The sequence below is a fragment of the Caballeronia sp. dw_19 genome (assembly GCF_018449515.1).
Taxonomy (GTDB): domain Bacteria; phylum Pseudomonadota; class Gammaproteobacteria; order Burkholderiales; family Burkholderiaceae; genus Caballeronia.
Genome location: NZ_JAAVUQ010000001.1, coordinates 512397 through 566350 on the forward strand (window position 1 = coordinate 512397; position 53954 = coordinate 566350).

Consider the following 53954-nt stretch of genomic DNA (forward strand, 5'->3'; position numbering starts at 1 on the left):
TCCCGGCGGGCCCGCGAAAGCCCGCTATCCGCAACTGCTCAGCCTCTGTGTATGCCTTAGCGACGGACGCCGGCAAGTGGTCCGGTATATCGGGAAGTGGAGGACGCGGCAGCCATTCTCCGACAAGTAAATGAGGCCCGGTCACAAGAAGGACTGCGGTGGTCTCCAGTTCAATTGCGACGGCGGGATACGAGACTTGGACGGTCGCACAGATACCACGCCTGCATGCATTGCATGTCGCGAAGGTCTCGACGGAATTGAAGCCCTGTTTTTTTGCGGCATGAAGTCTTGAACCAGCCACAGTGAAAGACGTGTTGTCCCTCAAACAGTGCGGACATTTAATTGAAAAAGTTGCCATGAATTTACAAGCTGAGCTTGTCCGAATTGATAAGGAAATTGAGGCTGTCATACGCCTGGCGCCGGCTGAAGCCGCACGCCGTCTGCTCGAACTATACCGGACCGCTAATTCACAAGAGCCGTTCGTGGTTGCGCTGGTCGGCCGCTTGCTTCTGCTCGAATCGACCCGAGGGCTCTGATGTCACACCATCTTTCGAATCGCGCATGGGATATCGAGCTGAAGGGCAACCAGAAGATCGTGCTGCTCGCGCTTGCCCATATGGGCGTCCAGAGCACTGGCATGTCTGCAGCCACTGTCGCGCGCCTGGCGTTCATGTGCGGCCTGTCCGACAGCTGCGTGCGCGCCCAGCTTAAAACGCTGGCTGCCAAGCGCCATATCTCTTTGGTGCCGAGCGAGCTTGAGGGCGGCGCGCACATGTATCGCCTCGACAGACTGCTGGCGCCGGCCGAGCCGACCGAGTAAGCGCATGGCAGAAAAGAAAGTGGCTACGCCCATGAATGCCGGTCTCGTCGAGGCGGCGATTCGTCGTCACGTCGACCACCGCGCGAACATATTGATCCCCGAGGCGGAGATCTGGGGCGGCATTGGTAGTACTCGCGGCTCACACCGTGCTGATTTCGTATACATCACGAAGGCTGGTTACGGTGCCGAGCTGGAGGTAAAGGTTTCGCGAGCCGACTGGAAAGCCGACCTGGACAAGCCGAAATGGTCGACACGCGGGTTTCCGCCGTGGGTCACGCGGTTCATCTACGTCGTGCCGGTATCGCTCGGCATCCCCGACTTCGGTCCATCCCAAGCTGGCGTCTGGCACGTCGAATCGAACGTGACGTTCCTTCACGACGACCGTACGCGCGTGCTGTCGGACGGTTTCCGCATCCACGTCGCCCGCGCGCCGCACGTGCTCGGCCGCGAGAAGGTCCCGCAGGCCGTCATCAACAAGTGGATGACCTCGTTCTACTACCGGTACTGGGAACAGCGCCTGCACGCCGAGAGGCGCGTGCCCAAGGCGATCCGGGAAGGCTCAACATGCTGACCGGACGATTCACTATTCCCCTCCTCTCGTTCGCTCAATTGCAGGCGGCGCGCGCGGCGCTGAACGACAAGACCGAGATAGCACTGTTCGACGGCTTGTACACGGTCGTACAGATCTCCTGGGATTTCCACTGCGCACACGGCAATGCCCAGCTTGTCCCGCTCGTGCGGATCCGGGAAGGTGCTGTATGAGCGGCAACGCATCCACCTGGGCGCGCGCTCAGATCGTCGGCAACGGGTCTGCAAAGGCCTTGCTGAAGGAGTATGCGCACTGGGCCAGCGAGGACTACTCGACGTGGGTCAGTAACCCTACGCTGATCGCTGCGATGGAGATGGACATCAAGACGATCCGGGCGGCGCGTGATCGCCTGGTGGAGCTCGGCTTTCTCATTGAGACGAAGCGGCGCAGCGGCGGTACCGGAAACATCGTGGTCTACCAGATGATCGCTCCGGAAGGCGCGACCGTGGTCCAGTCGCTCGACCGTCGCACGGGCGAGACGGTATCACTCAGCCCGCCTTCACTCGAAGAATATCAAGCCAAGCAGGACCAAAAACGGAGCCCCTCCAAATACGGTACCCCTAAGGGGAACCAAAAACGGAGCCCCTCCGAAAACGGAGCCCCTCCACATTTGGATCAAAGGGGTACCAAAAACGGTGTTCAAGGGGTACCGGATTTCCCTGAAGGGGTACCAAAAACGGACCCCGATTTTAATGATTTAGGTTTAGAGAAGATTGAGTGTGGTGACGCGGGCGAGAAAACCGCTCACACACTCGACGTCGAGAAACAGAACCTTGAACCCGCCACCTCCGGGTTCGAGCGTTTCTGGGACACGTGGCCATCGGCAACTGGGCGAAAGCAGGCGAAGTCGATCTGCCAATCGCATTGGGAAGCCAACGGCCTTGAGCCCGACACCGAGCTAATCGTCATGCACGTCATGGCGATGAAGCGGACGCCGCATTGGAAAACCGGTGGTGACCCGACGCCGATCCGATACCTCGAGCAAAAGCGCTGGCGCGACGGTGAGCCTGAACCCGCGCCGCCGGAGAACAGCGCGCCTGAGTTCGAGGGGCCGTGGTTCGAATCCGATTCGGGCATCAATGCCAAGGGCAAGCAGCTGGCCGTCCCGCGCGAGAAGGACGAACCCACGCCGATGTACCTGCTGCGCGTATGCAAAGCGGCGGGCCGCGGGCCGTGGATCGACCACATGCTGGCGCAGGCCAAGCGCAGCAACTCCGACAAGTGGTATCGCCAGGTCGTCAGCTACCTCGGCGAGGGTCTCATGCCTACGGACTTCTACGCATCATGACCGACGCACTTTGGAAAGCGTTCATGACGCCCCCGACATCCAAGTACAGAGAGCTCGCGCGCGTCATTGAAGGAATGACCTATCCGAGCCCGCAAGAGCTCGAACTGTTTCGCCGCGCGATCGGCCTTAGGAGCCTCATGAACCCGCAAACCGAATCCGCCTTTTGGCTCGTCTGGTCGCCGACCGGGCACAAGTCACCGTCGTTTCGCCACCCATCGATCCAGTCCGCAACGACTGAAGCAGAGCGACTGGCAACTGCACACCCGGGTCAACTCTTCGTCGTGCTGGAGCCGGTGGCCGCGCGCCGCGTCGACAGCATGATCCGCACGCAATACGTCGGCGGTACAGCCGGCGAACCTCCATTCTGATCATGAACTGCAAACCAGACGAATTGGCGTGTGTCGTGCGGCTTCCGGAAGTTGAGGATGCCGATCTCCGCGTCGCTCTCCAAGAGCAGGTGCTCGGCCGAGTCGTACGCGTAGTCGCGTTGATCCCTCAAACAGCCGACACGTGGTTGCTCGCTGATCCGTTCACCTTGAAGCTTCCGATCGCGCCGCTCGAGCACTCGTTCGATTTTCAAGTGACAGGATTGGAAGACCATCTGCTTCAGCCAATCCGTGGCGTTCCCGTGTGTGAAGAGAAACGCGACGAGGTGCCGGCATGAAACTTGACCCGTGCAAATTTTGCGGCGGCGTCGCCGGCACTCCTCGCGACGACCAGATCGAGCGCGACGCTTGGGTCGCGAGCGTCGACTGCACGGGGTGCGAAATCACGGTCACGATGCAATACAGCTGCGATTCACCTCAGCGCGCCGTCGAGTGCATCGGCGAGATGTGGAACAGCAAACCGGCGGCGCGGCTATGAGCAAGGGGACCGTTCGCTACCCCGAGAGCGCGATCGCCGGCGGCCGCGTCGGTACCGCGCGCATCCACTCGCAGATTGCTGGTGCGGCGGCGCGCTTAGCGTCAGACGAGCATGTGCCGCTCGATGCCGCGATCGCGCGAATGGTCGACATGCCGCGTGGTGTAAAGACGGATATTTCAAACTTTCCAAATATCGAAATTTCGAATACTCGCGGGGTGCTGCAAGAAGCCCCGCACACAGCGGCCAGCGCAACGCATCGCGCGAACGCGGCACTCGGGGATAAGCCTGCGCCTGGCAAGCGCGAAACCCCGCACGCGGATCTCACGCCTCTGCAGCGCATGCAAGCGCTCGGGCGACTGCCGCGCGGGCGTATGAACAAGACTGAGGCCGCCTACGTGATCGAGCAGCTCGACCCGCAGCTGCACGCCGGCGAAATCCTTTTCTATCGCTTCGAGGCAATCAAGCTGCGCCTCGCCGACAACACGTTCCTGACTGTCGACTTCCCCGTCATCACCGCCGCCGGCGAACTTGAATTCCGCGAGGTCAAGGGCCGATGGACTGATGACGCGCGGGCAAAGATCAAGGTCGCGGCCGCTCAATTTCCATGGCGATTCTTTGCCATTCACCGCGATGGCCGTCACGGCTGGCGCACAGAAGACCTCACCAGCCGCAGCTGGTGATCGCCCAAAGGAGCAACACCATGTCGGTCCGCGCGAAATTCAAAGTCATGTCAACGACCCAGCGTCAGCACTGGGACAGCCAGAAAGGGAATCTGCACGAAATCGAACTGCAGCCTGTCATGTCGGGTTCACCGGAAAACGAAGCCTTCTATGCGGCGACGCCTGGCGGCAGTGTGAAGTTGATGACGGTCAGCGACGAGGCGGGAACTCAGTTCGAACTGGGTGCCGAGTACTACATCGACTTCACGAAGGCGTAACTAATGCGCGGCCTCGTGCCGCGCGTGCGCTAAGGCACCAGCACATAACACCGTATCAATCAGGAGCAATCGTGGCAGAACGTCGGGGATGGGTCTCGTGGAGCGATGAGGAGAAGGCACTTGTGGCCGATGTGTGGGCGCGCCCGGAGGGGTTGAAGAAGAGCGTGCATCTTTTCAACGGTCGCACGATCGACGGCATCAAGCACATGGCTCATAAGTTGGGATTGCCGCCGAGATCGACAGGGCCTGCCAACCGTGGCGGCCCGAACGAGGCGCTCGTTTTGCAGTTGCTTGAGCTGCGGCCGATGGACATCACGGAGCTTGCCGTGAAGATCGGCGTATCTGAGCGCGCCGCCCGCTTCCGCGTCAATGATTTGCACGCCGCCGGCAGGATCCACATTACCAGGTGGGAACGCTTCTCGCCGCATGGCGCGCCATCACGCATGTGGGCGCTCGGTCCTGGAGAAGATGCCCCACGACCGAAGCCAATTCCCCGGACGACGCTTCAACGCGAATGGCTCAAACGGATGCGCAGAGAGGATCCGGATAAATATGAGCGCCTCCTGGCGCGCAAGCGCTTGGCGGAACGCGTGCGCACGGGAACTATCGTCAGGCGCGATCCAGCCGCGGCTGCATTGTTCGGCCCGGCCGAGCCGCGTCTGTCACGCCGGTCCCGCAATCAAAACGGTGCTTCGCCATGCGCATGACTTTCACGGTACCGAAAGAGTTCGAGGTCTTCGGGATCCCGCAATGGCTGCGCACGCCCTGTCTCATCGACTGCGACGTCGTAGAGCTGGTGCGCATGGTGTCGCCGCATCGACGTCAGTGGTACTCGCGCCGCCGGCGGATGGAACCGACCGAAGTGACGTACAGCGCGTTCGTGAAGTTGCCACCTTGGGTCACGCCGCCGGAGCGCTGGCCGCGGCTGATGTCTGGCGAGGTGCAGCTCGGCGTGTCGATTGCGCTGAATCGCCGCGTCGAGATTCCTCCATTCCCCAAGGGCGTTGACCGTTTGGTCATTGAGCAGGAAACACCATGAGCGCCGTATTCAGTGCCTGCGGACAATACCGATACATCCTCGAGCGGATCGTGGGGATGACCGGCATCGTCATATTGTTCAGTGGGGTCAACGGAAGCACCGCCGGCGTCGAGGATGAAGATCAAACGTCCCGAAAGTGGATCGGTTTCGCGAAACTCAACGGGGCGCGCGGTTATATCGCGGTCAACCCATTTGGCCACGTTGCTCGGGATGTCCGCGAGCTTGCACGCCAGGCTGACCCGATCGGCCCAGACAACGACATGCACATACGGCGCGCCATTGCGCGCGCTGATCTGCTTGTGCCGTGTTGGGGCAGTCGCTCCAAGGTACCGCCCCGCCTGCGATATCGCTTCGACCAGATGGAACAGATCTTCCGTGAGTCGGGAAAGCCGATGAAGATATTCGGCCTGACCAAATCCGGAGATCCGCTTCATCCGTTGTTCCTCCCATATTCCACGCAACTCGTCGACTGGGCACGTCCATGACGCTCACGCGCAAGACACCGATGAAGCGCTCGGGCTTCGCACGCAAGGTCCCGAATAGTCTCACCTCAAAACCGTTTGCTCTCGCCGGCCGCAAGGTGCAGATGAAGCGCACGGAGATGAAGAAGCGCGCGAAGCGTAAGCCGACGGTCGCTGAAGGGTCCAAATACATCGATGCGTGCCGCGGCGAGGAGTGCTATCTCCGCGTGCCGGGCACGTGCGTCAGTCGCGGCTGGTCGCACGACTCGGTTGTCGATTGCCATTCGAACCAATCAATACACGGCAAGGCCGGAGGCCTGAAGGCGAAGCATGAATTCACCGTGCCTGGCTGCGGCCCGTGTCATTACTGGCTCGACTTCGGCAAAGCGACTTGGGAAGAAAAGGTCTTGGTCTTCGACACCGCTCTCGGTCTGTGGGTGCCAGTGCGCGCCCGAAAGATGGGATTGGACCAACCACAATCGGAGTCGGCGTGATTAAGCGAAAGCAACTCTTCAGGCATCGACCTGCCGATGGAGTCATCGGAGATTGTCACCGAACCGCAATTGCGTGCCTTCTCGACCTTGAGCCGGAAGAGGTGCCGCACTACGGCGAGATCTATTTCGACGACGCCGCACGGTTCAACCAGGCGTTCGAGGACTGGCTGGCCGCACGCGGCCTCAGGACCGTGGTCGTCGCGTACCAAGGCTGCCCGCTCGAGGATCTGCTGGCATCGATCGGCGCGCAGAACAAAGGGGCCTATTACATGCTGGGCGGCACAAGCAGGACGGGCGTGAACCATACGGTGGTGTGCTGCGGCACCGACGTGGCTCACGATCCTTCGATTGATAACGCAGGAATCACGGGCCCGTGCGACGACGGTTACTGGTGGGTCACCTTCCTCGTGCCGTCGTTCATGTATGCCAAGCCGTCACTCAGTGCCGAAGTACACGAAACGGAGGGAGTGTGAACTGCAAACCCGAAATTCTCGCGTTTATCGTCGTCCCGTCGGACTGGCCTTGTAAGACGCTCGATAACAGGGTTGTCGAGGTAGTCCGCTTCGTCCCACCCCGCGGCCCGGCGCCGAGATGGGACCAGCGGCCGACGTGGTGGTGCAAGTTCCCGAGACCATGGTTTCACAACGGGAAGCCCATGCACGAGTGCGGTTTGCTTGACTCCTGGCTGCGCCCGATCAGCGGCGTGCCGCTCGATAACGAAGCCCCGATCAAAACCGACATCGCCCAAGCGCTTCGCCTCGGGCTCGGCATTGAATCGCGGTGGTCCGCATGAGGGTCGATAACCTTCACGGGGCGCAATTGGATTATTTCGTCGCGCTCGCCGAGGGCCTGGACGCAACCCTGATCCACGCGAATGGGATGGATTACTGCCGCATCGACGTTCAGCACCAGGGCGAGTCGGTCTACGTGCCTACGCATAACTGGACATTGCTGGGTGAAATCCTGAAGCGCCAGCGGTATCTGTTGTACCCGCGCGCCGCCGAGCCGGGCTCGCAGGAAGTAGTCTGGCTTGCCGAGGCGCAACTGAATTCGAGTTTTAACGGGATGTATGCCGACGCATCGCCGGAGCTCGCAATCTGCAGGTTGCGTGTGGCCGAAGCCTTTGGCGAAGAGGTGTCCGTGTGATCACCGGCCGATGAAGAAAAAGCGGATTTCTGATGTCGGGCGCGCGCTCGAGTGGTGGGAGTACGGCAATCCGGAGGATGTGCTCGAGCGCCGGCAGAGCGAACGATGCGTCGGGTGTGCGCACGCGATCGAGAGGCCAGATCCATTCGGCGGCGCGAGAATGGTTTGCAGGAAAGGGAAGAAGTACGGAACGCGATGCGCGAAATTCAAGGAAAAGAAAGATGACTGAGCCCACAACAATACTGTTTCGAACACCGCAGGCCGCGCTCGTGTTCGCGTTCAACTATTCGATGCAACAGCAGGGACGACCGCTCGCTGACCGCATGGCCTCGCCGGCGGCGCGCACCGGCAAGGGCCTCTCTGGTGTCGACGGCGCAGGGCAGGCCGGGATGATCCGCCGCCTACTCGGTGGGTATAGCGAGAACGAGCCGGACGCGCCGCGCACGCTCGAAGAGCACCAGCAGCTCGCGATCAAAGCAGAGGCGAACCGCTTGGATCTGATCAAGTGGGAGATGGAGCAACTGTCGAATGTCGAGCGCGCCGCCCTAGTCGCGCGCTTCGCCCCACATTCCATGCCTTGCAGCTGCGCGCGCCGGTGCTGCTGCGGATACACATTAAACCCTGAGTGGGATGACGCGATCCGCGTGCTTGAGCAGGCCGCTATCCCTGTGCTGACTGGCCACTTCTCGCACTACCTGCTCCGCCGCAAGATCGTCGAGAAGATTTTCGGCGAGAAGGTGGTGCTCGAGCGCATCGCCGAGAAATGCGGGGCGAGCAAGAACACGGCAACGGCCCACCACAAGGCTATCAAGATCTGGATCTCGGGGCAGAAAGCGCAGCACGCCAAGGGAGACAGGGAACCAACCCCAGCGATCGACGGCATCGAATCATCCGCTCGCAAGAAGATCGACACCGCCTTAACTACGTTAGGATTCGTGGGCGATCCGGAATCAACATGAGGGCTGACACCGTGACGGACAATGTTGGAAGTGCACTGTGACACTCCGCTGGGGTGCGGGCAGCTGTTACGCCTGAAATGTACGAAGCCGCACTAAAGTTCGGCCGTCGAATGCCGTATAACAATAAAGTGATAACATACATGTTCAGTCTTTTCGATTACGTCGATGCGCATGGCGCGAATTGCTTCTATGAATGGTGGCGGGGCCTCCAAAAGAAAGAGCAGGGGAAGCTTCGTGCGCGGATGAATATGCTGCGAGATTACGGAGAGGATCTCCGGCCCCAGATATTGTCCGATACAGATGTGCCGGGGATTTTGAAGATTCGGGTCCCCGGAAACGTAGCACTGAGGCCGTTGCTTTGTAAGGGACCGCACAACAACGATAGCGAGTTCACAATGCTTATGGGTGCGACGGAGCGCGACTTTGTTCTGGTGCCATCAAATGCAGTGGAAACTGCCAACGGTCGAAAAACTGTAGTTGCAAATAATATAAACCGGAGAATCAAGCATGTTTCGATTACCTGAGAAGGACCTGCTCGACGCGCTTGCCGATCATGAATTCGGCCATGCGTATTTGGAGGAACAAGCAAACCTGCGCATTGCGGCGCAGGTCCGAGCTCTGCGACTCGCGAGAAACTGGACTCAGGAGCAGCTCGCCGAGAATTCTGGAATGAAGCAGGCCCGAGTGTCCAAAATCGAAAGCGCCGACTTCGAATCAGTCACGCTGACGACTCTTCGAAAGCTGTCGGAGGCGTTTGATGTTCATCTCAAGGTGGAATTTGCCGATGTCGCATCGGCGTTGCTCGACTTGTCCAACCTTTCCAAGTCCCGACTGGAGGTTAGCAAGCGCGAAGACAGCTTGAACGCGCTGAGCCGTATGCTTGAAAACAACGAAATATTCGTAGGGGCTGCCTCCACCGGGCCCGTATTTGCGCCGCCTCACCCAGGTGCAAGCGGTTTCGCAACTTTTGCCTCAGACGAAAGCTTCGCACTTGCTGCCTAAATGCCGGGAGAAGATCATGGAAAAAGTTATTAGCGTCCGCACCCCGGAGCAATCCTTCGACCTCACTGTGGCAGAATCCCTGCCCCATTTTTACGTTGATGGCTTTTCAAGCATGAATGTTGGCGTTCCGCTTACTCGCATCATTGCGCACTTGGCTCAGCCGCCGATATTCGGAGAGCTGCCGCCCGTCCCCGGAGACCCCGAGCGCCGCAAGGCCGTCGTCGAACTCTCCGTTCCGACGCTCCAACTGTTCGATTTCGCGCTAAAAGTGATGCAGGCGGCGCGAGTGAACAAAGAGACATTGATAGGTGGTGCGTCGAAGCGGGACGAGCTGGTGAAGGAGTTTTTTGAAAAGCTTCTGAAAGAGTAACTCCGTCTAAAATTCAACCGGCGGTAACACCTCTATCACCAACTCGTTTGAGCGCTGCGAAAGTTGTGACCATCGCAGGTGCTCGGAGTGCGCCTGGAAAGACCAGAATTCACCGTCGCAAATCGGAAGGAAGCCTCATAACGCGGATGCCGCCGGTGCGGCGACGCGTAGCCAGATTTCCGGAGTTTTCAAGATTTTTTGACATTTGGGATTTCTTCTCCCAATATAGCGACCAATCTGACACTGTGTATAGGTGTCTCCAAAGCCCCGACGGACATTCCGAGCGGGGCTTTTTGCTTTCCGGCCCATGCTTGATGCCCTCGCCATAGAGTACTCCCGGCCGGCATCAAGCACTCTCACGTATGGCGATTGGGTATGGCCCATGAGTCGGTTGTCAGACTCTCAAGCCCCAAGTCTAGCGAGGCTAAACAGTCGCCAGTCGTGAGAGTTAAATGCGCAGGCTGATGCGCGAGTAATCCAATAGCTGGCAGAGCATAAAAGTCGCCCGGTTCTCCGGGAGGTTGCCGTGGCTCGCGGCAGCCATCCGCCCCTGGACTCGTGGAAGCCTGGACAAATGCTAGGCCGGGCTCAGCTCCGGCACTCTCTTGATTTCCACTGTTGCGGGATAGAGCAGTTGGCAGCTCGTCAGGCTCATAACCTGAAGGTCGTTGGTTCGAGTCCAACTCCCGCAACCACCGTGTCCCCTTCAGCGAACCCTTCGCTGGATTCGCTCGCTCGGTTTCGGCCGTCGCGAGCCTTTTTATTCCCGTTGATCGAGGCTGACCATGATCGGCATCTCGGTTAAGTCGGACTTCAAGAAGCTGACGCGATCTCTCAGCGCACTCGTTACCAAGCAGGTGCCATTCGCCAAAGCGCAGGCGATCAACGCGACAGCGAAGCGCGTCCAGGTGGCTGAAACCGAGAACATCCGGAAGACGTTCACGAGCCCTACCCCGTTCACGCAGAACTCTGTTGCAGTGAAGCGTGCGACGAAGGCGAACCCCACGGCGATCGTCTATGTGCGCGACATCGCAGCGAAGTACTTGCAGCCGTACGAGACTGGTGGCGTTCACGTGCTGCCCGGGCGCGCCCTGCTGAATCCGAAGAACATCGCGTTGAACGCATACGGTCAACTGCCGCGCGGCGTTGTAGACAAACTCAAGGGCCGGCCTGACATCTTCATCGGCGCCGTGCGCTTGAAGAGCGGCGAGACCATCAACGGTATCTGGCAGCGCCCGACAGATACGAAGCGCGTAACGCTGTTGAATGAGCGTGGCAAGCGCTTGGGCAAACTGAATCGTTTGAAACGAACTGAGGACAATCCCCGCGGCAAGCTGAAGTTGTTGATTCGCTTCGGCGATGCGATTCCCGTTCGAAAGCAGTTGAACTATGGCAAGCACGCACGCGTGATCGTCGATCGATATCTCGCGCAGGACTTCGAAGCCGCGCTCAAGAAAGCGATGGCGACCGCGAAGTGAGGTAGGCAACCCAAGCCGCTAGCCACTGGCGCGACGGCGTGGCGACCCCATGCGCGACCTCCGCGCAACCTCCGCCGGGAGAGCCCTGCCCTGCCCTGCCCCGCCCACCCCCCGGGGGGTCCATGGGTCCCTCCTGGGGTCTCCCCATTACACGGGCAGTGCGCGCGCCCGGTCTACCCGTTCTTTTGATTTAAAAAAACGCGTTACACGTTACACGGTCGCAACGTGCAATCGCGACGGAAATCCTTATGGCTGCTGGCGAGCACGGCGTAACGCAGGCGACGCGCAGCGCCAAATCGAAAACGGCCCGCGTTACACCGCCGCCCGTTACACCCGTCGTCGTTGGCAAGGCCGGATTGTGCGAGGCAATCGGCTGGACGCGACCGCGGCTTGATCGACGCCTCGACGGCGACGCAGCGTTTCCGGTGGTGAAGCGCGGGACACGCGCCGGCGGATGGGAATTCGATGTTGCCGACGTCCAGGCATATCTGACCGGCACGCGTCGACAGCCGGCGGCGCGAGCGGCAGAGAAACCGGCGCCTAAGGTTGCTGCTGAGAAACAAGCCGGCGCGCGGATCGATGCGCGTGCCAACGAAGGCAACCCTTACCCAGGTGCGAGATACAGCGTCGTGCCGCCGGCGGGAGTGGAGCCGGTTGCTCATGCAGGCGAGCAGTCAGCTCGGCAACGCCGTGATGCTGTTCAGGCAGAGATTCTTGAGGACCAGTTGCGCCGCAATCGTGGCGAGCTGGTTCAGGTTGAGTTGATGCGCCAAGTGCTCAGCACGATGCTGGCGCATCTCGGCAAGGGCCTCGACCGACTCTCCGATCAGATCGTCGAGAAGCTCGGGCTTCCGGAGGAATACGCCTCCGATATCCGGACGGTGACAGACGAGCTGCGGCGAACCATGGCCGACGAGCTCAAAGTGCTTTTGGGCTGACGCGATGTTTGAAACCGAATACGCAGATCCGTACCAAGTGGTGCGTGAGGCGCTGTCGAACCTCGTTCCCCCGGAACGCCAGACCGTTGCTGAGTACGCGGTGCTGCACCGGAAGCTGTCGAACCAGGGCGGCGGATACGTCGGACGCTGGCATCACGACAAGGCGCCGTACCTCGTGGCACCGATGGATACGTTGAGCCGCCTTGATTACCTCACGACTGTTGTTGTGGGTCCCGGCCAAAGCGGCAAAACGGAAATAGCTCAATGCTGGCTGTTGAAGTCAGTCGCGAATGATCCGGGCGACCTACTTTGGTACATGCAGACGGATCCGGGTCTCGAATCGTACGTAAAGAGCCGTATCAATCCTATGATCGACTCGCATCCCGAGATGGCGATGCGGCTCGGTTCGCGACCGATCGATGATTCGCTGCACTTCAAGCGCTTCGATGGCATGCACGTGGAGTTCCTGTCCGCGTCGGCGAACAATCTCATCAACAAGTCGGCGCCGCGGATCGTGGCCGACGAGGTTGACGCGTACGACCAGGCGCTCGGCGATGTGAAGGCCGTGCTCGACGTTCGCCGGCAGACATTCGGGCGCCAGTCGATGTTGTTGGCCTTGAGCCACCCCGACTTGGCGCGCGGCCTGAGGCCGGATCGCGACTGGTCGTCCGGGATCATGTCCATGTATGGCGACAGCGATCGCCGCGTCTGGTATTGGCCGTGCCCGCATTGCGGCGCCTGGTCGAGCCCGGCCCCGATCGCGAAGCGTTACATGGTCCTGCATTACGACGACAAGCAAACGCTTGACGAAATCGAGCGCAATGCGCGTTTGATCTGCCCGGTGAACGGGTGCCTCATCGAAGACCGGTCGCGGCGCGCAATGAACGCGGCCGCCTACCGATCGCCGTTTGGCGGCTGGATCGGAGACGGGCAGGAGATCTCGCAGGAAGGTGTTGTGACCGGTGACCTGGTCGCGCGCAAGAGTGCCGGCTTCTGGATAGTCGGCGTGATGTCGCCTTTTATCCTCGGTGGTATCGGGGCTCTCGCGCGGGCAAAAGCAAAAGCCGAGCGCGAGCTCGAGGTCGACGGCGACGACACAGCCCTCCGTCAGGTTACGGTCAAGCAGTTCGGCTTTCCGTACGCTGCGAGTCGCGTTGTCGGTACCGTCGACGCGAATGACCTGGCCGATCGCGCCGAGCGAGAGTTAGCGCTCCAGGTCGTTCCGCGCGGCGCTCGATTCATGACCGCCCAGGCTGACTGCCAGATCGCGCATTTTGATTGGTTGGTGCGGGCATACGGTCAGCACGGCGAAAGCTGGGTCGTCGACCGCGGGCGCCTCCCAGCAGATCCAGCCACCTCACCAGATGACTGGGACAAGCTTCTCGCCGATGTTTTCCAGCGCACATATCCGTTGGGTGACGGCTCGGGCCGTCGAATGTCCATTCGCGCTTCGGGCTACGACTCGGGCGGCCAGCCAGGTGTAGCGCAGCAAGCATATGCGGCGTGGACACGTTGGCGCCGGATTCGCGCTACGAGACGCTTCGGCACCATTGGCGGCCGCGATGTCTGGTCGATCATTCCGTGCAAGGGCGCGAGCACGCTCAATGCGCCGCGGTTGAATGTCGTTTATCCGGACACAAACCGGAAGGCAAACAAGGCGGCCGCCGCCGGCAACGTGCCCGTCGCGATGTTCAATCCGAATTCGTTTAAGGACGATTTGATCGGGCAGCTTCGCGTCGGCGAGCCAGGGCCGCTGTATGTGCACTTTCCCTATGCGTTGCGATCGACGGAACAGCCGCACGTCTGGTTCGAGCAGTTGACGGCCGAGCAAAAGTTAGCGAATGGCCGCTGGGAAAAAATCAATAAGAGCGGCCGCAACGAGGCGCTCGATTTGATGGTGCTGTCACATGTGCTGGCGCATCTACACGGGCTGTCGCGAATCAACTGGGAGAAACCTCCTGGCTGGGCGGCGCCCTGGGACACGAACACCTCGATTCGCGCAGCAGATCCTTCCGAAGTGGTGACCGAACCCACTGTTGCGGGAGCACCGCCCGTCGTTACGGCGCCAGCGCCGGCCCCGGTCGCGTCAGGGCCGTCCGTCAAGACACAGAGCACCAAAAAGTCAATCGCGAGCCGGTTGCCATAGGAGATTCACGTGGCTTTCCATAATCCCCATAACCCCAACGGCGTCACCTATCAGGGGATTCCTGACGCGACCATCCAGCAATGGTATTCGCAAGTGCTCCTGGCAGAAGTTCAGGTCGCATCTGGTGGTAAAGGCGAGGCATTCAGCTACGCGCAAGGCGAAGGAAGTCGCTCCGTTACGTACACCAGAGCAAATTTCGACGCTCTGATCCGCATGAAAATTGTTTTGAGAGCCGAGCTGGTTGCGCGCGGTCTGCTTACGCATGGCCGTCGCGCACGCCGGTCGATCGGCTTCTCATATTGATGGACCGAAAAACGTTCATCTATCTCCTGCGTGATCCGCTCACGCAGGACGTCCGGTATGTCGGCAAGACGGTCAAGACTCTTAGAAAGCGCCTGTGCGGCCATATCAGCCAAGCCAGAGGTGGCAAATCAGATACCTACCGAGATAGGTGGATCCGCGGGTTGGGCGAAAAAGGCTTCATTCCCCTCATTGAACAGATCGAGGTATGCGGTGACAACTGGGCTGCTCGCGAGCGCCATTGGATCGCGGAGTTCCGGAGTGCCGGTGCGCGCCTGACAAACCATACCGACGGCGGAGAAGGAACGCTCGGTATCAGATTTTCCCCAGAACGTCGAAAAGCTTGCTCTGAAAGAGTGTCGAGACAGCTGGCCGATCCGAAGGTGCTGGCGGAACGAACGAAGCGTTTGATCGAAAACGCTTCAGATCCGGTGTTTCGTCAAAGACGTTCAGTGCAGCACACCGAATGGATGATGCAACCCGATCGCCGCACAGCTTATTCGGAATGTATGCGGAAGCAAATGCAGGATCCCGAGAGACGTCGCCGCGCCTCGGACCATGCGAAGGCACTTATGAATGACCCCGTCCGGCGTGCTATTCGCGACGCGAAGGTGGCTGTGTTCTGGACACCAGAACGTCGGGCTGCGCAGGCAGATCGCGCGCGCCAACAGGCAATCCAACGGCGAGAACGCCAAGCAGCTGAGGCAATGAACCGTGACTGAAAGCGCCGTGCAAATCCTTGATTCGGCAGGTAAGCCGTTCAAGAGTCGCGGAGGTCGCGCGTCCATGCTCGTCGGCGGTTCGCGCACGCCCTATGATGCGGCCGACATATTCGGCCCACATATGGGCGACTGGCAGCCATATCTATGGTCCCCCGACGGCGAATTAAATATTTATCGCGATCGCATCGTGTCCCGCGTCCGGGACGTGGTGCGCAACGATGGCTGGGCTTCGGCTGCGGTAACGCGCACGATCGACAATGTGATCGGTGCCGACTTCCGTCCGATTTCCAAACCGGACTATCTCGCGTTGCAGTCGATGACCGGGATCAAGGAATTCGATCACGTTTGGGCCGATGAGTTTGGCCAGGCTGTCGAAGCGAACTATCGGAGCTGGGCCCATGACCCGGGCCGCTATTGCGATACACAGCGCAATCTGACGATGCCGCAGTTGATGGCCCTCGCGTTTCGGCATAAGTGCGTCGACGGCGATGCGCTCGGCATGCTGCACTGGCGTCCTCAGCGTATCGGCATCGGCCGCGCTCGCTATGCAACCGCTGTTCAGGTGATTGATCCTGATCGATTGTCGAATCCTCAACTGAACTTCGACCAACAGACGATGCGCGGCGGTGTCGAGGTCGATGAAGACGGGGCCGCAGTCGCGTACTGGATTCGCCGCGCACACCAGGGCGACTGGTTCAGCGCAGAGAAGAGCTTGCATTGGGATCGGATTCCTCGCGAGACCGACTGGGGTCGGCCGATCATCATTCACGACTTCGACCACGACCGTGCCGCGCAACATCGCGGCGGAGCCGGCATGCTCGCGCCGGTTCTGCAGCGCCTGAAGATGCTGATCAAGTACGACGGCACCGAGCTCGACGCGGCAATCATCAATGCGATTTTCGGCGCGTACATCGAAAGCCCGTTCGACGATGAGTTCGCATCTGAAGCGCTCGAAGATAGCGATCGGCTGAAGACGTACAGCGACCACCGCGCCGAGTTCCATGCCGACCGGAAGATGAGGATCGGCGACGCCCGGATCTCTCATTTGTTTCCTGGCGAGAAGATCGGCACCGTCTCGGCTTCCCGTCCGACCAGCAATTTCGCGGATTTCGAAAATGCGATGCTGCGCAACGTCGCGGCCGGTACCGGCACGTCGGCGCAGATGATCAGCCAGAACTGGTCGGACGTGAACTACAGCTCATACCGCGCGGCGATGCTCGAGGTATGGAAGACGTTTCACCGTAAGCGGACGAACTTTGCCTCCGGGTACGGTCATCCGATCTATTGCGGCTTCCTGGAAGAGTCGATGGAAGTCGATGACCTTCCGCTGCCCACTGGCGCGCCTCCGTTCATCGAATGTCGCGTGGCTTACTCGCGAGCGAAATGGATGGGGCCGGGACGTGGATACGTCGATCCGCAGAAAGAGAAAGCTGGGGCAATTCTCGGTATGGATGCCGGCCTGTCAACACTCGAGGACGAATGTGCGGAACTGGGTGGTTCCGACTGGCGCGAGAAGGTCGGTCAACGCGCCGTCGAGCGCGCGAAATTTCAAGAACTTGGCCTTCCCGTTCCGCAATGGAACAACGGGCAATCCGCCACTGAATCTGTAACGACACCGGAGGCCCAATGAGCCACATCCTTCCGCGGCTCGCGCAGAAGATCTTCAATACGCCGCTCGCCATACATCCAAAAAAGGCCGAGATCGTTATCGCGGCTCTGGCCGATCGTCTTGGCGTTTCTCAGATGGTTCGCCTGAACGGTACTGCAATCAATCCGTCCGCGATGGAAGACGATGAATATGGGTTTGCCGAGCCAGGCAGCACGCCGCGCAGTGGCTATGACATGGTCGGCCCGATCGCAGTGATCGACGTGCAAGGTACGCTCGTGCAAAAGCTGGGCTCCCTTCGTCCATGGAGTGGCATGACCGGATATGACGGCCTCCGCCAGAACCTCTTCATGGCTGTTGCAGATCCGAAGGTCGAGGCGATCGCGCTCAACATCGATTCGCCCGGTGGAGAAGTAAGCGGGTGCTTTGATTTGGTGGACACGATCTACGGTCTCCGCGGAAAAAAACCGATTTGGGCAATCCTGGATGAGTCGGCCTACTCGGCCGCTTATGCCATCGCCAGCGCGGCTGACAAGATTTATGTTCCGCGGACCGGTGGAGTTGGCAGCATCGGCGTCATTGCGGCCCACGTGGATCTGTCGCAAGCGCTGACGGCCGCAGGTATCAAGGTGACGTTCATCACCTACGGGGATTACAAGGCAGACGGCCACGCCGAGCTGCCTCTTTCGGATGAAGCGCTCGCGCGCTTTCAGGCCGACATCGATGCGATGGGCGAACTGTTCGTTGAAACGGTTGCCCGCAATCGGAATATCTCGGCCGCCACGGTCAGAGGTACGAAGGCCGCATGTTTCATGGGTGCCAAAGGTGTCGCCCTTGGACTTGCGGACGAAGTGGCGGCGCCTGATGCCGCGTTTCGGGCTTTGATCAAAACGATCACGGCCTAAACCATTCCATATTGAGGTAGCACATGAGCAAGCTCTCGAGGTTTGCGGCCGCGTCGCCGTTCGCCCATTTTCTGGGGCTCGCCGGCCTCGCCGCGCGCGCAGAAGAAACCACCGACGACGATCGCAAGCAAGGCGCGGATGAGTCGGACGACGACTACTCCAAGCGCATGAAGAAGATGGATGAAGACGAAGCCAAGCGCGCGGAGGAAGAAGAAAAAAAGAAAGAGGAAGAGGCACGCAAGGCCGAGGAGGAAAAGAAGGAAGAGGAAGCGCGTGCTGCCAAGCGCGCGAAAAAGGCGAAGCGCGAAGCCGACGATGACGACGACGCCGACGACACGGAGATGGATGAAGAGGACGACGACGAAGACAAGAAGCGCGAAGGCCGCGCCCAAGGGGCTCGTCAACGTGAACGGATTCGTTGCGCCCGGATCCTGGCCGCAGGCGTCAAGTCAGGCCGCGTCAATCAGGCTTGTGCGTTTGCGTTCGATACCACGATGACCGCGAAGCAGGCGGTAGGTGCATTGGCCGCCGGCGCGCTCGACGTTCAGCCGAAGGCTTCCTCGAGCCGGAGCGGCCTGCTCGAGCTCATGGCGAAGCACCCCCTTCCGAACCCGGGCGCCAGCGGCGGTGCATCGCCGAGCGCAGATCCGGCCGCGGCGGCAGCCGCCAAGGTTGTTGCCGCCGGCGAGCGCGCACGCGGCGGTTAATCGGGCTCGTTGCAGCAAGCGCCCCCTCTTCTTTCATTGGAGAACTCCATGAGCTTGACCGTCAATAGCGTTGGCGAAAATCCCCAGCAGCCTTCGATCTACGCCGAAACATTCATCCCGGATCAACTGATCGCGGGCAATCTGAAACTGGTTTCCCAGTCGATCCAACTGATGGCCGGCACACTGGCCCGCGGTGCGGTCCTGGGGCAGCAGACCAACAACAGCATCAACTCCGCCGCCGGCACCAACACCGGCAACGGCACGATCGGCACGCTGTCGCTCGGCGCGACCGAAACGTTCGGCGTGTTCACGCTTGTGGCCACCAGCGCGACGAATTTCACGGTCACCGATCCGGAAGGCAATGCGCTGCCGCCAGCGACTGTGGGTACCGCGTACTCGAACGCCGAGATCGGTTTCAAGATCACCGCCGGCGGCACCCCGTTCGTCGCGGGCGATTCGTTCACGCTGAATGTGCTCGAGGCGACCGGCAATTACATCCTGTCGGTGAAAACCGCCAGCGATGGCAGCCAGGTCCCATCCGCGATCCTTGCGGGCTCGACCGACGCAAGCGTTGCACCGCAGCTGGCCGGCGCGTACTTGCTCGGTGAGTTCAACCAGAACGCGGTCAGCTTCGATCCGTCGTGGTCGCTCCCTGCGTTGCAAACGGCTCTTCGGCCGTACGGCATTTTCCTGAAGTCGACTGTCTCGGCGGCAGATCCGAGCTAACCCTCCCCCACGTTCCATCTGAAAGGCCCGCTTCGGCGGGCCTTTTTCATTGGCGCGCCAGAAACGTAGATATCGGAGAACCCGACCGTGAGCTTTCTTTACGACACCAACGTCCTGATTCAGATCGTCCCCAATCTGAAAACGGCTCAGCAGTTTCTGCTGGATAAGTTTTTCACTAACCAGGTGACGTCCGATACCGAGAAGGTCTCGATCGATATCGACGTGGGTAAGCGCCGGATGGCGCCGTTCGTCTCGCCGCTGGTTGAAGGCAAGCTCGTCGAGCAACGCCGTTACCAGACCAACGAGTTCACGCCTGCCTACATCAAGGACAAGCGCGCGCCAGACCTGCTCAAGCCTGTACGCCGGATGATCGGTGAGCGGATCGGCGGCGAGTTCACCGGCGAAGAGCGCGAGATGGCCAACCTGTATGCCGAAATGGCTGACCAGGTCGATATCGCGAAGCGTCGTATGGAATGGATGGCTGCCCAGGCACTCGAAACCGCGAAGCTGACCGTCGAAGGTGACGGTTACGAGATGGTCACGATCGACTTCGGGCGGGATCCGTCGCTGACCGTCGCATTGACGGGCAGTGCAATCTGGAATCCGACCAACATCGCGGCCGGCACAGCAAACCCGACGGCCAATATCGACGCATGGCAACGGCAGATCCTGAAGATGTCCGGGGCGAAGGTCACCGACATCGTCTTCACGACGAGCTCGTGGATCAACTTCAAGTTGGATCCGGTGCTCAAGGGCGCGATCATCTTCCCGTCACTGAACCCGAGCGGCAACATCGTCGACCCGGGCGCGCGCGTCGAGCAAGGCGCGGTGTATATGGGTCACTGGGGCCAGTATGACCTCTGGGTCTACAACGACTGGTTTGTCGACGAGAACAACCATGAAGTGCCGATGCTGACGGACGGCACGGTCATCATGAGCGGCCCCACCCTCATGGGCACGCGTGCGTTCGGCATGATCAAGGACCCGGCCTTCAACTACAAAGCGCTGCCGTTCGCACCGAAGACCTGGGTGCAGGAAGACCCAGCACAGCGCTTCATCATGATGCAGTCCGCACCGCTCGTTATCCCGAGCCGGGTGAACGCATCGTTCTCCGCAACTGTCTGCCCGCCGGTGTTTGACTGATGAGCGGCGCTGACAAGCGGAATTCCAACGTGCCGCCCGCGAGGAATCCCGCTCCCAACACCACCACGGAAGACCCGGGCGAAAGCGGCGGTTTCATCGTCGCTCGCGGGCGCACCGTGCATGTCGACGGCGTGGCCATCAAGCCCGGTCAACCGGTCGACTTATCGCCCGAAGATGCTGAATGGCTGCAGGCTCGCGGTTTCATCGTGCCCGCTGAATCGGCGGATTCGTCAGGAGGCGGCGTTGCTGTCGGCGGCCTGCGAATCAACGGTGGCCGCAAGCCCGGCGGCGTCGTACCGCGATGAGCGTCGACTGGGATGCGTCAGTGCTTATTCCCTGCCACGACATTGCATTCGGCGAACCGGCAACGTTCACGTCGGTCGGCGGCGCGCCGATGCCAGTCGTCGGGATGTTCTTTGATGGCTACACGCGCAACGTCGACCTCGCCGACGACGTGGGTGTGACTACGGTTAAGCCTGTCTTCGTCGTTCGCACTGAGCAGTTCACCGGTGCGCTCCCGCTCCCGAAGCCACTGCCGAAGCAGAACGACAAGCTTTCGGTCACGAGCGCCAATACCACCTATGTGATCAAAGATGCGCAGCCCGATGGCGTGGGTGAATTGCGGCTCGAGCTTCAGAAGGTGAGTTCGCCATGACCTCCTCAGTCGTTATTCGGCAACTGGTCGTTGCAGCTCTCACTGGAACGACCGACGCCGGCGCGAATGTGTTTTTCGCGCGCACCTGGCCGACGCAGCCCGACTCGTATCCGATCTTGATGATTCCCCCGCTCGAAGAGAACGGCGAGTCATGGGGTCCAACCGGCGAACCTTCTTTCACCGTCACGACCACCTTGCGTGTTATCGCGCGTGTCCAGGAACCGGCCGAGCTCGAGGACGCCGGTGCAGCGGCCGTCGCGATCGCGCTCGAGACACTCCGGGACCAGATCAAAGCAGCGGTGATTAATAACCCGACCCTCATGGGCTGGGGCGCGCCAATTCAGGAGTTCAAGCACTTCCGGTGCATGCCTCATACGACGGCCAACGGGGAGCAACCCATAGGCGAAATGGTGGTGGAGATCGACATGGTCTTCCTCCAATCGTCGGGCTCGGACTTCTATCAGATTCCGGCGGTACCGCTGCAGGGCGTCGACGTCACCGTGTTGGAGCCAGACGGCACGACCGAGCCGGGCCTAACCATCAACCTTCCCCAGTAAAGGAAACACCATGTTTGTGAAACCCGCGCCGGGCGTGCTTCTACGCGACCCGGTCACGAAGCAGCTTCTGTCGGCCGCTCCGGTCGAGGGAGTGAAGACCACGGTCGTGCCTGACGAAGGCATGCAGGTGGGTGATTTCGACCTTTACTGGGTGCGCCGGGTCCGTGATGGCGACGCAGTCCAGGTGGCACCGGCGGCAAAGGCGAGCGCGGCAGTAGCAAGCACCGCTTCAGCGAGCAGCACCGCTGCGGCAACGATCGACACGAAGGGAGCCAAATAAATGGGCGATATCTCTTTTCCGAATATTCCGCAAAATATTCGTGTCCCATTGTTCTATGCGGATCTCGATCCCAGCAATGCGAATACGGGACAGCAGACCCAGCGCGCGCTGATCATTGGCCAGATCCTCGCGAGTGGCAGCGGGACACCGGGCACGCCGCGGATCTCTCAGGGAACCTCCGATGCGAATTCGGTGGGCGGCCAGGGTTCGATGCTTGCGCTGATGACCGCAGCCTATCGTGCGCGCGATTCGTTCGGCGAGGTCTGGTATCTGCCGCTCGCGGACGACAGTGCGTCGGTGGCGGCTGCCGGCAGTCTGAACTTCACCAGCGTTCCGACCGTGACCGGCGTTCTCTCGCTGTATATCGCCGGACAGCTTGTCTCGCTGGTCGTCACCCCGACCATGACGGCTGTTCAGATCGCGGCGGCGCTGGTCGCACAGATCGGCAATCTGCCAAATCTGCCGGTAACGGCTGCAGTTGACGCCACCACGACGTCCAAAGTTGATATCACGGCGAAGAACAAGGGTCTGGCCGGCAACGACATCGACATGCAGCTGAATTACGGCGGTACCGCCAACGGGGAGGCAACGCCTGCCGGTCTTGCAGTGACCATCATTGCAATGTCAGGCGGCGCGACGAATCCGTCGACGCTCACCGCCGGACTCGCAAACTTGGGGGACCAGGAGTTCGATTTCATCGCGTTCCCGTACACGGACGGCACATCGCTCGATGCGATGAAAGCATTTCTGAGCACTCAGACAGGCCGCTGGAGCTGGAGCGAGCAGCTCTACGGAGGCGCGTATTGCGCCTATCGCGGCACCCTCGGCGCGCTCACGACATTCGGCGTCACGCGAAACGATGAGCACGTCTCGATCATGGGCTTTAATGGCTCCCCCACGCCGAGCTGGGTCATTGCGGCGGACATTACAGCCGCAGTTGCGATCTCTGCGCGCGCTGATCCGGCGCAGCCGCTGCAGACCGTGACTCTCGCAACAATGCAGGCGCCCCCGCTGCCGTTGCGCTTCGCGCTGACCGATCGGAACACGCTGTTGTATGACGGCATTTCGACGTTCGCAACGGGCGACGACGGCACGATCTCGATCGAGAACCTGATCACGACGTACCAAAAGAACAGTTTTGGTGACGCGGACGATAGCTATCTCGAGGTGGAAACCTTGAACACGCTGACGTACGTGCTGCGTCAGCTGAAGTCGGTCGTGACGACAAAGTACGCCCGCAAGAAACTGGCTGCAGATGGTACGCGGGTGGTTCCTGGTACGAACGTGGTCACGCCGAGCATGATCAAGGCCGATCTGATCGCGCAATACCAGACGCTCGAGGAAAACGGCTATGTGCAGGGCAGCGCTGTTTTCGCACAAGGCATCATCGTCCAGCAGAACTCGCAGAACCCGAACCGCGTTGACGTGCTGTACCCGGCGATCCTGATCGATCAGCTGCGCGTCCTCGCGCTGTTGATGCAGTTCTCCAACATCGTGCCCGCGACCGCGAGCTGATCGCGGCCTAACCGCAACTCTGGCCGCCGCAAGGCGGCCTTCCTCTTTTCTGGAGACAGGCAATGGCTTCTCCCACTGGGTTGCTCGCCGGCACGGCGTCGCTTTCGATCGATGGCACGACATACATGATCACTGGCGACTTCAAGTACAAGCCAGCCGGTAAGAAACGCTCGACGCTCTCCGGCATGGACCGCGTCCACGGCTTCAAGGAAGAGATCTCGGCACCCTTCATCTCTTTCAATCTGCGCGACTGGGGTGGCCTGACCGTCGCGGACATTAACTCCATGACGGACGTCACGGTGGTCGGGCAACTTGCAAACGGCAAGACGATCATCGGCCGTGACATGTGGACCGTCGAAGAGCAGGAAGTCGATTCCGTGGAAGCGAAATTCGATGTCCGACTGGAAGGTCCGGACGACTGCGTCACCGAAACAACTTCGAGTTAAAAAATGGACGACGAAAAGACAATCCGCCTTACCAAGCCGATCACCCTTAAGGGCGATAGCGTCACGTACGACGTCATCACACTGCGCGAACCGACAGTCGACGAGCTCGATCGAAGCGCGCAGACCGAAGGTTCGGCGTACGCATCGAACGCTGCGCTCATCGCCATGGTCGGCAATATTCCGCTCGCCGTCGCACGCAAGATGGGCAAGGCGAACTATGAGGAGGCGACTGCGTATCTGTCGGGTTTTACATGGCAGCCCCCGCTGTCTGGCGGGACCTCGGGGACCGACGCGCGGACGTCACCTGGCTCTACCGGTGGGGACCCGACGACGTCGGCAAGCTAACGCTGCGCCAGTTTCAGTATTGGCATGACCAGGCAGTACGATTGAAGCAGTCCGGAGCAACCTGATGGCAAACGTCTTTTCGATAACGATCACCGCTGTAGATCGTGCGACCGCGATTGTCCAAAAGGTCAATGCTTCAATCGCGAAGACCACCAAACCGATCGCCGATGTGAAGGCGTCGGTCGACGCTTTCTCGAAGGCAACTGGAATCGATAAGGTCGGCCGAGGTTTAGAAAAGGTCGGCAACATTGCAAGCGATACGGCGCGGCGTATCGGCTCTATCGCACCGCCGCTTGCCGCGATCGCGAGCGTTGGCACCATTGCTGGCATTGCGGCGCTCGCCCACAACTGGGGCCGTTCAGCAGTCGAGATCGCTAATACCGCTTCCGTCATCGGTGTCTCGACCGATCAGTTACAGAAATACCGCGGCGCTGCGCGGCTCGCCGGCCTGTCCGACTCGGATATGACCAATGGCCTAAAAGCTGTGGGATCGGCATTCGAAGATGCAGCCGCGGGCCGGGACACGTTTGCCGCCGGCGTGATGTCGAGCAAGAACATCAGCATCCACCGGCTTGCAGACGGCTCAGTGGATGCCGTGCGCGCGTTTAATGATGTCGCCGCTGCTGCGGCGAAGATCACCAACGTGCAGGCGCGAGGAAAATTCCTCGAAATCTTTGGCATGGGCGGTCTGCAACCGATGATCGGTCGGGTTGCAGAACTCAAGGCGCAATTCGAGAAGTTGAACGGCGTGATGTCGCCCGCCCAGATAGCACAGGGTGAGCGGTACAACGAATCAATGGTCGCGCTGGACGTCAGCGTCGACAAACTGAAGAACTCGATTGGCGCAGCGCTCGCGCCGGCTCTTACGCAGGTCGTCAATCAGCTCATTCCGATTGCGGATAAATACGGGCCGAAGATCGCTCAGTGGATAGAAAGCGTTGATTGGAGCAAGGCGGCACGCGAAACCGGCGAATTCGCCGTTGCGCTTGGCGGCCTAAAAGGCGCCGCGATTGTGATTTCTGCAATCACCTTCGCCAAGCCTATTGCGGCGATCGCTCAGATGTCCACTTTGCTATTGCCACTGATGCCGGCGTTGGCTCCCCTCGCCGCGCTGGCGGCCGGCGGCGCGTACACGATCGAGAAGCTCAAGGATTCGACAGAGTCGGGCCATTTCGTGCCCCGATATCCAGGCGCTCCCATTCCGAAGCCGCTTCCGAAATCACAGACTAACGCCGGCCTATGGGATAGGTTCTGGTCGGGGACTGGCAAGTTTGTGCCGCGCAATTCGACCGCGGCGCACGGGTCAACGTCAGGTGCGCCGGCGCCAATCGCTAGCTCGGCGCCTGCGGCGTCCCCCGACGCCTCGGCGGGTGGCCCAGCGCCGGTAGCAACACCGGCCGCACGTCGGGCCGGACGCGCCAGCGATCCTTTGGGGATCCGCAGCAACAATCCGCTGAACCTATCCGACAGTGGAGTGGAACGCGTGTATGCCACCCCGGAAGACGGGCTCGCCGATGCCGTAAGTAACCTTCAGCGAAACTATCAAGGCTTGACGATCGCCCAAATTCAAAAAAAGTGGACAGGAGGCGCGCAGACGGGGAATTCGCCCGAGCAGATCGCCAACTATACGGGGCTGATGTCGCAGGCTTCCGGGCTGAAGGCTAACCAGGTCCCGGACCTATCCGACCCGAGCGTCGTATCTTCCCTGGTCAGCGGGATGATTCGCGCCGAGAACGGAAAGATGCCGTACACCGCGCAGCAGATCGGCGCGGCGACCCTTCAAGGCATGCGCCGCACGCCCTCCGGCTCATCGTCCGGTGATCCTCGCTTCGCAGCTACGCCGGCGGCGCAACAGCCCGATGGCAGCAATAGCGGCGATTCAAGCGGCGCCCCAGTCACCGGCAGTGTTCAGGTTGACGTCACATTGCACAACGCTCCCAAAGGTTCGCGGGTAACTGTCGCGTCAAGAGGCAATGTTTCCGCCAGCGCCAGGATTGGCACATCCGCTTTAATGGAACCAGCCGTATGAGCGCAGCAACTCTCACAACGTTTGCCGGCAGCATCGGCGGCCTGGCTTCGGCGGCAAGCGCGCTCTCTTCGATCCTGACCGGACCCGGCGCGAATACCTGGTGGGGATCCCTGCGTCAGGCTTCGTTCGGCGGTGTGCCGTTCGCGGTGTTGGACAACACCACTAAGTTCGGCGGTCGCAACGTCGTGCACCGTTATCCATATCGGGATGACGTCTGGGTCGAACCGTTGGGCAAGCTCGCGAGGAGCTTCGCAGTCACGGGCTTTCTGATCGAGAACAGCCTTGTCTATGGGAAGTTGAAGGGAGTGCCTAGCTCGGTAATCGCCCAACGCGACAATCTGGTTGCAATCTGCGAACAGAATGGTCCGCAGACTTTGGTCCATCCGACATTCGGGACGATAGATAACGTGAGCTGCCTCGAGTCGGAGGCTAGCGAGAGCATCGGTCACGGCCGCGTGATCATGATTCGCTTTTCCTTCATCCAGGGTGGCGCGCGGATTTATCCGAATGTGAAAGAGTCGCCAGCAGGCGGTATACAGGGAGGATCTCAGGGTGTGCAAGCTGGAGCTCTATCGGATTTTGCGAAGAATGCCGCAACAGATATCCAGCAAGGTGCGGCCGTCGTACATACAGCGGTAGATACAGCGATTTCCTGGTACCAAATAGCGGTGACTGACATTCACGACGTAAAGCGCGTCATCAATGCCGTTTCAACATTGGCCGGCGACTTTGGCCGGTTCTTCGGCGGCGGCAATGACGGATATACCGGGACGAACCTGACGGCGCCCGTCGGCACGACTCCCGAGCAACTTCTCGCGGCGGACACCGCGAACGTTGCCGCTGTAGTCGGTGCCGGCGCGGCGCTGCAGACGGCGGCCGCGAATGTGAGCGACACAACGACTTTCGCTTCGTGCGCGCAGCAGCTTGTCACCGCGCTTGCGGCCACGGCAGCCGATCCCGCGGATGCCATCCGGTTAGCCAGCGATCTCGCGGGGTTTTCGCCGACCGGCATGTTCACGAGCTCAGTGATTGGAAGCGCGATGTCATCGATGCAGACGAGCTGCGCAGCACTCTTTCGCCGCTCGGCGCTCGCTGGAGTCGCCCAGGCCTGTTCGACCTATCAGGCATCGTCATATGACGATGCCGTGAACGTGATGCAGAGCGCCACTGCGCTCATCGATGCCGAGATCGAGGTCGCCGGGGATGCAGGAGATGACGAGAGCTTCGCCGCGTTGCGCGTGCTACGCAACGCCGTTGTTCAGGACCTACAGGCCCGCGGCGCAGATCTCGCGCCGCTCACGACCATGACATTCAACGGAACGATGCCAGCGCTCGTGCTGGCGCATCGTATCTATGACGACGCCACGCGAGCGGATCAGTTGGTACAGCAGGTGCAGCCAATTCATCCGCTGTTCATGCCAATGACATTTCAAGCGTTGTCGTCTTAACTAGTTAAGCGGCTTAGAGAAAGATTTCAGATGTCCGTCGATGCACTTGCTAGTGACCATGAAACGTTTTAGCTTCAACGTCCCATCTTTGCCAATAACCCAGTGGTCTATCTCGCCACCACCGATAACGTCGTCAGGAGTGCAATAGTCGACAGGATGTGGGGATACCTTAATAAGCGAAACATCTCTATTGATATATCCATATTTAAATTGGCTGTTTGAAATTCCGCCAATTTGCTTTAGGCCAGGGATGTCAGGTAATCCCATTGCGATGGCGAAGGTCTGATCACCAGTGAGTTCATGGCATGAAGCGCCTGAACCCTGCCTGGCATCTCCGACTTGCGTGCAATAGGAAGCAGGAGAATTTGCTACCCGATAGAGCTCTTGTTGAGAAAATGCGCTGGGTGATAGCCCGATTAGAAATGCCATAACGAGAGTTTTGAAGTGCATTTTGCTTTCCTTTTGGTGAAAAACTTTGGTTTGACGATAATAATGGAATCACATGGATGATGATCTCTATTTGAGCGCTGGCAACCAAACGATCAGTGGATGGACTGACGTGCGCGTTACAAGAGGCATCGAGCGTTGTCCATCCGATTTCGCGCTCGGGCTCACCGAATCCTTCCCAGGAGAAGTCAATGAAGTGGTGATCCAGCCTGGTGATGAATGCCAGATTCGGATTGGAACCGACCTCGTAATTACCGGCTATATCGACCGATATCGACCCGGCTTCGATCCCGACGGGCACGCCATTCGAGCGACCGGTCGTGGCAAGTGCCAGGATCTCGTTGACTGCGCTGCTGTCTGGCCGAATGGACAAATTAGCGGAACGTCAGCACTTGATGTTGCGTCCAAACTCGCGGCTCATTACGGGATTACCGTCACCTGCGATATCGCTAAGCTGGTGGCCATCCCTCAATTCAATATATTCATCGGCGAGACTTCGTACGAGATCATCGAGCGGATCAGCCGGTACAGCCAATTGCTCGTCTACGAGCAGCCAGACGGCACGCTAAGGCTTACTCAGGCCAGTACGGTGCAGGCAGCGGGTGGCCTTGCGCAGGGCGTCAACGTTCAATCCGCATATATCGATTACGCGGCCGACCAGCGCTTCTCGAAATACACAGTATTCACGCAGTCGGTCCTCACCTTTGGGGACCTCGGCATTGGCCAGAACGTAATCGCTGTCGTCGAGGACGTGGGCGTGAAGCGCACGCGCGAGCACTACATCGTGGCCGAGGCAGTACAAGGCTATGCGGATCTGGCTACGCGACGCGCGAACTGGGAGATGAATCGGCGCATCGGCCGCTCGGCGGTCGTCACCGTCGTCACGGATAGTTGGCGTGATGCGGCGGGCGTGCTGTGGACTCCCAACACACTCGTACCGATCTCGCTTCCAAGGCTAAAGCTCGAAAACGAGACCTGGCTAATCGGGGAGGTTACATATATGCGGTCAGAGCAAGAAGGAACGACCGCCGAGCTCACCATAATGCGGCCGCAGGCATATCTGCCGGAGCCGGTTGCTCTGCAGCCCATATTCGTCGATGCGAGCGCGCCGGCGGGTGCGCGATGAGCGGATCTCCATCAATGCTGAACCGGCTCGCCCGGCGCGTGCTGCTGCTGTTTGGGCGCGGCCGCGTGGCCACTGCTAACGACGGTGGTCCAGTCCAACTCGTCCAGGTTCAGATTAACGAGCTCGAGACGATCGACAATCTGAGTCGGCTCGCCGAGTTTGGATTCACATCAATGCTGCCTCGCGACTCGGACGTTGCGATTGCATTCATCGGCGGCGATCGCAGCAACGGCGTGATCGTCGCATCGAACCATCAGCCGTCACGCCCCACCGGGCTGCTGCCAGGCGAAACGATGCTCTATAGCCAGGACGGCAAATATGTCTACATGACGGCGTCCGGTGGCATCTCGGTATTCGCCAATGGACAGCCAGTGAATGTCACCGGTGCTACGACGGTCACTATCACAGCATCGGAAGAGATCGTCGCTGACACGCCGCTGTTGAAATGCACCGGCGACATTCTGGATAACTGCAACACGAACACACGGACTGTGGCGGAGATGCGCACTGTTGCTAACGGGCATACCCATAAGGTCGTGAATGTTCAAGGCGGTGGTTCCACCATCGAAACAAATCCGCCGGATCAAGACGAATGAGCGACATCAAAATTGTTTGGGATGTCGCTAACGCACGCGGCGACTGGGCTCTTATTCCCGGGGATATTGCGACTGGTGACGATCTCGAGACAGCGTTGTTGTTTAGCCTATTTTCCGATCGTGAGGCCGCGCCGGACGACGAGATACCCGACGGCTCGACGGACCGTCGAGGCTGGTGGGGTGACGACGGCGTAGATGATGGCACAGGTCCGACTGGCTCACGGTTGTGGCTGCTCTCCCGTAGAACCTCACCCACGAACAAAACCCTCACAGATGCGTACGACTACGTTGTTGAGGCGATCCAGTGGCTCATCGATTCGGGCGTTGTAGCGAGTTTCGACGTCATCACCCAGTGGGTCAAATCTGACATGCTCGGAATCTCCATCACTGCTTATCCGCCAAGCGGCGGCGCGGCGCAGACTTTCAACTGGGCATGGAGCATTAACTGATGCCATATTCGCGTCCCACTCTTACGGCTCTTCGCACGCAGATCTGGTCTGACATCACCGCCGCGGCCGGCCTCGTCGTGTCGTTGCTGCAGAAGGCCGTACTAAAGATCGTTGGCTCGGCCCTGGCCGCGCTCGTGTTCGGCCTGTACGGATACCTCGACTGGATCGCGAAGCAGGCTGTCCCTTTCACATCGACGGACGAGTTTCTGGCTGGCTGGGGCGCGCTTAAGAGCACCTACCTCGAGGCCGCAACGCAGACGGTTCTGACCGTGCAATTCACCGGTGCGGATGGGACGCCTCTTCCGGCCGGTACCGGCGTGAACCGGGGCGATGGGTTTGCTTATACGACGAACGTCGATGCCGATGTCAGCGGTACGACCGTTACGGTCAGTATCACGGCCGTGACAGCGGGGAGCGCCGGAAACTGTGACGTCGGCACGGCCATCGTGCTTGCGAGTGCGGTGCCCGGTATTCAGTCAACGGGTGTCGTTACAGCCCTGGTTACATCAGGTACTGACGTCGAGACGCAGGATGATTTCCGCGATCGGGTAATGCTCGCGTTCCAGAAGCCCGTGCAGGGAGGTGATCAGGACGACTATGTCGTCTGGGCGCGCAACGTGGCCGGTGTTACCCGGGCGTGGTGCTCCCCGAACGGATTCGGTTCCGGCACGGTCGTCGTCTACTTCATGATGGACGACGCGGAGTCGGGGCACGCGGGCTTCCCGCAGGGTACGGACGGGATATCCCAATACGATCAGGGCCCAGGTGGCCTTCCACGCGGAGTTGTGGCGACAGGCGACCAGTTGACGGTCGCGAACGCGATCATTACCGAACAACCGGTCACCGCGCTGGTGTATCTATGCTCCCCAATCGAAAATCAGGTTGGCTTCATAATCGCAGGTCTGAGCGCCGCATCGACCGCCACAAAAACGGCAATTGGGGCAGCGCTTTCCGACCTGATGATTCGCGAGGGAGCGCCGGCGGGTGATATCGATCTGTCAGATATCAACTCAGCAATCGGTTCGGTACCCGGGTCGGCCGGTTATCTGCTCAATGCCATTACCAGCACCGTCGGCGGAGTCACCACGACATATCCGCCGAACACGAACATCACCAACGGCACAGGCGTGCTGCCCGCGCTCGGCGCCGTCAACTTCGTCTAACCTATGCCCGCTCCGAACTATAGCGCTGCAGACTATCTGCGTGCCCTGCAGACGCACCTTCCACGTGGCCGAGTCTGGCCTCGCGATCCGGATGCGCAGCAGACGAAGTTCCTCTCGGGCTTCACGTCGGTCTTCGAACGGTTGAATGCCGCGGCAAACAATCTGCTCATCGATGCATTTCCAGCGACTGCTGTTGACCTGCTGTCTGAATGGGAATCGACGCTCGGGCTACCCGATCCGTGTGCTGGAGAATCACCGACGTTACAGGGCCGGCAGCGGCAGGTCGTGGCGCGTTTAACGAGCTCGGGCGGACAGTCGATACCGTACTTCACTCAATACGCCGAGACGTTGGGCTACGCGGTGACCGTAACCCAGTTCACTCCGTTTCGGATTGGTCAGCAGGGCATGGGTGCGGCTCTTGGCACCGTGGATTGGGCGTTCACATGGGAAATAAATGCACCGCCTGTGACGGTCACTTACTTCTCAATGGGACAATCGGGCATGGGAGAGGCGCTTGCCAGTTGGGGAAACGGAGTGCTCGTGTGCGAGATGAACGAGATCAAGCCAGCACACACCATTCTAATCATTGCGAATCCGGGGCTTCTCGACTCCGATTTCGTTCTAAATCAGTCGACGCTTTCATGATAAAAATCCTCAACAAAATCGCAGTGGCAATCGTTTTTGCCATCGCCGCAGTTTCGGCAAGCGCTCAGTTCACGTTCACGCCCGGCCAGGTCTTGGGCGCTGCGCAACTCAACTCTGCGTTTGAGGCTGTGCTGCCATTATCCGGAGGAGCGTTGAGCGGGCCTTTGAGCGTGCCTGGTCTTGGTGTCACTGGATCTATCACGAGCCCCATCATTGCCGGGGGCGCGCTCACGAAGATCCTGTCAAACAGCTCGACGACAGGGCAGGCTATCTACACCGGCCTATGCGCCGGCTGCACAGCCTATGATGGCCTGCAATCTACAATCACGATCCCGGCCGGCACGACGGTCACGGGATCAAACGCTGTCAGCAGCTATATCGTCAACAAGAACCCCTCAACTGGCGTTGCCAACTCCGGCAATGGAGTGAACTACTTCAGCGTCCAGACGTGTGCGGTAAACAACGGGGCATGTTGGACTCAGAATGGCATTCTGTCCGATAACTCAACTTATGCGATTTCAGCATATACAGGAGTACAGCTAAATGTCGCTGAATACGATATCGACGTTACGTCTCCGTACACCAACGTCCAAGGTCCGACTCTTACAGGGAGTTCACTGGTTCAGCCAGCGGCGGCGGTAGGATTCACCATTGGGTCATTATCGGTGCAGGACCCTACGATTGCGAAATGGACATATGGATTCGTAACGCAAGACGGGGTCGCTAACACGGCTTTCCATGCGGGGGCTCTAAGTGCTAGCGGGACGAGCATCGCAAGCCAGCCGATCACATATAACTATTACGATTCGACTTCGACCGTACAGGCATGGTCTACGCAGGTTCAGGCTAGCGGGAACTTTGTTCTGAGCGATAGCGGATCTGCGCATCAGTTCCAGGTCAACGCAGGGATTATGAGTAAATCTCCTTCTGGCACCGGATCTGTCACGATTGACAATGCCGGTGGACAGGAGAGCGTTCTTTCGCTGAACGATGGCGGCGCTAATAAATGGCAGATTGGGAAGCTGAATAGCACTAACTGCTTTTTCGCATACGACACAGTCGCGAATAATTTTGTGTGGGAGATGTGCTCGGGAGGAACGTTTGCGTTCACGTCTCCCGTCTCTCATGCCAAGCAAGAAATCGATGCGAGCTATACGTACAGCACACCCACGACCGGGGCGACTGTAACGCTGGCAACCGGGACCGAGACCGCGGTCATTAATCCTGCCGGCACTCTATCTGCGCTCACTGTTACTCTCCCCTCTTGTCAGGCTGGTTATGACGGCTCAATCGCACGCTATTCGTCTTCGCAGCAAATCACAGCTCTGACTGTGAATGCAACGGCGGGATCGGTTTCGAATGCACCGACGACGTTAGCGGCCGGCGCGGGGCACGCGAACATATGTCGGGTCGCAAATGCGACCTGGTATCCGCTTTATTGACGAAGAAATAGATCTCAGCGCCACCCAGCCCCGCCACCGAGCGCGGCTTTTTATTTCTGAGCCCACAGCGTGTGGGCTTTTTTCTTGCCAAAAATTCCCCGCATTGAGGCAACGTAATGTTCCAAACCGATCAGCCTACCGCCGCTACCTCACTGCCAACGCCGGCCACCGCCGGAACACCGGGCTTCTTCACTGGTGGCAACCCTGCGGCAGGCACGCCCGCGACGATTCTCGATTCCGACTATATGAACATGTTGATGTTGGAGCTCATCAACGTGGTGACTGCGGCCGGCTTGACCCCAAGCAAGACGGCATACAACCAGGTGTTGCTGGCAATTCGTGCAATGACGTCAGGCGGCGCTCGCGTCTCAGGTTTGGTAGGAAAGAACAATGCGGCCGCGCCAGCCACCCAGTTCGATTTCAGCGCACTGAGCGTCACGCTGCGCAACCCTACGACCGGTGCTACCGTCGTTGTGACCAACACCGACACGATCACCAACAATGTCGCATTGGCCGGTCCAGTCGCTAATGGACGAGATCAAGCGGCGGCCTTCACGGCATCCCAGTGGATATACTTTTATTTCATCTGGAATCCATCCACGTCAACGCTAGCGACGATCGCGAGCACGGCAACACCCTCCGTCGGACCTGCTTTGCCTAACGGCTTCACGTCGTGGGCTTATATCGGCACGGTGTACCTCAACGCTAGTTCAGTCCTCGCGCTTGGCTATTTCCGTGGGTCTTGGTTTGCATATCAATCTCAGCAAGCAGTTGTTTCGGGCGGGGGCGCGACAGTATCAACACCTGTCTCGTGTGTGACGCAAGTCCCTCCTATCCAATGGTCGCCGATGTTTGAGTTGAGCATTACCAACTTGCAGGTAACGTCTACGTCAGGCGGTGCTTATAGTGGGACGCTGTTAATCTCGGCCGATGGTGGTACAGCCTACACGCTTGTTTCTGGACTGCAAGGCGGCGGCGGCATAAGTACTAATACGGCCATTTCAGGCCAGACAAAACGCCTGCCGAATCTTTCGCAAAGTTTCAACTATCTATGGCAGGCACTGGGTTCAAGTACCTTGCCGTCTACAAACATAACAGTCGGTGGCTATAGCGTCGCAAATGGAGGGGAATAACATGAATGCATTTATTGACGCAAACGGCGTTCTGGTTGCCTGGGGTTATATGGAAGCCAACAACGGGGACACGCTCGTTGAGGTTCCAGAGGCTTTCAACGAAATCCCTGGCACCGTGAGCACGCCAGACAAGGGCGTTACGTGGGTTCCCTACACCGCGCCAGTCTCCCCAGGCGCTACAGCGGTCACCGCGTTGGCATCGGGCCTGACCATCGCCAGCACAGCAACGCCTGCGCTCAACGGCACGTATGCCATCGATCAATTGAGCCAGATGGATATCATCGCTATCGAGACGAGCATCAATGCGGGGAAGGGCTTCCCAGGTGGTGCTACCGTGTTCAACTACGCAGACGCGACCGGCGCATTCCACTCGTTCACGCAGGCCAACTTTACGAACTTCGCCGCAGCGATTCGCGACTACGTCTATGAGCTCAAGTCGGTCATCGCGGGTGCATCGACGACGCTTCCGAGCGCGACGTCGACAATCGCTTAACCCTGCGCAACTGAGTAGCCGGCCGCCTTAGGGCGGCTTTTTTTACGCCTGGTATGCATGGACGACCATCTAATGACCGTCACCAACGAAGACCTGCAGCGCCAGATACACGAATCCCGCACGGATTCCGCAGAGATAAAGGAGCAACTCAAACAGCTCATCGAACTGAGCACGGAAACGAGGTTGCAGGGCCAGGCGCTTGGGGAGCTGCAGAAGCAGTTCGGCACCTATCTCGACCGCTACAGCAGCAACGACATCAAGCAGTGGGAGGACATCAACAGCACGAAAGAGCAGTTGACGAGCCTGCGCTCGAAAATTCACGGCGGTGTGATCGTCCTCGGTTTTTTCCAGGCACTGATGATCGGAATGATCGGCTGGACCCTTCAAACGGTTATCTCCGACAACACGATGATGGCTGTCCATGAGCGTCGCTTGAACGACCAGGGCGAAACGTTGCAGGCTCTCCGCCACCTCACTGGAAACTGATATGCCAACCATTACCGCGGATCAAGCCGGCGGTCTAAACGTGTGCGCCTTTATGGACATGATTGCCGTGTCAGAAGGCACGAGCACGTCCCCGATCACGCAATGCGACGGCTACGACATCATCGTCACCGGCCTCGACGGGCGGCACCGGTTCGACGATATGAGTTGCCATCCATTTGAGGGCGGCCGCAGCAGCATCGTGATTAATCACGTCGGGTTGACGTCGAATGCGGCGGGCCGCTACCAGCAGATGCTGAAGGACTGGCCGCACTATCGCGATCTGCTGAAGCTGCCCGACTTCGGCTTTGTGTCGCAGGACCTGGTTTGTCTCCAGCACATCAAGGAATGCGGCGCGATCGGGTTGCTGCAAAAAGGAAACTTCGCCGGCGCCGTCGCGAAGTGCAACAACATCTGGGCCTCGCTTGCCGGCGCGAAGTACGGTCAGCCGACGAACACGTTCGACATGCTGCGCGCGGCGTACATCCTGAACGGTGGCGCGGTCGCCTAACGACACATCCGGTCCATTCAACATGCTGCCTGCGGGGATCCAGTCGATCTTTGATATGGCGTGAAGATTAGCTCGATCATCAAGACGCACAACCTTAAGCGCTTGAGATCGAGCAGGAAGTTAATCCGAGTATCCGTTTCGAAGGGTTCCCAGTTTGGTGCGCCCATGAGGCTGCTGAGCGTATGCGCCGTCCACGATGGCAACCTGATGGTCTCCAACAAGCGGTTTGATGCGGCGTTCTAGCCAGTCGGTGACGCTGTCTCCATCGGTCGCCTTGCGCTTGTAGGCGTAGTCATCGACCTGGGCTCCAGCAGGGGCGCGCACGATGACGACAATTTCCTCCATTGCCAGAACCTTTTTCTCAAACTCTGCGACAGTAATTTTAGCCATGGCGGCCTCCTTGGTGGCACGCCACACGCGTGGCGAGACCGGATTATAAGCACGTTAATTGGAAATTAAAAGGCGATTAAACGAAGATTATTCGAGATTTATTTTTCGCGAGTCTCGTTCGTCTGCTTGCATGGCCGACGCTGCGCGCTCGGTCCTCGGCAGATCGGCGGGTATAAGCCCGCGTTTCCCGTAGCGCGTTTCGATGGCCTTTCCCCTTGGCAGGCCGCCCCACCACTCTTTTACAACTTGGATTTGCGATGACTATCGTATGGGGCGACCCAGCGGGTCGCTTTGACACCGACGCGCTTCCACATGCCTATACCTACAACACTTCCGGAAACGTGTTGACTGACACGTGCACGAACGGAACAAACACTTGGGTCAAAACCTACACTTATACCGGCTCGAACTTGACTAGCGAAAGCGCGTGGGTGAAGCAATGACTCTCGGCGCATTCATGAGATTTCTAGCGCTGTGCGGATATCCAGCGCGCGGGAATGCACTCGCCGGAGCTGGCATAGCCGGACTGAAATCGCCCGGCGTTCTCGCCCAATCCGCAGTCCCGGCCAGCGTGACGGGAACGGCCGTGGAAACGACCCTGGCGTCCATTGTGATTCCGGCGGGCGCGCTCAAGGCCAATGGTTCGTTGCGAGTAACCACGCTTTGGAGCTATCCGAACAACGCCGATACCAAAACCGCGAAAACATACTTTGGGGGCATTGCCTTTAGCAATAAAGCGCTGACCACGTCTTTGTCGAATCAGATGCAGACGATCGTCCGCAACCGTGGTGTAACTAATAGCCAAGTTAGTTCAGCGCCCACCGCGGCCAGTGACTACGGATCATCCGGAGCGGTCGTTCAGACAGCCACGATCGACACAACCCAAGCGCAAACCCTGCTTATCACCGGAACATTGGCGACGATTGCTGACACCTTGACGCTTGAAGCCTACACCGTGGAAATCCTGAACCCATGATCACTATCCCCGCAGTGACCGATCCAGTAAGCGGCGTGCAATCGCCTTCAACGCCAATTCCCGCTGACGCTATCGCCGTTGTATGCGATGGGGCGACGTACACGGTTTATCAGACTGGCGACTCAATACCCACTACTTCGTAAGCCGTCAAGACCCACCTCACCACCAGGCCGCCTTCGGGCGGCTTCTTTCGTTTACGGCCATGACTGAAAAAAACACGGTTGTTCCGCATGAGCACCTCGTCAAGGTAACCGACATCGAAATGGAGTACTACCCAGACCACGCGCCTCGCACGGCCTCATCGATCTTTCGCCACACGGAGGCCGCGGGAAAGAAAGCCGGCTTGCGCTGCGCAGTGAGCGGTCAGCCTTCGCCCGAATACCACCATCTATGGGTCGAATGGGCCGATGCAGACGCGATCGATTGGGTGATCGTTAAATCGATCGCGCTCGGCGAGATCACCGAGGTACCGGTGCTCGACCTCCTGACCGATCAGCCCACTGGCGAGACCTTCCCTGTCGAGCAATCGGCTGTGTGGAAGATCTGCAAGCTGACCGCGGCGCTCGGCTTCGATTGGAGCGCCTTTGATCCGGCCAAGCCTGAGACCTTCGTGGACTCGCCGCAGAACATGCTTCCGCTGCACATGAAGTTCCACCGCTCGCCGACGCACGGCATCCACCATCGCTCGTTTCCAACTTTCGTTTTTCAGGGTTACCCCCGCAAAACGGGTTTCATTTTTACCGCCGACGAGCTTCCCTCCCTGGAGCACAAATGAACAAGACATCAAGCGTCGTCACCGGTGGCGTCACCGTGACCGCAGCCACACTAGTCCCGCTGATCCAGTGGGCGATGAGCGGTTTTCCGCGACCGGTGCCGCCGGATATTCCCTTCTTGGTCGCCGCCGGCCTGGTTACCGGCGTGCACGCTGTGTACAACATTCTCGCTGCGCGGACTGCCGCTAAAACGGTCGCCGCGGCACCTGTCACGCCGGCGGCATCGTCGATCATCCAATGATTCGCACTGCCCTTGCCGTGTCGCTGCTGACCGGCTGCACGGTAGTCGAACACGTCCAGGTTCTGCCGACCTTCGACAAGCAGAACGATGCCGGCTGTTGCGTGCTGTATGCCGAACTGCCGCCCTCAACCCGACTGTCCGTTGCCGTCAATAAAACGGACGCGGGCGTGAGCACCAAGGTCGGCGCAACTTGGAAATTTTGAGGATCCAATGAATCGCATCGGACTTTTGCTTCTCGCAGCGGCTTTTCTGGCCGGCTGCGCGACCTACAGCGTGCAGCCGTTCTATGACGCCGGCGCTAAGCAGGTGATCTGCTGCAAAGCCGTCGTGACGAACTCGAAGAACATCGCGACTGTCAACTTCTTCGCGACCGAATCGAATGGTGTCTACGTAATCCGCTTTGCCGAGACCGGCGTCAACGCGGCCGCGCCGATCGCGGCGGCCGCCATCGCTGCATCCGATGTTTCCGCTGCCGTAACCAGCGCGGCTATCACCGCCGCGCAATTCGCCCCGAAGTAATCCCTCTCTCCGACAGGAAAAATCATGAAACGCTTCTTTTCACTGCTTGCAGTGGGCTTCGTCACGTTCGCCTTTTCCGCCTGCGATACTGTTCCGACCGTCAAACTCACGCCGGTGCAATTCTTCGCGATCGCATGCCCGCCCGTTCAGCAAGCTTTGGCGCTCGCACCGACATTCTCCCTGACGATTCCAGCTACTGTGTTGGCGAAAGTCTCGCTGGCTCAACCGGTCGTCGATGAATTCTGCGCTGCCGGCGCGACCGTTTCGGTGGCATCGGTATCTCAGTTCGCAAACACTGCATTCCCAGCCGCCAGCGCGGTAGTCAATGCGGCGCCGGCGACCGTGCTGGCGGATGCGAAAAAAGCTCAGATCCAAGGCGCGATCGGATTAGCGCAACTCGCCGTCGATACCGTGACCGACATCGTGCAGAACTCGCAGGCTGCGGCGGCCGCATCTGGAGCAAGCGCAGCTTCAGCGCCTGCGGTTCCTGTCGCGCCGGCGAGCGGCACCCTGGTAGCACTGCAATGAGCCGGCCGATCCGCGTCGCCTTGAGCGGATCGGGCACGAAGGCCCCCGCGCACGTCGGGGCTCTTGCTGCGATCGAGGATGCCGGCTTCGAGATTGTCGAGCTCGCCGGTACGTCCGGCGGCGCTCTGTGTGCGGCGCTTTATGCGTGCAGCATGAAGGCGCCCGCCCTCCACCAGTTGATTATGGAAATGGATTGGGCGCCGCTGATGGCTGTCTCGCTGTGGTCTATTCTGACGGGTAAGGGCTACTGCTCGGGAAATGCACTGCTGAAGTTCATGACCGCGCAGACTGGCGGAAAGACGTTCGCGGATCTGGAAATTGACCTGACCATTATGGCGTCGGACGTATCAAGCGAAGTGCCCTATCGGTTCGACCGGGAGTTGACTCCTGGCATCCCTGTTGCGCTTGCCGGCCGCGCGTCCGCATCGATCCCGATTGTGTTCGCGCCGGTGTTGATCAATAACGCGGTGCTCATGGATGGCGGTCTCGTGGTGAATCTCCCAGTGGACTTGTTGGAGGTCGACTCAATCCCCCGCCTGGGCGTGGAATTGACATCGCAATGCGAGCCGTTCGCGCCGGGGCATCACAGTCTGAATAAGATCGTGCCACACTTGATCGATCTGATGATCCAGTCGACCGAAGACGCACACATTGAACTGGGAAAGCTGAAGGGTGCGCGAGTCATCCAGGTCGACACCTCCTTCGCGAGCTCGCTTGATCGCAAGATGGGGCGCGCTACTCGCGAACGGCTATACGAAAATGGATACACAGCGACATCCGGCGCGCTCACTAAAATGGCTGCGTCGGCATCGGTCTAATCAAGTTCATATGGGTGGCGGACCGTACCGTCATCCCACAACAGCTTGCCTTCAACCTCATCTCCGAAGACCGAAACCACATAGCAGAGCATCGCCGCGTCGAGCGCGGTGTCTTCCGGCCATACGCGACCGGCATCGAGAATCGACACTGCCTGGGCAGCGGGGCGATATGCCAAAAATATCGCTCCACGAAAGGGATCGCCGGCCTGATCCACTTTGATCTTTTCTCGTTCGATGATCGGCCGCGCCAGGTCCACATCGGTTGTAAACTTTTGGCAATGAGTAAGGTTGGCGACGTCAGCCACGGATGCACCGGGATTTAGGCGTAGCAACTCGGCTCGCTCGACCCAGCAATCCAGCGTCGCAGCAGGAAGGTCTGTCGTGTTCATGGCTGCTCTCCCGAAAGGGCTCAGACTCCGCGCTATCATGGTCCTTGGAGGTGACCCATGTGCGCAAACTACGATCCAACCGCAGAGATCGATTTCGAGGCGTTCTCGCAATTTCCAAGACCTAATTTCGATTATCCGATCGAGACATGGAAAGATTACCTCGCGCCGATCCTCAGGAAAAGTGCCGACGAACATCTGACCGACCCCGCCACGTTTGGCATGGTTCCGCGGAAGCACATCCCGGCCGGAGTAAAGTTGTTCGACACAATGAACGCTCGCGCCGAGTCGGTCGGTGAGAAGCGCAGCTTTTCCGCAGCGTGGAAGAAGTTACAGCTTTGCCTAATCCCTTGCCGCAGTTTCTACGAGCCATCCTACGAGACCGGGTCGGCGGTGCGCTGGCGTATCGGCCTGGAATCAGGCGCACCGCTTGCCATCGCGGGCCTATGGCGTACGTGGGCTGAACCTGAAGGCGCGGCGCTGTCGTTCACGATGCTGACCGTCAACGCGGAGCAGCATCCACTCATGCATCGCTTCCACAAGCCGGGGGCCGAGAAGCGATCAGTGGTCGTCCTGTGGCCCGAGCAATACGAGGACTGGCTTGGATGCCGCTCGACCGACGAAGCGCGATCGTTCCTAAATCTCTTTCCTGCCGACGAGATGACATCTGCACCGGCCCCGATCCCGCCGCGCCCACGCAAGCCTAAGGCTGACGGTACAGAAACGCTCTTGTAAGCGCTCACATCAGCGGGACGGCCCGCGGTCCCACGGTTGGCCGGTGTATTGGGAATCGGTCCGTAACTGGATCATGATGCCGCCTTGGGATCCAAGACGCTTCTTCTCATCCTGCAGTCGATCCAGTAGCGATTTCGCCGACCCAACTATCCTCCCACGGTTATCCGCCTGGAGCCCGTAGTGGATTTCCAGCGCCTCGGCGTGCGCCTTATCGAGCACGCGCCGGTAGCGCACCACTTCGAGGATTAGTCGACGAAGGGTCGGATCGGGGCACATCCGCCAGAGTTCCCTCAGGTCCCCGTTGGAGACGGGTTCGAAATCATCGACTTTGAAAGGCATGATGGCGCATCGCGAAAGCTGTATGGATATACAGTATCGCAAACTGCGTTCCGCCTGCACGCGAAAAAATGAAAAGCCTACATTTCGACAGCCTACCCGCGCAGAAGGTATTCGACTGAGCATAGTGACGGGGTTCGAATCCCCGTCTCTCCGCCAGAATACGTATCACATTGTCAAGCATCCCCAAAACCCGCATCGCGCCTTGTGCCGACGCGGGTTTTTTGTTGTCCGGTACGGCCAAAACTGCAAAACCATCGCCTCACGGATGCCGAATATAATCCACCAACGCCCTCGTATACGCGTCCGGTTTCCGATCGAAAAGACTTACCACCACCGCCACGACAAACCCCGCCGGCACCCCAAACACGCCCGAACTGATCGACTCGATCCCAAACCACCGCGCGCCCGACCACCCCGTCATCTGCGTGAAATACGGGTACGTCGACACGATGTAATAGACGCACACGCTCAACCCCGCCAGCATCCCCGCGACCGCCCCGAGCTTCGTCGTCCGCTTCCAGAACACGCCCAGCACCAACACCGGAAACAAACTCGACGCCGCCAACGAAAACGCCGCCCCCACCAAGAACAAGATATTCCCGGTATTCAGCGAAGCCACATAAGAAGCAAACAACGCCACCCCCAGCAACAATATCTTCGATATCGTCACCCTTCGCTGACTGCTCGCCGTCTTGTCGACCATGCAGTAATAGACGTCGTGCGAAAGCGCATTCGCAATCGTCAATAGCAAGCCATCGGCGGTAGAAAGCGCCGCGGCCAACGCCCCCGCCGCAATCAATCCCGACATCACATACGGCAGCCCCGCAATCTCCGGCGCGGCGAGCACCACCATATCCGGCTGCATCTGAATTCCGGACCAGCGCACGATGCCATCACCGTTCACATCGCCGATACGAATCAGATACGGCTCGACCTTGCGCCATTGCATGACCCAGGTAGGAAGATCAGCGAACTTGTGCCCGACGATTCCCGTCAGCATCTCGTACTTGATCAGCACCGCGAGCACCGGCACGGTCACATAAAACAGCGCGACAAAAAACAGCGTCCAGCCGACCGAGCGCCGCGCGGAAGCCACAGATGTAGTCGTGTTATAGCGCGTCAAAATATGCGGCAAGCTCGCCGTTCCCAGCGACAAACACAGCAGCAACGACAAGAAATTCCGCCTGTGCAGCCGCGCGTTTTCATCGTCGGATGGGGGGAACGCTTCAGCCATTGGCACCGGCGGCGCAGCGCGTTCGAGCATCGCATCGCGGGCGCGGGTCCATTGAACGTGCGCCTCCGCGGGTGTCTTCGGGAACGACGCCAGTTCACGTTCCCGCTCGTTAATATCGCGCAACGGCCCGTTATGCCGACGCAGACCCGCGATCTCCTCCATCAGCCGAGCCTGGCCGGTATGAAACGACGTGGGCAATTCATCGATCTGCGTCTGGATCTGCTGCGCCTGACGCTGGTAATCGTCGCGAACCCTGGCTTCTTCGGGCGAGCGTTCCACCTCCCGTTCAAGCACTTCCACACGCTCCAGCAACCGTCCATACGAAAGCTGCGGCAACCAGCCGAGCCCTTCGCGATGGGCGATCATCGAGACGGGAATCAGCATGGCGCTGATCAGGATGATGTACTGCGCGACCTGCGTCCACGTGACCGCGCGCATGCCGCCAAGAAACGAGCACACGAGAATACCCGCAAGCCCGCAGAAGATCCCGATAGCAAAGTCGATACCGATAAACCGCGATGCAATCAGCCCGATGCCCTGGATCTGCGCGACGAGATAAACGAACGAGCACAGGATGGCCGCGAACGCCGCAATCCCGCGCACGAGGTTGCTTGAAAAGCGCGTGCCGAGGAAGTCGGGAATGGTGTATCGAGCAAGCTTGCGGACGTAGGGCGCGAGCAGGAACGCAACGAGACAATACCCGCCGGTCCAGCCCATCATGTACGCAAGACCGTCGTAACCGGTTGCATAGATGGACCCGGCCAGCCCGATAAACGACGCCGCCGATAACCAGTCCGCCGCCGTGGCCATGCCGTTGAACGCGGACGGCACGCGCCGCCCGGCTACGTAATACTCGACCAGATCCGACGTCCGCGACAACAAGCCGATGACGGCATAGACGGCTATCGGCACGAACAAAAACACATAGCCGATCCACATGCCCGGCCCGGTCACGCGCTCGATCCGCGCCATCACGTAGATGAACAGGAAGAAGCCGAGCGTGTAAAGCGCGTAGGCGCGGATGAGTCGATGGGTAAGCTTCATCGGCGCTTCATGGCTCGGACTTAGCGACGGCAAGGGTCCGTTGCAAACGGGCATCGGCGAATTGCATCAGCACGATATACACCACGATCAACGCGACATACACCAGGATCGCGCCCTGGGCGCCAAAGTAGAACGGCAGCGGAAAACCCGCGAAACGCACGTGAGCGAGCCGCGTCGCCATGAGCGGAATGCCAAACGAGACCACGAATCCGATCAGCATCAGCACCGATATCACCGCAAGATTCGTTCGCCAGTAGAACCGATGCGCTTGCGCCATCGCCTCCGTGACGGGCGGTGGTTCGGCGGGACTCGAAGCAGGCGGTGGAATCGAGGACATGTGCTTATCTACCAAATGCGTCAGGAAGCAGCAATCGGGATCGACATCGTATGCCGGCCCAGGATACAAAAACGGCTCCCTGAAACAGGGAGCCGTTCTTTCAAGCCAGATGATACTAAAGCAAATTCAACGCGCTTCGCCAAGTTGATCGAGGATCGCGGGATTCTCGAGCGTCGAGATGTCCTGCGTGATCTCCTCGCCCTTCGCCAGCGAACGCAACAACCGCCTCATGATCTTGCCTGAACGGGTCTTGGGAAGATTCTCGCCGAAACGAATGTCCTTCGGTTTCGCGATCGGACCGATCTCTTTTGCGACCCACGCCCGCAGTTCATTGGCGATCTGCTTGGCTTCATCGCCCTCAGGCCGCGAACGCTTCAGCACGACGAACGCGCACACCGCTTCGCCGGTCGTATCGTCGGGACGGCCGACCACGGCCGCTTCCGCCACGATCGGATTCGACACCAGCGCCGACTCGATCTCCATGGTCCCCAACCGATGCCCCGACACGTTCAGCACGTCATCGATCCGGCCCATGATCGTGAAGTAACCCGTGTCCTTGTCGCGCACGGCGCCATCGCCCGCGAGGTACAGCTTGCCGCCGAGTTCCTCAGGGAAGTAGCTCTTCTTGTAGCGGTCCGGATCACCCCACACGTTGCGCAACGCCGACGGCCACGGCCGCTTGATGACGAGGATCCCGCCCTGCCCGTTCGGCACGTCCTGGCCGGTTTCATCGACGACAGCAGCCATGATGCCGGGCAACGGCAGCGTGCAGGAACCCGGCACAAGCGGCGTCGCGCCCGGCAGCGGCGTGATCATGTGGCCGCCAGTTTCTGTCTGCCACCATGTATCGACGATAGGACACACGCCGCCGCCCGCGTTCTCGTGATACCACATCCACGCTTCCGGATTGATCGGCTCGCCGACCGTACCGAGAATGCGCAGCGACGACAGATCGAAGCTCTTCGGATGCACTTTTGCATCGGCTTCGGCCATCTTGATGAGTGAACGGATAGCGGTCGGCGCGGTATAGAAAATCGTGACCTTGTGCTTCGCGATCATGTCCCAGAAGCGCCCGGCATGCGGGTACGTGGGCACGCCCTCGAACACGACCTGGGTCGCGCCAATAGCAGTCGGACCATACGCGATGTAGCTATGCCCCGTGATCCAGCCGATGTCGGCGGTACACCAGAACACGTCGTCGGGCCTGGCGTCGAAGGTCCACTTCATGGTCTGCGCGGCCCACAGCAAAAAGCCGCCGGTGCTGTGCTGAACGCCCTTCGGCTTGCCCGTGGAACCGGACGTGTACAAGATGAACAGCGGATGTTCGGCGCTGACCCATTCCGGCTCGCACTGATCGGATTCATGCTCGACCAGCTCGTGCATCCAGAGATCACGGCCTTCATGCCATTGCGTCTTGCCACCCGTGCGCTTGTACACAATCACGCTCTTGACCGCCTCGCATCCGCCGGCTGCGATAGCTTCATCGGCGATGCTCTTCAGCGGCAGGGCCTTGCCGCCGCGCATTTGTTCATCCGACGTAATGAGTGCGACCGCGCCCACGTCCACCAGCCGTTCGTTGAGCGACTTCGATGAGAACCCGCCGAACACGACCGAGTGCGTCGCGCCGATCCGCGCGCAGGCTTGCATGGCGACCACGCCTTCGATAGACATCGGCATGTAGATCACCACCCGATCGCCCTTCTTCACGCCGCGCTTCTTCAGCGCATTGGCAAAGCGGCAGACGCGCTGCAAAAGATCCTGATACGTGACGTTCACGACGGTGCCGTCGTCGGCTTCGAAGATGATCGCGTTCTTCGCGCCGTTGCCGGCTTCCACATGACGGTCGATGCAGTTATACGACGCGTTGATTTCGCCGTCTTCGAACCACTTGTAGAACGGCGGATTCGATTCGTCGAGGACAGTTGTGAACGGCTTGTGCCAGCTAAGCGTTTCGCGCGCGAGCCGCGCCCAGAAACCTTCGTAATCGCGTTCGGCTTCAGACGTCAAAGCCTTGTACGCGTCCATGCCGGAAATCGTTGCGCCGGCCGTTGCTTTGGCCGAGGGCGGGAAAATACGGCGTTCCTGGAGTACGGATTCAATCGCAGACATCGACAACCCCTTCTTTGATGGTGAATCTGATAACCGCGACACCGGAGCCCAAGCTCCGAAGCCGCCATGTCTTTAGGCGTGGACGGCAGGCGCATTCATATTTGTCATGCGACCTGCCGCGTCTCCTGCCTCTGTGCGTTGCCTGTTCGATGCAGCGCAGCATGGGCGCGCCAGGCTTTATGTGACGATGGGACGAAGATAAGCCGCGCGCCTTACCCGCTACTTACGCGATCGCCCCGAAAGCCACGGGGTATACACGTACGCACCCGCACTTATACTATGCGACCGTTTCAACGCATCAATACAATGATGCGCTTTGCGCTCACGTGCTGCTTACTTCCGTCCCGCGTTGCGCGCGGTCCATGACGCGCCACGCCATGTTAACTGAACTCGCCGTCCGGATTCCAGCTTGAATCGTTACGCGCTCTATCTCATCGCAGCCATGCTGCTGGCGGGCAGCAATGTCGGCGTCGGCAAGTCGGTGGTCGCTTTCATTCCGGTCCCGCTGTTCGCGCTGCTGCGCTTTGTCATTGCGATGGCGGTGCTCTGGCCGTTGTTGCGTCCCGCGAAGATCCGGCTGGTCAAGCGCGACGAGTGGGCCAACCTGATCCAGCAGGCGTTCTTCGGCACCTTCATGTTCACGCTGCTGATGCTCAACGGCGTGCAGCGCACGAGCGTCGTCGCGGCCGGCGTGATCACCAGTACGATTCCAGCAGTGGTCGCCTTGTTCTCGTGGTTCTTCCTGAAAGAACGCCCGAACGGGCGTGCGTTGATTTCCATTGCGCTTGCCATTGTCGGCGTGGTCGTGATCAACGTCGCGCAAGGAACGGGCGGCCACGGATCGGGCAGCGGACCGCAGGATAGCTCGGTACTTGGCAACCTGATGGTGCTCGGCGCGGTGTGTTGCGAGTCGTTCTACGTGATCCTGTCGCGACGCCTGACGCAGACGCTTCCCGCCATCGATATCTGCGCCTACACGCATTTCTTCGGCTTCCTGCTGATGCTGCCGTTCGGGTTTTCCGCGCTCGTCAGCTTCAATTACAGCAGCGTCAGCCTGAGTGTCTGGAGCCTCGTGCTTTGGTACGGGTTATCGGCGAGCATCTTCTCGTTCTGGCTGTGGATGAAAGGCATCCGGCACGTCGATGGCAGTCTCGCCGGCGTATTTTCCGGCCTCTTGCCGATCGCGGCGGCGCTCTACGGCATCGTGTTTCTCGGCGAGCGTCCGACTATCGCGCACGGAATCGCACTGGCGTGCGTGGTCACCGGGATCGTCCTGGCCAGCACGAAGGCGAAAACGGCGCCGCCGATGATTTCTTGACCGGGGACGGCTTCCAGACGGGTTCTGCACGAATTTCGCACGCGCGGGGAACCGCCGGTGAGCAGGTTTTGGGGCCGGTTGTGCGTGCGGACTTCCTCAGGGTTGACCCGCAACCCGGCGCCGCCGTCGCGCTACAATGACGGGCTTTCTCAAAAAAATGCGCGCGAAATCCGGTTTCGCCCTATTAGTTTCGCCGGTTTCGCCTTATTTCGCGCTCGCCACGACCCAAGCAGTTACTCGATTCAATCAACCTTCCACGACCCGGCACCGCTCATGTCCGCATCCTCGAACATCCCCGGCACCCGTCCTCCCCGCCGTCCCATGAAACCCCTTCCAGCCGTCATCTTCATGAGCCGCTGGCTCCAGGTGCCGCTGTATCTCGGCCTGATCGTGGCGCAGGGCGTCTACGTCGTCCTGTTCCTGAAGGAAGTCTGGCATCTCGTCACTCACATGACGACGCTCGATGAAACCAACATCATGCTGGTCGTCCTCGGCCTGATCGACGTGGTGATGATCTCCAACCTGCTGATCATGGTGATCGTGGGGGGCTACGAGACCTTCGTGTCACGACTCGGCGTGGAAGGCCACCCCGACCAGCCGGAATGGCTCGATCACGTGAACGCCGGCGTGCTGAAGGTGAAGCTGTCCATGGCGCTGATCAGCATTTCGTCCATCCATCTGCTGAAAACCTTCATCAACCCGGACCAGTACTCCGAACACGCGGTGATGTGGCAGGTGATCATTCATGTGGCGTTCCTCGCGTCGGCGCTGATCATGGCGTGGGTCGACCGGCTGACCACGCACACGCATCCGGAGCATTTTCACGAACCTTCCGGCACGCCCGCGAAGGCGCACGAGTAAGATTAGACGAGCAGCAAAAATACACGCATGAGCGCTTCGTAAAGCGCCGCAAACAGTCCCGATAACGTCCCGTTCCCCACACGTTCAAGCCATGACCATCATCAAGCAGGAAGACCTGATCCAGAGCATTGCGGATTCGTTGCAGCACATCAGCTATTACCATCCGCTCGACTACATCCAGGCGCTCGGCCGCGCATACGAACTCGAAGAGAGTCCGGCCGCGAAAGACGCCATCGCGCAGATCCTGACGAACAGCCGCATGTGCGCGGAAGGTCATCGGCCGATCTGCCAGGACACCGGCATCGTCACAGTGTTCGTGAAAGTGGGCATGGACGTGCGGTGGGACGGTGCAACCATGGGCGTCACCGACATGATCAACGAAGGCGTGCGCCGCGGTTACCTGAATCCGGACAACGTGCTGCGCGCATCCATCGTGAGCCCGCCTGAAGGCGCGCGCAAGAACACGAAGGACAACACGCCGGCGGTGATCCATTACGAGATCGTCCCCGGCGATAAAGTCGATGTCCAGATCGCGGCCAAAGGCGGCGGCTCGGAGAACAAGACGAAGTTCGCGATGCTGAACCCATCGGATTCCATCGTCGACTGGGTGCTGAAAACCGTGCCGCTGATGGGCGCCGGCTGGTGCCCGCCCGGCATGCTTGGAATCGGCATCGGCGGGACGGCGGAGAAAGCGATGGTCATGGCGAAGGAATCGCTGATGGACGCCATCGATATCCAGGATGTCATCGCACGCGGACCGCGGGACTGGATCGAAGAGTTACGCGTGGAGTTGCACGAGAAGGTCAACGCGCTCGGCATTGGCGCGCAGGGTCTGGGCGGCCTCGCCACCGTGCTTGACGTAAAGATCATGGCGGCGCCCACGCACGCGGCATCGAAGCCGATCGCGATCATCCCCAACTGCGCAGCCACGCGTCATGCGCATTTCACGCTCGACGGCTCGGGCGTGGCGAAACTCGACGTGCCTTCGCTCGACGCATGGCCGAAGGTCGAATGGGTCGCGAACACGGAGACGAGCCAGCGCGTGGACCTCAACACGTTGACGAAGGAACAGGTCGCGGCATGGAAGCCCGGCCAGACGCTGCTGCTGTCGGGCAAGATGCTGACGGGACGGGACGCGGCGCACAAACGTATTGCCGACATGCTCGCCAAGGGCGAAAAGCTCCCTGTCGATTTCACGAATCGCGTGATTTATTACGTTGGCCCGGTTGATCCGGTCCGCGAGGAAGTCGTTGGCCCGGCAGGTCCCACCACGGCCACGCGCATGGACAAGTTCACCGACATGATGTTGTCGCAGACCGGCCTGATCTCGATGATCGGCAAGGCAGAGCGCGGCCCGGGTGCCATCGAGGCGATCAAGAAGCACAAGGCCGCCTACATGATGGCGGTGGGCGGCGCGGCGTATCTGGTATCGAAGGCGATTCGCGGCGCGGAGGTCATCGCGTTCGAAGACCTGGGCATGGAAGCCATTTACGAATTCGACGTTCAGGATATGCCGGTCACCGTTGCTGTTGATTCGACCGGGACCTCCGTCCATCAGACGGGACCGAAGGAATGGCAAGCAAAGATCGGCAAGATTCCGGTCGCAACGGTTTAAACTACCGTCTTAGCAATACGAGCTAAAAAGAGCCGGGCCATGCGCCCGGCTCTTTCATTTTCGGGCTGTTGCGCAGAGAACTGTTTTCATTCTCATTCCACTGCGCGGAAATAAGAAATCTCCGCCAAATAGCGGGGAAAACACCATTTTTCATCTTGGCTTTTTAAACATGAGCGGTTATGTTTGAAAAGCTGAAACGCCCACACAAGGAACTAACATGCAAGGCGATATCAAAGCCCTCGAATACCTCAACCAGCAGCTTAAAAACGAGCTGACTGCGATCAACCAGTATTTCCTGCATGCACGCATGTACAAGCACTGGGGGCTGGAGAAGCTTGGCAAGCACGAGTACGACGAGTCGATCGGCGAGATGAAGCACGCCGACTGGCTGATCCAGCGCATTTTCATGCTCGACGGCCTGCCGAACCTGCAGGACCTGCACAAGCTGCTGATCGGTGAAGAAACCGAAGAAATCCTGAAGTGTGACTTGAAGCTCGAACAGATTTCGCAGAGCACCTGCAAGGAAGCTATCGCGTATTGCGAATCGGTTCGCGATTTCATCTCGCGTGAAATCTTTGTGAAGATTCTCGACGATACGGAAGAACACATCGACTGGCTGGAAACGCAGATCGATCTCGTCGCGAAGGTCGGCATCCAGAACTATCAGCAAACCATGATGGGCGAGAGCGAGTAAGCTACTGGCCACAATGCCCTTCGACGCCTTTCGTTCAGCGCTTAGCTCCGCTGTCAGTTCCTCTCCCGAGTCGCCCGGTTCGAGCGCGCCCGTCGCTATTTTCGATTCGGGCCTCGGCGGGTTGTCCGTGTTGCGCGCTGTGCGCGCCGCCTTGCCGGACGAACGGCTGATCTATGTGGCAGATTCGCTGTACGCGCCGTACGGTGAACGCGATGACGACTTTATCGCCGACCGGACGCTCGCGATCGGGGAATGGCTCGTATCGCAGGGCGCGAAGACGCTGGTGGTCGCGTGCAACACGGCGACCGCGCAGTCGATCGCTCAAACCCGCGAACGCCTGGCCGTTCCCGTGATCGGCGTGGAGCCGGGTATCAAGCCCGCGGCGCTCACGTCGCAAACGCGCGTGGTGGGCGTACTGGCAACAGCCGTCACGCTGCGCAGCGCGCGCTTTCAAGCGCTGGCTGAACGCCATACCGGTGATTGCGAGTTCATCCTGCAGCCGGGGCACGGCCTCGTGCAGGCGGTGGAACGTTGCGACACGAACTCACCTGAACTCGTTGCGCTGCTGCGAAGCTATGTGCAACCCATGCTCGACGCCAACGCCGACACGCTGGTGCTCGGCTGCACGCACTACCCCTTTCTCGATGAAGCCATCCGCTCCATTGCCGGTAACCGGCTGACGTTGATCGATACGAGTGTCGCAATAGCACGGCAACTCGAACGGCAACTGGATTCGTTTGGTCTGCGCGCGGCGCCAGCCCAGGCTCAGGCCATCGAATTGCCGCGTTTTTACTCGACCAATGACGGCCAGGCGCTGCGACAACTCGCAGCGTCGCTGCTCGGACTGGATGTGGCCGTCGAACACGTCGTGATCCCTTCGCGGCGGACGCTGGCACTGGAATCCGATCCGGTCTGAGACCGCGCGTCCGAGCCGTTCCAGACGGTCCCGAGCCGCACTTATCCCCCTCCAAGCCTCAAAAAAACCGCTTTAGCAGCTAAAAAGTCCCTTCCAGACACGCGGTTTCAGTTTTTTACATAAGCATGGCGCCTTGTGCGACAAGCCTCTGCGCCCCGTCCCTTTTTCCCGCCCGCCGCACACCGAAAAAAACCGTTCACCCCTATTGCCAACCTTCGCATGAGGAATGATAATAATTCGCATTAACGTTAGCTATCGCGGTTAATCATGATCGTCTGTGTGTGCAAGTCAGTGTCGGACAGAAAGATTCGCGCCTCTATTGCAGATGGCGTCGCTACCTTCGACGAACTGCAATTTGAACTGGGTGTCGCCATGTGCTGCGGCAAATGCGAAGAAACCGTGCGCGACGTGATGTTGCAAAGCGGTTGTGCATCGCATTGCGGCACGCACCACGGCGATCAGCATCAGGCGGTACCGCTGACGTTCTACGAACGTAAAGCCGCGTAAGCACGCTCCAGGTTAACGGAGATTTGTCCGGTGCATCACCACGAATGCCGGCGTGTTACCGCAACGACTACGCAACAACTTCGGCGCGTGGTTTTCAAGCCGATCGTCACGCGTCACTAGCCTTGCCAGGTGTAAAAACGCAGTCCCCGCTTCTCCGCCCGCAAGCCAGGTCACATTGAGCCAGCCCGCCAACCCCCGTCCAAGGAGGGAATGATGGAATTGCTGATCGGTTTCGTGACCACGGTGTTTATTTCTCTGCTCATCTTTCGAAAATGAAGTCCTCCAGTCTCACATGCTGCATGGGCTTTCGCTGTTCGTACGGCATCGCCGCCGTACAACCACGCTGATATGCCGTCGCCCCTGATCTCGCCCGGCAATTCGGCTGCGGCGCTTAACGTTCACCCCTCCCGTTCGATCGAATCCTCAGGCCTCAATCCGCGCGTGATTGCCGCGAGTGTCGCTGTGGTGGCGATTCACGTGGGCCTGCTGGCTATCGTGCTCACCCTGCGTAATGAGCCGCCCCCGCGTCCGATCGAATCGAAGACAATCACTGCCGAACTGATCAGTCCCGCGCCGCCGCAACCGGTTGCAGCGCCCGTGGCAATTCAGTCGACGCCCGTTCCTCCGCCACCAAAACCGGTTCCACCGAAGCCGCTACCGAAGCCCAAGCCCGTCGTTCAGCCGCGCGTGAAGGCCGCACCAACGCCGTTGCCGGAAACCACGGCGCCCTCGCCTGTGGCGGCAGCCGCGCCTGAGCCGGCTCCCGCTCCGCCTTCGCCGCCGGTTGCGGCAGCGCCGGCCGCCGCGGCGCCGGCTATCGGGCGTCCGACCATGGCGCTCAACGCGCCGAAGGACGTCGCGCATCTCGAATGCAACATCGCGATGCCGGACTATCCGGCGTTGTCGCGGCGTCGCGGGGAATCGGGGACGGCGCTGGTGAAGTTCGTCGTCGGGCTGACGGGGAAGATCGAGAACATCGAACTGAAGAAGAGCAGCGGTTCGTCTCGGCTGGATGACGCCGCGCTCGATGCCATGCGCTCAAGCGCATGCAAGCCCTATAAGGAAAACGGCGTGGCGATCCGCGCCGCCTATTCCCAGCCGTTCGTATTTGGCTTGAACGACTAGCGTCACAGTCGGATCGATCCAACGAACGCTGAATAACACTAAAAAATTCGACCTAATTTCTAGATATCTACAGGAACTGCAATGCA

73 protein-coding genes and 1 tRNA gene (2 of these 74 cut by a window edge) are annotated in these 53954 nt (G+C 59.6%); 66 read left to right on the forward strand and 8 right to left on the reverse strand.

Annotation, left to right across the window (positions count from 1 at the left end):
• Positions 1-301, reverse strand: the 5' portion of a protein-coding gene (locus HB376_RS02315; protein ID WP_213761785.1) for a DUF4145 domain-containing protein. It extends 278 nt beyond the left edge of the window; only the first 301 of its 579 coding nucleotides appear in the window; the start codon lies at positions 299-301; its stop codon lies beyond the left edge, outside the window.
• Position 302: 1 nt separating this feature from the next.
• Here HB376_RS02315 and HB376_RS02320 point away from each other — a divergent pair, with 1 nt between their 5' ends.
• The 40 genes from HB376_RS02320 to HB376_RS02510 all read left to right on the forward strand — a co-directional run bounded on the left by HB376_RS02320 (position 303) and on the right by HB376_RS02510 (position 27915).
• Entirely contained in the window at positions 303-536 is a 234-nt protein-coding gene (locus tag HB376_RS02320; protein WP_213761786.1) for a hypothetical protein, read from the forward strand.
• Positions 536-820 (forward strand): hypothetical protein, encoded by a 285-nt coding sequence (locus HB376_RS02325; protein ID WP_213761787.1) that lies wholly within the window; start codon positions 536-538, stop codon positions 818-820. The genes HB376_RS02320 and HB376_RS02325 overlap by 1 nt, the downstream gene beginning before the upstream one ends.
• A gap of 4 nt (positions 821-824) precedes the next feature.
• Entirely contained in the window at positions 825-1391 is a 567-nt protein-coding gene (locus HB376_RS02330) for a hypothetical protein (protein WP_213761788.1), read from the forward strand.
• Positions 1385-1582: a hypothetical protein gene (locus HB376_RS02335; RefSeq protein ID WP_213761789.1), complete on the forward strand. Its 198-nt coding sequence runs from the start codon at positions 1385-1387 to the stop codon at positions 1580-1582. The genes HB376_RS02330 and HB376_RS02335 overlap by 7 nt, the downstream gene beginning before the upstream one ends.
• The gene (locus tag HB376_RS02340; protein WP_213761790.1) at positions 1579-2697 is read left to right on the forward strand and encodes a hypothetical protein; all 1119 of its coding nucleotides are present in this window, start codon (positions 1579-1581) and stop codon (positions 2695-2697) included. Before HB376_RS02335 ends, HB376_RS02340 begins: the two co-directional genes overlap by 4 nt.
• Entirely contained in the window at positions 2694-3065 is a 372-nt protein-coding gene (locus tag HB376_RS40720; RefSeq protein ID WP_255631107.1) for a hypothetical protein, read from the forward strand. The genes HB376_RS02340 and HB376_RS40720 overlap by 4 nt, the downstream gene beginning before the upstream one ends.
• A 2-nt stretch (positions 3066-3067) precedes the next feature.
• Entirely contained in the window at positions 3068-3361 is a 294-nt protein-coding gene (locus tag HB376_RS02350) for a hypothetical protein (protein WP_213761791.1), read from the forward strand.
• Complete coding sequence (locus HB376_RS02355; RefSeq protein ID WP_213761792.1) at positions 3358-3561, forward strand: hypothetical protein; 204 nt, start codon at positions 3358-3360, stop codon at positions 3559-3561. The genes HB376_RS02350 and HB376_RS02355 overlap by 4 nt, the downstream gene beginning before the upstream one ends.
• Positions 3558-4241, forward strand: coding sequence for a hypothetical protein (locus HB376_RS40725; RefSeq protein ID WP_255631108.1), 684 nt, complete (start codon positions 3558-3560; stop codon positions 4239-4241). Before HB376_RS02355 ends, HB376_RS40725 begins: the two co-directional genes overlap by 4 nt.
• A 47-nt stretch (positions 4242-4288) precedes the next feature.
• Entirely contained in the window at positions 4289-4498 is a 210-nt protein-coding gene (locus HB376_RS02365) for a hypothetical protein (protein WP_213761793.1), read from the forward strand.
• A 71-nt stretch (positions 4499-4569) separates the two neighbouring features.
• Positions 4570-5205: a hypothetical protein gene (locus HB376_RS02370; protein ID WP_213761794.1), complete on the forward strand. Its 636-nt coding sequence runs from the start codon at positions 4570-4572 to the stop codon at positions 5203-5205.
• Positions 5196-5537, forward strand: a complete 342-nt coding sequence (locus HB376_RS02375) for a hypothetical protein (RefSeq protein ID WP_213761795.1) — start codon at positions 5196-5198, stop codon at positions 5535-5537. The genes HB376_RS02370 and HB376_RS02375 overlap by 10 nt, the downstream gene beginning before the upstream one ends.
• Positions 5534-6022, forward strand: a complete 489-nt coding sequence (locus tag HB376_RS02380) for a DUF1643 domain-containing protein (RefSeq protein ID WP_213761796.1) — start codon at positions 5534-5536, stop codon at positions 6020-6022. Before HB376_RS02375 ends, HB376_RS02380 begins: the two co-directional genes overlap by 4 nt.
• Before the next feature lie 20 nt (positions 6023-6042).
• On the forward strand, positions 6043-6492 hold the full coding sequence (locus tag HB376_RS02385; protein WP_213761903.1) for a DUF1364 domain-containing protein: 450 nt from the start codon (positions 6043-6045) through the stop codon (positions 6490-6492).
• Positions 6489-6965 (forward strand): hypothetical protein, encoded by a 477-nt coding sequence (locus tag HB376_RS02390; RefSeq protein WP_213761797.1) that lies wholly within the window; start codon positions 6489-6491, stop codon positions 6963-6965. The genes HB376_RS02385 and HB376_RS02390 overlap by 4 nt, the downstream gene beginning before the upstream one ends.
• Before the next feature lie 197 nt (positions 6966-7162).
• Entirely contained in the window at positions 7163-7285 is a 123-nt protein-coding gene (locus tag HB376_RS40730) for a hypothetical protein (protein ID WP_255631109.1), read from the forward strand.
• Positions 7282-7638: a phage protein NinX family protein gene (locus tag HB376_RS02395; protein ID WP_213761798.1), complete on the forward strand. Its 357-nt coding sequence runs from the start codon at positions 7282-7284 to the stop codon at positions 7636-7638. Before HB376_RS40730 ends, HB376_RS02395 begins: the two co-directional genes overlap by 4 nt.
• A gap of 221 nt (positions 7639-7859) precedes the next feature.
• Entirely contained in the window at positions 7860-8597 is a 738-nt protein-coding gene (locus HB376_RS02400; protein ID WP_213761799.1) for a DNA-binding protein, read from the forward strand.
• 507 nt (positions 8598-9104) lie between these two features.
• Positions 9105-9599 carry a helix-turn-helix transcriptional regulator gene (locus HB376_RS02405; protein WP_213761800.1) on the forward strand — a complete coding sequence of 165 codons (495 nt, stop codon included), beginning with the start codon at positions 9105-9107 and terminating at the stop codon, positions 9597-9599.
• A gap of 16 nt (positions 9600-9615) precedes the next feature.
• Entirely contained in the window at positions 9616-9969 is a 354-nt protein-coding gene (locus tag HB376_RS02410; RefSeq protein ID WP_213761801.1) for a hypothetical protein, read from the forward strand.
• Positions 9970-10588: 619 nt separating this feature from the next.
• Positions 10589-10664: transfer RNA gene (locus HB376_RS02415), tRNA-Met, on the forward strand.
• Positions 10665-10754: 90 nt separating this feature from the next.
• Positions 10755-11447, forward strand: coding sequence for a phage tail protein (locus HB376_RS02420; RefSeq protein WP_213761802.1), 693 nt, complete (start codon positions 10755-10757; stop codon positions 11445-11447).
• A gap of 248 nt (positions 11448-11695) precedes the next feature.
• Positions 11696-12385, forward strand: a complete 690-nt coding sequence (locus HB376_RS02425; protein WP_213761803.1) for a hypothetical protein — start codon at positions 11696-11698, stop codon at positions 12383-12385.
• Between the two features lie 4 nt (positions 12386-12389).
• Complete coding sequence (locus HB376_RS02430) at positions 12390-14531, forward strand: terminase gpA endonuclease subunit (protein WP_213761804.1); 2142 nt, start codon at positions 12390-12392, stop codon at positions 14529-14531.
• A gap of 9 nt (positions 14532-14540) precedes the next feature.
• Positions 14541-14834 (forward strand): hypothetical protein, encoded by a 294-nt coding sequence (locus HB376_RS02435; protein WP_213761805.1) that lies wholly within the window; start codon positions 14541-14543, stop codon positions 14832-14834.
• Positions 14834-15553, forward strand: a complete 720-nt coding sequence (locus HB376_RS02440; protein WP_213761806.1) for a GIY-YIG nuclease family protein — start codon at positions 14834-14836, stop codon at positions 15551-15553. Before HB376_RS02435 ends, HB376_RS02440 begins: the two co-directional genes overlap by 1 nt.
• Positions 15546-17183 carry a phage portal protein gene (locus HB376_RS02445; protein WP_346730422.1) on the forward strand — a complete coding sequence of 546 codons (1638 nt, stop codon included), beginning with the start codon at positions 15546-15548 and terminating at the stop codon, positions 17181-17183. Before HB376_RS02440 ends, HB376_RS02445 begins: the two co-directional genes overlap by 8 nt.
• A gap of 113 nt (positions 17184-17296) precedes the next feature.
• Positions 17297-18064, forward strand: a complete 768-nt coding sequence (locus HB376_RS02450; RefSeq protein WP_255631110.1) for a S49 family peptidase — start codon at positions 17297-17299, stop codon at positions 18062-18064.
• A 23-nt stretch (positions 18065-18087) separates the two neighbouring features.
• Entirely contained in the window at positions 18088-18771 is a 684-nt protein-coding gene (locus HB376_RS02455; RefSeq protein WP_213761808.1) for a hypothetical protein, read from the forward strand.
• A gap of 48 nt (positions 18772-18819) precedes the next feature.
• A complete protein-coding gene (locus HB376_RS02460) occupies positions 18820-19497 on the forward strand; it encodes a head decoration protein (RefSeq protein ID WP_213761809.1) in 678 nt (225 codons plus the stop codon).
• A gap of 87 nt (positions 19498-19584) precedes the next feature.
• Positions 19585-20640 (forward strand): major capsid protein, encoded by a 1056-nt coding sequence (locus tag HB376_RS02465; RefSeq protein WP_213761810.1) that lies wholly within the window; start codon positions 19585-19587, stop codon positions 20638-20640.
• Entirely contained in the window at positions 20640-20945 is a 306-nt protein-coding gene (locus HB376_RS02470) for a hypothetical protein (RefSeq protein ID WP_213761811.1), read from the forward strand. The genes HB376_RS02465 and HB376_RS02470 overlap by 1 nt, the downstream gene beginning before the upstream one ends.
• Positions 20942-21295 (forward strand): hypothetical protein, encoded by a 354-nt coding sequence (locus tag HB376_RS02475; protein WP_213761812.1) that lies wholly within the window; start codon positions 20942-20944, stop codon positions 21293-21295. Before HB376_RS02470 ends, HB376_RS02475 begins: the two co-directional genes overlap by 4 nt.
• Entirely contained in the window at positions 21292-21852 is a 561-nt protein-coding gene (locus HB376_RS02480; protein ID WP_213761813.1) for an ABC transporter permease, read from the forward strand. The genes HB376_RS02475 and HB376_RS02480 overlap by 4 nt, the downstream gene beginning before the upstream one ends.
• Before the next feature lie 10 nt (positions 21853-21862).
• Positions 21863-22132, forward strand: coding sequence for a DUF2635 domain-containing protein (locus tag HB376_RS02485; RefSeq protein WP_213761814.1), 270 nt, complete (start codon positions 21863-21865; stop codon positions 22130-22132).
• Positions 22133-23647 carry a phage tail sheath subtilisin-like domain-containing protein gene (locus HB376_RS02490; RefSeq protein ID WP_213761815.1) on the forward strand — a complete coding sequence of 505 codons (1515 nt, stop codon included), beginning with the start codon at positions 22133-22135 and terminating at the stop codon, positions 23645-23647. It abuts the gene before it with no gap.
• A 62-nt stretch (positions 23648-23709) separates the two neighbouring features.
• On the forward strand, positions 23710-24093 hold the full coding sequence (locus HB376_RS02495) for a phage tail tube protein (protein ID WP_213761816.1): 384 nt from the start codon (positions 23710-23712) through the stop codon (positions 24091-24093).
• Positions 24094-24096: 3 nt separating this feature from the next.
• Complete coding sequence (locus HB376_RS02500) at positions 24097-24438, forward strand: phage tail assembly protein (RefSeq protein WP_213761817.1); 342 nt, start codon at positions 24097-24099, stop codon at positions 24436-24438.
• A gap of 64 nt (positions 24439-24502) precedes the next feature.
• Positions 24503-26467 (forward strand): hypothetical protein, encoded by a 1965-nt coding sequence (locus tag HB376_RS02505; protein ID WP_213761818.1) that lies wholly within the window; start codon positions 24503-24505, stop codon positions 26465-26467.
• A complete protein-coding gene (locus HB376_RS02510; RefSeq protein WP_213761819.1) occupies positions 26464-27915 on the forward strand; it encodes a DNA circularization N-terminal domain-containing protein in 1452 nt (483 codons plus the stop codon). Before HB376_RS02505 ends, HB376_RS02510 begins: the two co-directional genes overlap by 4 nt.
• Here HB376_RS02510 and HB376_RS02515 read toward each other — a convergent pair whose 3' ends face one another.
• Positions 27916-28365, reverse strand: a complete 450-nt coding sequence (locus tag HB376_RS02515; RefSeq protein ID WP_213761820.1) for a hypothetical protein — start codon at positions 28363-28365, stop codon at positions 27916-27918.
• Positions 28366-28417: 52 nt separating this feature from the next.
• Between HB376_RS02515 and HB376_RS02520 the strand changes: the two genes are divergently transcribed.
• The 10 genes from HB376_RS02520 (at position 28418) to HB376_RS02565 (ending at position 36403) form a co-directional block, all read left to right on the forward strand.
• Entirely contained in the window at positions 28418-29488 is a 1071-nt protein-coding gene (locus HB376_RS02520) for a phage baseplate assembly protein (protein WP_213761821.1), read from the forward strand.
• Positions 29485-30084 carry a phage baseplate assembly protein V gene (locus tag HB376_RS02525; RefSeq protein ID WP_213761822.1) on the forward strand — a complete coding sequence of 200 codons (600 nt, stop codon included), beginning with the start codon at positions 29485-29487 and terminating at the stop codon, positions 30082-30084. Before HB376_RS02520 ends, HB376_RS02525 begins: the two co-directional genes overlap by 4 nt.
• Positions 30081-30533, forward strand: coding sequence for a phage GP46 family protein (locus tag HB376_RS02530; protein ID WP_213761823.1), 453 nt, complete (start codon positions 30081-30083; stop codon positions 30531-30533). The genes HB376_RS02525 and HB376_RS02530 overlap by 4 nt, the downstream gene beginning before the upstream one ends.
• Complete coding sequence (locus HB376_RS02535) at positions 30533-31696, forward strand: baseplate J/gp47 family protein (RefSeq protein ID WP_213761824.1); 1164 nt, start codon at positions 30533-30535, stop codon at positions 31694-31696. Before HB376_RS02530 ends, HB376_RS02535 begins: the two co-directional genes overlap by 1 nt.
• A gap of 3 nt (positions 31697-31699) precedes the next feature.
• Positions 31700-32341 carry a putative phage tail protein gene (locus tag HB376_RS02540; protein ID WP_213761825.1) on the forward strand — a complete coding sequence of 214 codons (642 nt, stop codon included), beginning with the start codon at positions 31700-31702 and terminating at the stop codon, positions 32339-32341.
• Positions 32338-33783, forward strand: coding sequence for a hypothetical protein (locus HB376_RS02545; protein WP_213761911.1), 1446 nt, complete (start codon positions 32338-32340; stop codon positions 33781-33783). Before HB376_RS02540 ends, HB376_RS02545 begins: the two co-directional genes overlap by 4 nt.
• Positions 33784-33899: 116 nt before the next feature.
• A complete protein-coding gene (locus HB376_RS02550; RefSeq protein ID WP_213761826.1) occupies positions 33900-34916 on the forward strand; it encodes a hypothetical protein in 1017 nt (338 codons plus the stop codon).
• Position 34917: 1 nt separating this feature from the next.
• Complete coding sequence (locus HB376_RS02555; protein WP_213761827.1) at positions 34918-35409, forward strand: hypothetical protein; 492 nt, start codon at positions 34918-34920, stop codon at positions 35407-35409.
• Between the two features lie 72 nt (positions 35410-35481).
• On the forward strand, positions 35482-35895 hold the full coding sequence (locus HB376_RS02560; protein ID WP_213761828.1) for a hypothetical protein: 414 nt from the start codon (positions 35482-35484) through the stop codon (positions 35893-35895).
• A 1-nt stretch (position 35896) separates the two neighbouring features.
• Complete coding sequence (locus HB376_RS02565; protein WP_213761829.1) at positions 35897-36403, forward strand: glycoside hydrolase family 104 protein; 507 nt, start codon at positions 35897-35899, stop codon at positions 36401-36403.
• Between the two features lie 120 nt (positions 36404-36523).
• On the opposite strand, the gene HB376_RS02570 is transcribed toward HB376_RS02565, so the two are convergent.
• Complete coding sequence (locus tag HB376_RS02570; RefSeq protein WP_213761830.1) at positions 36524-36793, reverse strand: hypothetical protein; 270 nt, start codon at positions 36791-36793, stop codon at positions 36524-36526.
• Between the two features lie 586 nt (positions 36794-37379).
• Between HB376_RS02570 and HB376_RS02575 the strand changes: the two genes are divergently transcribed.
• The 7 genes from HB376_RS02575 to HB376_RS02605 all read left to right on the forward strand — a co-directional run bounded on the left by HB376_RS02575 (position 37380) and on the right by HB376_RS02605 (position 40648).
• A complete protein-coding gene (locus HB376_RS02575; RefSeq protein ID WP_213761831.1) occupies positions 37380-37769 on the forward strand; it encodes a hypothetical protein in 390 nt (129 codons plus the stop codon).
• Between the two features lie 82 nt (positions 37770-37851).
• On the forward strand, positions 37852-38544 hold the full coding sequence (locus tag HB376_RS02580) for a hypothetical protein (RefSeq protein WP_255631111.1): 693 nt from the start codon (positions 37852-37854) through the stop codon (positions 38542-38544).
• Positions 38541-38783 carry a hypothetical protein gene (locus tag HB376_RS02585; RefSeq protein WP_213761832.1) on the forward strand — a complete coding sequence of 81 codons (243 nt, stop codon included), beginning with the start codon at positions 38541-38543 and terminating at the stop codon, positions 38781-38783. The genes HB376_RS02580 and HB376_RS02585 overlap by 4 nt, the downstream gene beginning before the upstream one ends.
• Complete coding sequence (locus HB376_RS02590; protein ID WP_213761833.1) at positions 38780-38986, forward strand: hypothetical protein; 207 nt, start codon at positions 38780-38782, stop codon at positions 38984-38986. Before HB376_RS02585 ends, HB376_RS02590 begins: the two co-directional genes overlap by 4 nt.
• A gap of 7 nt (positions 38987-38993) precedes the next feature.
• Positions 38994-39302, forward strand: coding sequence for a hypothetical protein (locus HB376_RS02595; protein ID WP_213761834.1), 309 nt, complete (start codon positions 38994-38996; stop codon positions 39300-39302).
• A gap of 24 nt (positions 39303-39326) precedes the next feature.
• Entirely contained in the window at positions 39327-39830 is a 504-nt protein-coding gene (locus tag HB376_RS02600) for a hypothetical protein (protein WP_213761835.1), read from the forward strand.
• Entirely contained in the window at positions 39827-40648 is an 822-nt protein-coding gene (locus HB376_RS02605; RefSeq protein ID WP_213761836.1) for a patatin-like phospholipase family protein, read from the forward strand. The genes HB376_RS02600 and HB376_RS02605 overlap by 4 nt, the downstream gene beginning before the upstream one ends.
• Here HB376_RS02605 and HB376_RS02610 read toward each other — a convergent pair.
• The gene (locus tag HB376_RS02610) at positions 40645-41037 is read right to left on the reverse strand and encodes a phage protein NinX family protein (RefSeq protein ID WP_213761837.1); all 393 of its coding nucleotides are present in this window, start codon (positions 41035-41037) and stop codon (positions 40645-40647) included. The two genes, HB376_RS02605 and HB376_RS02610, sit on opposite strands and share 4 nt — an antisense overlap.
• A 57-nt stretch (positions 41038-41094) precedes the next feature.
• On the opposite strand from HB376_RS02610, the gene HB376_RS02615 reads away from it, so the two are divergent.
• Positions 41095-41769: an SOS response-associated peptidase family protein gene (locus tag HB376_RS02615; RefSeq protein ID WP_213761838.1), complete on the forward strand. Its 675-nt coding sequence runs from the start codon at positions 41095-41097 to the stop codon at positions 41767-41769.
• A 9-nt stretch (positions 41770-41778) separates the two neighbouring features.
• On the opposite strand, the gene HB376_RS02620 is transcribed toward HB376_RS02615, so the two are convergent.
• The 4 genes from HB376_RS02620 to acs form a co-directional block, all read right to left on the reverse strand.
• The gene (locus tag HB376_RS02620) at positions 41779-42108 is read right to left on the reverse strand and encodes a hypothetical protein (RefSeq protein ID WP_213761839.1); all 330 of its coding nucleotides are present in this window, start codon (positions 42106-42108) and stop codon (positions 41779-41781) included.
• 259 nt (positions 42109-42367) lie between these two features.
• Complete coding sequence (locus tag HB376_RS02625; RefSeq protein WP_213761840.1) at positions 42368-44386, reverse strand: sodium:solute symporter family protein; 2019 nt, start codon at positions 44384-44386, stop codon at positions 42368-42370.
• 7 nt (positions 44387-44393) lie between these two features.
• Positions 44394-44723: a DUF4212 domain-containing protein gene (locus tag HB376_RS02630; RefSeq protein ID WP_255631112.1), complete on the reverse strand. Its 330-nt coding sequence runs from the start codon at positions 44721-44723 to the stop codon at positions 44394-44396.
• A gap of 126 nt (positions 44724-44849) precedes the next feature.
• Positions 44850-46832, reverse strand: coding sequence for an acetate--CoA ligase (gene acs / locus HB376_RS02635; protein ID WP_213761841.1), 1983 nt, complete (start codon positions 46830-46832; stop codon positions 44850-44852).
• Between the two features lie 409 nt (positions 46833-47241).
• Between acs and HB376_RS02640 the strand changes: the two genes are divergently transcribed.
• The 8 genes from HB376_RS02640 to HB376_RS02675 all read left to right on the forward strand — a co-directional run.
• A complete protein-coding gene (locus HB376_RS02640; protein ID WP_213761842.1) occupies positions 47242-48150 on the forward strand; it encodes a DMT family transporter in 909 nt (302 codons plus the stop codon).
• Positions 48151-48423: 273 nt separating this feature from the next.
• Entirely contained in the window at positions 48424-49011 is a 588-nt protein-coding gene (locus HB376_RS02645; protein ID WP_213761843.1) for a TIGR00645 family protein, read from the forward strand.
• Positions 49012-49102: 91 nt separating this feature from the next.
• Positions 49103-50626: a fumarate hydratase gene (locus HB376_RS02650; RefSeq protein WP_213761844.1), complete on the forward strand. Its 1524-nt coding sequence runs from the start codon at positions 49103-49105 to the stop codon at positions 50624-50626.
• A gap of 217 nt (positions 50627-50843) precedes the next feature.
• Positions 50844-51320, forward strand: coding sequence for a bacterioferritin (bfr, locus tag HB376_RS02655; protein ID WP_031359074.1), 477 nt, complete (start codon positions 50844-50846; stop codon positions 51318-51320).
• Between the two features lie 13 nt (positions 51321-51333).
• On the forward strand, positions 51334-52236 hold the full coding sequence (murI, locus tag HB376_RS02660; protein WP_213761845.1) for a glutamate racemase: 903 nt from the start codon (positions 51334-51336) through the stop codon (positions 52234-52236).
• A 267-nt stretch (positions 52237-52503) separates the two neighbouring features.
• The gene (locus HB376_RS02665; RefSeq protein WP_213761846.1) at positions 52504-52743 is read left to right on the forward strand and encodes a (2Fe-2S)-binding protein; all 240 of its coding nucleotides are present in this window, start codon (positions 52504-52506) and stop codon (positions 52741-52743) included.
• Positions 52744-53091: 348 nt separating this feature from the next.
• On the forward strand, positions 53092-53868 hold the full coding sequence (locus tag HB376_RS02670) for an energy transducer TonB (RefSeq protein ID WP_213761847.1): 777 nt from the start codon (positions 53092-53094) through the stop codon (positions 53866-53868).
• Between the two features lie 81 nt (positions 53869-53949).
• Positions 53950-53954 carry the 5' portion of a MotA/TolQ/ExbB proton channel family protein gene (locus tag HB376_RS02675; protein WP_213761848.1) on the forward strand. 796 nt of this gene lie beyond the right edge of the window, so the window shows 5 of its 801 coding nt (coding positions 1-5); the start codon lies at positions 53950-53952; its stop codon lies beyond the right edge, outside the window.

Bases quoted from the DNA above. Each gene is read 5' to 3' on its own strand.
- HB376_RS02325 (WP_213761787.1), top strand. From the start codon at position 536: ATGTCACACCATCTTTCGAATCGCGCATGGGATATCGAGCTGAAGGGC.
- HB376_RS02330 (WP_213761788.1), top strand. From the start codon at position 825: ATGGCAGAAAAGAAAGTGGCTACGCCCATGAATGCCGGTCTCGTCGAG.
- HB376_RS02335 (WP_213761789.1), top strand. From the start codon at position 1,385: ATGCTGACCGGACGATTCACTATTCCCCTCCTCTCGTTCGCTCAATTG.
- HB376_RS02340 (WP_213761790.1), top strand. From the start codon at position 1,579: ATGAGCGGCAACGCATCCACCTGGGCGCGCGCTCAGATCGTCGGCAAC.
- HB376_RS40720 (WP_255631107.1), top strand. From the start codon at position 2,694: ATGACCGACGCACTTTGGAAAGCGTTCATGACGCCCCCGACATCCAAG.
- HB376_RS02350 (WP_213761791.1), top strand. From the start codon at position 3,068: ATGAACTGCAAACCAGACGAATTGGCGTGTGTCGTGCGGCTTCCGGAA.
- HB376_RS02355 (WP_213761792.1), top strand. From the start codon at position 3,358: ATGAAACTTGACCCGTGCAAATTTTGCGGCGGCGTCGCCGGCACTCCT.
- HB376_RS40725 (WP_255631108.1), top strand. From the start codon at position 3,558: ATGAGCAAGGGGACCGTTCGCTACCCCGAGAGCGCGATCGCCGGCGGC.
- HB376_RS02365 (WP_213761793.1), top strand. From the start codon at position 4,289: ATGTCAACGACCCAGCGTCAGCACTGGGACAGCCAGAAAGGGAATCTG.
- HB376_RS02375 (WP_213761795.1), top strand. From the start codon at position 5,196: ATGCGCATGACTTTCACGGTACCGAAAGAGTTCGAGGTCTTCGGGATC.
- HB376_RS02380 (WP_213761796.1), top strand. From the start codon at position 5,534: ATGAGCGCCGTATTCAGTGCCTGCGGACAATACCGATACATCCTCGAG.
- HB376_RS02385 (WP_213761903.1), top strand. From the start codon at position 6,043: ATGAAGCGCTCGGGCTTCGCACGCAAGGTCCCGAATAGTCTCACCTCA.
- HB376_RS02395 (WP_213761798.1), top strand. From the start codon at position 7,282: ATGAGGGTCGATAACCTTCACGGGGCGCAATTGGATTATTTCGTCGCG.
- HB376_RS02400 (WP_213761799.1), top strand. From the start codon at position 7,860: ATGACTGAGCCCACAACAATACTGTTTCGAACACCGCAGGCCGCGCTC.
- HB376_RS02405 (WP_213761800.1), top strand. From the start codon at position 9,105: ATGTTTCGATTACCTGAGAAGGACCTGCTCGACGCGCTTGCCGATCAT.
- HB376_RS02410 (WP_213761801.1), top strand. From the start codon at position 9,616: ATGGAAAAAGTTATTAGCGTCCGCACCCCGGAGCAATCCTTCGACCTC.
- HB376_RS02420 (WP_213761802.1), top strand. From the start codon at position 10,755: ATGATCGGCATCTCGGTTAAGTCGGACTTCAAGAAGCTGACGCGATCT.
- HB376_RS02425 (WP_213761803.1), top strand. From the start codon at position 11,696: ATGGCTGCTGGCGAGCACGGCGTAACGCAGGCGACGCGCAGCGCCAAA.
- HB376_RS02430 (WP_213761804.1), top strand. From the start codon at position 12,390: ATGTTTGAAACCGAATACGCAGATCCGTACCAAGTGGTGCGTGAGGCG.
- HB376_RS02440 (WP_213761806.1), top strand. From the start codon at position 14,834: ATGGACCGAAAAACGTTCATCTATCTCCTGCGTGATCCGCTCACGCAG.
- HB376_RS02450 (WP_255631110.1), top strand. From the start codon at position 17,297: ATGGTTCGCCTGAACGGTACTGCAATCAATCCGTCCGCGATGGAAGAC.
- HB376_RS02455 (WP_213761808.1), top strand. From the start codon at position 18,088: ATGAGCAAGCTCTCGAGGTTTGCGGCCGCGTCGCCGTTCGCCCATTTT.
- HB376_RS02460 (WP_213761809.1), top strand. From the start codon at position 18,820: ATGAGCTTGACCGTCAATAGCGTTGGCGAAAATCCCCAGCAGCCTTCG.
- HB376_RS02470 (WP_213761811.1), top strand. From the start codon at position 20,640: ATGAGCGGCGCTGACAAGCGGAATTCCAACGTGCCGCCCGCGAGGAAT.
- HB376_RS02475 (WP_213761812.1), top strand. From the start codon at position 20,942: ATGAGCGTCGACTGGGATGCGTCAGTGCTTATTCCCTGCCACGACATT.
- HB376_RS02480 (WP_213761813.1), top strand. From the start codon at position 21,292: ATGACCTCCTCAGTCGTTATTCGGCAACTGGTCGTTGCAGCTCTCACT.
- HB376_RS02485 (WP_213761814.1), top strand. From the start codon at position 21,863: ATGTTTGTGAAACCCGCGCCGGGCGTGCTTCTACGCGACCCGGTCACG.
- HB376_RS02490 (WP_213761815.1), top strand. From the start codon at position 22,133: ATGGGCGATATCTCTTTTCCGAATATTCCGCAAAATATTCGTGTCCCA.
- HB376_RS02495 (WP_213761816.1), top strand. From the start codon at position 23,710: ATGGCTTCTCCCACTGGGTTGCTCGCCGGCACGGCGTCGCTTTCGATC.
- HB376_RS02500 (WP_213761817.1), top strand. From the start codon at position 24,097: ATGGACGACGAAAAGACAATCCGCCTTACCAAGCCGATCACCCTTAAG.
- HB376_RS02505 (WP_213761818.1), top strand. From the start codon at position 24,503: ATGGCAAACGTCTTTTCGATAACGATCACCGCTGTAGATCGTGCGACC.
- HB376_RS02510 (WP_213761819.1), top strand. From the start codon at position 26,464: ATGAGCGCAGCAACTCTCACAACGTTTGCCGGCAGCATCGGCGGCCTG.
- HB376_RS02515 (WP_213761820.1), bottom strand. From the start codon at position 28,365: ATGCACTTCAAAACTCTCGTTATGGCATTTCTAATCGGGCTATCACCC.
- HB376_RS02520 (WP_213761821.1), top strand. From the start codon at position 28,418: ATGGATGATGATCTCTATTTGAGCGCTGGCAACCAAACGATCAGTGGA.
- HB376_RS02525 (WP_213761822.1), top strand. From the start codon at position 29,485: ATGAGCGGATCTCCATCAATGCTGAACCGGCTCGCCCGGCGCGTGCTG.
- HB376_RS02530 (WP_213761823.1), top strand. From the start codon at position 30,081: ATGAGCGACATCAAAATTGTTTGGGATGTCGCTAACGCACGCGGCGAC.
- HB376_RS02535 (WP_213761824.1), top strand. From the start codon at position 30,533: ATGCCATATTCGCGTCCCACTCTTACGGCTCTTCGCACGCAGATCTGG.
- HB376_RS02540 (WP_213761825.1), top strand. From the start codon at position 31,700: ATGCCCGCTCCGAACTATAGCGCTGCAGACTATCTGCGTGCCCTGCAG.
- HB376_RS02545 (WP_213761911.1), top strand. From the start codon at position 32,338: ATGATAAAAATCCTCAACAAAATCGCAGTGGCAATCGTTTTTGCCATC.
- HB376_RS02550 (WP_213761826.1), top strand. From the start codon at position 33,900: ATGTTCCAAACCGATCAGCCTACCGCCGCTACCTCACTGCCAACGCCG.
- HB376_RS02555 (WP_213761827.1), top strand. From the start codon at position 34,918: ATGAATGCATTTATTGACGCAAACGGCGTTCTGGTTGCCTGGGGTTAT.
- HB376_RS02560 (WP_213761828.1), top strand. From the start codon at position 35,482: ATGACCGTCACCAACGAAGACCTGCAGCGCCAGATACACGAATCCCGC.
- HB376_RS02565 (WP_213761829.1), top strand. From the start codon at position 35,897: ATGCCAACCATTACCGCGGATCAAGCCGGCGGTCTAAACGTGTGCGCC.
- HB376_RS02570 (WP_213761830.1), bottom strand. From the start codon at position 36,793: ATGGCTAAAATTACTGTCGCAGAGTTTGAGAAAAAGGTTCTGGCAATG.
- HB376_RS02580 (WP_255631111.1), top strand. From the start codon at position 37,852: ATGCGATGGGGCGACGTACACGGTTTATCAGACTGGCGACTCAATACC.
- HB376_RS02585 (WP_213761832.1), top strand. From the start codon at position 38,541: ATGAACAAGACATCAAGCGTCGTCACCGGTGGCGTCACCGTGACCGCA.
- HB376_RS02590 (WP_213761833.1), top strand. From the start codon at position 38,780: ATGATTCGCACTGCCCTTGCCGTGTCGCTGCTGACCGGCTGCACGGTA.
- HB376_RS02595 (WP_213761834.1), top strand. From the start codon at position 38,994: ATGAATCGCATCGGACTTTTGCTTCTCGCAGCGGCTTTTCTGGCCGGC.
- HB376_RS02600 (WP_213761835.1), top strand. From the start codon at position 39,327: ATGAAACGCTTCTTTTCACTGCTTGCAGTGGGCTTCGTCACGTTCGCC.
- HB376_RS02605 (WP_213761836.1), top strand. From the start codon at position 39,827: ATGAGCCGGCCGATCCGCGTCGCCTTGAGCGGATCGGGCACGAAGGCC.
- HB376_RS02610 (WP_213761837.1), bottom strand. From the start codon at position 41,037: ATGAACACGACAGACCTTCCTGCTGCGACGCTGGATTGCTGGGTCGAG.
- HB376_RS02615 (WP_213761838.1), top strand. From the start codon at position 41,095: ATGTGCGCAAACTACGATCCAACCGCAGAGATCGATTTCGAGGCGTTC.
- HB376_RS02620 (WP_213761839.1), bottom strand. From the start codon at position 42,108: ATGCCTTTCAAAGTCGATGATTTCGAACCCGTCTCCAACGGGGACCTG.
- HB376_RS02625 (WP_213761840.1), bottom strand. From the start codon at position 44,386: ATGAAGCTTACCCATCGACTCATCCGCGCCTACGCGCTTTACACGCTC.
- HB376_RS02630 (WP_255631112.1), bottom strand. From the start codon at position 44,723: ATGTCCTCGATTCCACCGCCTGCTTCGAGTCCCGCCGAACCACCGCCC.
- acs (WP_213761841.1), bottom strand. From the start codon at position 46,832: ATGTCTGCGATTGAATCCGTACTCCAGGAACGCCGTATTTTCCCGCCC.
- HB376_RS02645 (WP_213761843.1), top strand. From the start codon at position 48,424: ATGTCCGCATCCTCGAACATCCCCGGCACCCGTCCTCCCCGCCGTCCC.
- HB376_RS02650 (WP_213761844.1), top strand. From the start codon at position 49,103: ATGACCATCATCAAGCAGGAAGACCTGATCCAGAGCATTGCGGATTCG.
- bfr (WP_031359074.1), top strand. From the start codon at position 50,844: ATGCAAGGCGATATCAAAGCCCTCGAATACCTCAACCAGCAGCTTAAA.
- murI (WP_213761845.1), top strand. From the start codon at position 51,334: ATGCCCTTCGACGCCTTTCGTTCAGCGCTTAGCTCCGCTGTCAGTTCC.
- HB376_RS02665 (WP_213761846.1), top strand. From the start codon at position 52,504: ATGATCGTCTGTGTGTGCAAGTCAGTGTCGGACAGAAAGATTCGCGCC.
- HB376_RS02670 (WP_213761847.1), top strand. From the start codon at position 53,092: ATGCCGTCGCCCCTGATCTCGCCCGGCAATTCGGCTGCGGCGCTTAAC.